This window comes from Shewanella sp. MBTL60-007, assembly GCF_019654915.1.
Lineage (GTDB): Bacteria > Pseudomonadota > Gammaproteobacteria > Enterobacterales > Shewanellaceae > Shewanella.
In genome coordinates this window covers 57,672-115,342 of record NZ_BPET01000006.1, presented here as the reverse complement: position 1 = coordinate 115,342, position 57,671 = coordinate 57,672, and the positions used below count along the sequence as shown (strand labels likewise).

Sequence of the window (57,671 nt, the reverse complement as noted above, 5' to 3'; positions counted from 1 at the left end):
TAGCGTTTGATTGCCTAACAGAGGTAACTGAATAAGTATGACCCACAAACCGAGCATATGGCCAAGGGCATTGATGCGTGCAAAGTGCTTAGCCGTTTTAGCATGATTCAACCAGACGGCGACAAACAGTAACAAGATAAGCACAGGGAGTAACTCAAGCAGTTCTAATTCATACCCAATCCCCACTAGGCAGGCGATAAAGCTAAAACTCATGACACATTGATGACTATAATGTTCAATCGACAGCCAGTGCAGCAGCAAAATACAAGCTAAAGTAAAATACCAAGCTAGCCCTATTTCCCCACCTAAGCTTGGGCTAAACCAATCAGTCATACCATAGGCCAATGACAGCAGGCCACTTAGGCTTAAAGCAAATGCCATCTGTTTGAGAAATAACGAGTTGGTAGCACTCACCCTATAAAGATACACCGCTAAGCCAGCATAAATAATCCCAACTAATGTGGCGAAACCTGTGTCTAAACCATCGAAGAGTAATCCAAAGAAAGTAATGCTAAAGGCAAGGATAAATAGAGAAGCGATCCAAGCTGCGAATGTTTGCAGTAGTTGAACATACCAAGGAGTCGTTTGAAGGGGCTTTGGCATTTCATTCTTACAGGTCAATCCATCGGCGGCTAATCTAAACCACAACTTTGCTGGAGCCTCCTTATTATTTTCGAATACGCTATGCATGGTGCCGCCCCTCCTCTTGAAAAGAGCAATGGCGGGCTCTAAGCCAGATGGTGAGCCAAGTCGTTGAGCCAATAATGGTCAAGCCCACCAATAAAAATGATCCTACCGGCTCACTGGTCTCAAACATTAATCGTATCAATAGGCTATTGATAACCGCGATCAGGCTAAAGCCGCCAATAGCCAGCACAAATATCTCCTTCAATACAAAATTGTAAAGCCAGTATCCTGCAGCGAGCAGCCCAAAGTATACAGCTAACCAAACGCGGCTTTGCTCATCAAAAATGGCTTCGACAGCAAGCAAGCTCATACAGAGCACAGCGATAGCTATGGTGATCTGCTGTAATATAGGGGCGTCAAAGCACTTAGTAAGCGATGTGTACCCTTCTAATAACCCAAGTTTGCCACCGAGTAACATAAAGCCTAGATGCAGTAAAAGATTGAGTATCAATAGTGGTGCCAAAACGAGATCGAATAAGAAAAGTCGACCAAACAAGCCCGGAAACGTTTGATAAAAAAGCACGACGGATAGATTGAGCAGTAAGCCTTGTAACAGCCAAAGCAGTTCGGAGCCTGCCAGCCAAGCAATAGGCAATGTCAGTAGCGCCCAAAGTGCAAATAATTGCCAAGGGTCGGCACCGGTTTGATAAGTCTGCCCCACCAGCGCCAGCAAACTACCTATGATTATCGATACGGTTAATAACGCCGCATTAGCCGAGGTATAACTAAACCCAAGTCTATCGCCATTTTTCACTGCGCGATAACGCAAAATGAGATAAAGAGCCACAACTATAACTAGGCAAGACTCTACTAAGGCAAAGCGTTCAAACTTACCCATACTTTGCCAGTTAGCAGCAATAAAAAACACAAGACCCGAGCCGATAAGGAGCGCCGCTCCCCAAGTTAGTAGGCGCTCGATTAAAGCCCGCCATTGCAATTGGCTTGGCAAATTTTCGCCATCACAAGCAAGCGACAACGCTTGCAAAAGCGACTCTTCGGCTATTGCCTGCTGCTTAAACCAACCCCAAACCACCGACTTTACACTGTTCAACCGAGGTATCCCTCTCTCATTTTCCTAAAATGGCTAGCCTAATATTAATCTTCAAGATCTGGTTTCCCAATCACATAAGCAGCCACGCAGACCATTATCACAAAAAGGTGCACAAAGGCACCTTTTCATTAAAAGAATTGCCGCCTTAGTTTACTTATCTGGACTATCGACAGGCTCATCATTCGATGCTTGGGGTAACTCAGCAGGACTCTCTTCGCTATTGAGCCAAGTCAAAAATAGCTCATACCAAATAGCCAAAATAACCGCCCCTAAAAACAGGCCAATGATCCCCGCCGTTATCATGCCACCAATCGCCCCGATAAGGATCACTGGCATTGGTACATCGACCCCTCGTCCCATTAACATAGGTTTTAACAAGCTATCGGAAAGCCCTGCAATTATCACCCACACCGTAAATATGGTCGCCGGGGTGGAATCATGGGTTGAAAAAACATAAAAAATAAGCGGCAGCACGACAATAAGTGGCGGCAACTGTGCGATGCCAAAAATAAACACTATGACGGTAAACAAACCTGCCGCAGGAATGCTAAAGGCAAACAACGCTGAGCCGATCAATAGCGACTGGATAAATGCCACCCCAACCACACCCAGCAATACGCTGCGAATCGTGGCGGCTGTTAAACTGGTCCACTCTTCACCATGAGGACCAACAACACGCATCGCAACTGTAGTCACTGCGGCCGAACACTTTTCCGCATGAGCCATAAAACCACCAGCAATAGCCAGTGAGATAATGAACATCACTAAGCTACCTAAACTACTGCCCAACATACCCGCGGCGGCTGACACCCCGGTTTTTATTTGCGGCAAAAAATGCAACAAGGCTTTTTCTAAATTAGTGGCGAACAGTGCCCACACTTCAAATAACTTATCGCCAATCAAAGGAATATCGGCAACTTTTTGTGTGGGGCCTGGAATGTCAACACTCCCTGACTGTAACACCTCAACCGTCCGAGACACGCCATCGAAGAGTGAACTTGATACCATCCAGAACGGCGCGATAAGCAATATTATGCCCGCCAAGGCCAGAATAGTGGCAGCAATGCCCCTTCGCCCCTTCAAGGCACCTTCAAGTTTTTTTGTCATTGGCATAAGGGCAACCGCAATTATCGCTCCCCATAGCACAGGAATAACAAACGGCTTGATGATATCGAAGGTCCAAACAACCAGTATAAACAGCAAGCCTATTCGAATCGCCGACTCCACCATGTTCGCGACGAACAATTTACTTTGGTTATGTTGCATAGGGTTTTCCATATTAACGTTCCTGTTGTGGATCTTTTTGAGCCAATCCAGCGCTCACTAGACTTGCAACGACAATCGCCATGTAAAACACACCTGCAATTGCCTCCATATATACTGCAACCTGAGCAAACGGCGTATTAGGGCTAATATCGCCATAACCTAATGTCGTCAGGGTAACAAAACTAAAATAGGCCATCTGAGAGAAATTTTGTCCCCAAGCACTTTGCTCTATCCCCGAAAACGCATTAGGCGATAATGCCAATATTAGGAGGTAAACCAAGGCCCACATCAGGCCTAAGAGTAAAAAAAGTGCGATGGACCCCACGACTTGATTACCGTTAACAGAGCCTGCAAACAACACTTGCCTTGCAATAGAGCTAAAGGTGCCCCAGAAAAAGGCGAACATTAACCCAAGCATAAATAGATCAAGGTGAGGGATAGTGATAAAACGTTTGCTGATAGCCGTCACCAGCCAGATAACTATTAGCACTTGCATAAAACGCTTCCAGCTTTTATCGATCCCTAGACTCACCACACAAACCAAAAAGGTAATGGCAATAACGCCTTCAAGTAAGGACTCAAGCATCCCACCCATTAAGGACTTAACCAAAGACGCACTCAATAGCAGCACCACAAGCGCGGCCGTCATATAATAAAAATTATTTTGTTTGTTGATTTTTCGTTGGGTCAAGCTGACGCTTCCTTTCTGTTACAGTCTATTCTGTATAAAAATAGCCAATCCATTTGTGAATGCTTCTAATACAATAGCTTAGTTTGCAGCCGAATACCGAATATTTTTAACATATGCGCTACCGATTCATTCGGCAATATCAGCCTAACTCACCCAGCCTTCAGCTGAACGATGATGGTATCCAAGCAATAAAAAACCCGCGATAAATATCGCGGGCTCTTTGAACGCTAACATGTTTAATCTCGCTGCAGAGCGATAATTGGGTCAAGCTTAGCTGCCTTATTCGCAGGATAGAGTCCAAAACCAACACCAATTGTCATACAGACCCCAAGTGCTAACAAAATGGAAAAGGGAGACCAAGCCACAGGCCAACCCGCTGCCGAGGAGATAATCAGTGCTAGCAATAGCCCAACACCAATACCAATAATGCCGCCCGTACCCGATATGGCAATGCTCTCGATAAGAAACTGACGCGCAATATCTTTACGCTTAGCCCCTAACGCACGCAGCAGACCTATCTCCCCTGTACGCTCTAGAATGGTTGCCAGCATAATATTCATGATGCCGATCCCGCCAACCAGCAGGGATATGCCTGCAACACAGGCCATCACGATATTAAAGATTTGTTGGGTTTTCTGATGTTGGGCAAGCAAGTCTGCAGGCACCACTACATCGAAATCTTTTTCTCCCCCATGACGCCGATTAAGCAAGTGTTGTAAGCTTTTTGCTGCCAAGGAAGGCTCAATACCATCCGCGAGCGCTAACTTAAATGAGTCGAGTTCATTCTCTAGGGTGTTAAAGTGCATCTTTTTGAGCGCCGTGGTTAACGGAATAAAAACTTGATTGCGCTCACCACCTAACTTCACCCCTTGAATACTCGCCTTGCTGTTCTCTTTCTCCGACAGCACCCCAACTACAGTGAACCATTGATGGTTAACCTTTATTAGGCTGCCAATCGCACTGCCTTGGGGAAACAGGCTTCTCGCCGCCTCGGGGCCAAGTACCGCAACCTGCTGGTAATAAGCTTCATCCTTTTCGTTAAGGGTTCGCCCCTCGCCTAATGGCAAAGCACTGAGCTGAAAATAACTGGGAGTGACACCTAAAACCTGTGCGTCACTGCGACCTTTAAGACTAAATAGACTAAATACTTTAACCTTTTTCTCGGCGCTCCAATTCTGAACGAATGGTAAGGTATCGCGGGCACTATCTATATCTCTAAGACTGAGGCCTATACTGTGTTCTCGTACCGATTTTAGCGCCTCTCCCTCTGCGCTACGAGCATTAACAACCAAGTTTTTAACGCCCATCGATTCGATCATCTTTAGGGCTTCGCGCTCGGCGCCTTCCCCCACGCTGAGCATGGCGATAACTGCCCCAACGCCGAAGATCATCCCGAGCAACGTCAAGGACGTCCGTAGTTTATGATGACGCATCTCATCAAAAGCCTGCTTTATGCCTTCCCAGTACACTGCTATGGGTAAACCTGCTTTCTTCGTCGACTTATTATTAAATCTCTGCTCTATCTTCACTGGAACTCTATTGACGGTCATACTCGATTCCTTTTCGGCGGAGTCGTCAGCGCGATAACATCGCCTTGCTCTAATCCTTCGGTGACAACCGTCCTATTTAAACTGCGATTGCCTAATTTAACCGTTCGCTTTGCAAAGCCTGCCGATGTCTTTATGTAAACCCAATATTCACCAGATTTTTGAAACAGTGCTTGATTCGGTACGGTAACTACATCGTTAAGATCCAGCGCGTGTACCATGGCATTAACTTGTCTTCCTGGTTGCATGATTTCGGTTAACGTCTTATCCAACGTCACTGTGATCTGAAAATAGTTAACCGGGCTATCTTGCTCTTTGGCTTTTGCCAAAGCATCGAGCTGGGTCAAGGTTCCAGTAATCGGCAACTCAGGATAAGCATCTAGGTGCAAGGTGACAGGTTTACCAACCGCTAAACCCAATGCCTCTGACTCCAAGACGTATAACTTAGCCTGCATCTTGGAGGTATCGGGTAACAGACCGATAGTCATCCCTGACCACATCATATCTCCAGCAACAGGCAAAGCCCCATTCCAGCCAGCTTGCGCTACAAATAAACCATCATGGGGCGCCACTATTTCCATCTGCTTTAAGTTACTAGAGTAGCGGCTCATCTTAGCCTTATGCCCTTTCTGCTTAAGCTTAATTAGCTCTTGCTCCGCCTGCGCTTGTGATCCATGTTGACCTAATCCCCAGTCGTAAAACTGCATTTTAGCTTCTAAATAATCCTGATTACGCATCTGGTCAATGATATCGATTTTGGTATAAACACGTTCATCGTCACTGAAGAAACGTTCGGCTAAATCTTGTTCCTGAGCGGTCACCTTAGTGTCGGTGTTCAAACTCTTATCTATGGTCTTGTCTTTTTGTGTCTGGATTTGACTGTCTAGGCCTAAACGGTCGTAATCAAGCTGCTCCATTTCTAACTTGAAGCTCTCTCGAGTCGAGTCCATTTTAGCCACAACATCACCCGCTTTAACTTCACTAAAGTTATCGATAATCCAAGCGAGAGACTGCGGCCCGCGAAGGCCTGTCGGGACGTTGACTGTCGTTGAATTACTCGCCTCTAACTCACCTGATGCAGGAATATCAACTTTAAAGTCGGAGCGGTTCACTTCGACAGTTAACACTCCTCCATTATCTGCTCCACCGCAGCCGCTCAATGCAATCGCAGACACCACAAATACACAGGCTAATATTTGTCTGCAGGCTTTAACAGGTTTTAGCACCACACTTTTGCTCTCTGGTCCTATCATGGCAGTAATACCTCTTCACCCTCTTGTAATCCAGAGGTAATCGTTACTCGCTCCTTACCCATGGCACCTAGCGCAACATATTGTTTTGTATTTTTAAATAATCCGGGCTTCAATACATATGCCTTACCTCGATCATAATGAACCGCATCGAGAGACAATAATAAATCTGGGCTGTTATTGGTTATATCGATGCTGATCTTCGCCGTCATCCCGGGGCGCATTAGCTCGGTATCCGGCTGTGCGATACTGGCTACTGCATCGAAGATCACTAACGGCACATCTTGATTTTTCACTCTGAACACGGCGCCAAGCTCGATGATCTCACCGTTAAAACTTTTTTCAGGGTTGGCATCGAGGCGGATCTTCAGCTTTTGACCCACTTTAACTCGTCCCGCTTCCACCTCAGGAATGGTCATATTCACTTGCATATGTTGCAGATCCGGAATACTAAGTACGGCATCACCAACGAAAATATTTTGCCCTTCGGCGACCTTATTACCCTGCTGATCGTTGCCATAGACGACCATGCCATCACGCGGCGCAATAAGTGTCATCGACTGTATGCCTTTCTCTAGCGTTGACACTTCAGCAGCAAACTTTTGCTGATCGCCAGCCAGCATTTTCATTCGCTGCTCGGCGCCTTTGATCTCAAGCTCTATCTTTTGATTGATCAGGGTGACACGATCTTTGGCAATAACCGCATCTCTTAAGTATTTCTGCTTGTCGATGACTGAGACGGTTTCATCAGAGATATCCACTTTCATCTGACTCTTCTCTTGATTCATCTTAGCTTCGGCAAGTTCAAGTTTTAGCTCTTCAAGCTTCTTGGCATTTCTAAGCTTTGAGGTCTCGATATCTTGAATTGTCGTCTCTAATTCTGCAGCCTTAACCGATAGTCTTTGGCTCAGATTGGAGGTGTCTAATTGAGCGACCCTATCGCCCTTTTTCACCTCACTGCCTTCTGGCGCCAACATTTTCACTTGATATTGCCATACTCGGCGCAGGGCCGGTGGTTTAAGACTCACGGTATTTGCCGAGACCAACTCACCTGTCACCTCTATCTGCTGCTCTAAAACACCAGTTTCAGCCTGGGTGACCGCTGAGTCTTGGCAAGCGGTTAGAAATGTGCCAAGCACGAATACACTGATTAGATTAAACTTCATGATGGTGTCACTCCAGCTTCAACTAACACGCTCATTCCGGGAATAATTTCGACACGCTCATCAGGACTGAACTTGATAGACACTCTAAACCAGTTACTGTTGCCCCACGCCGCCTGCTTTTTGGCCTGACGGCTAACCTCGGCCACATTACCACTGAGCACCACTTGAGACTGAGAATCGAGCCTTAAGCGCACTGGCTCGCCTAGCTTAACCCGATCAACATCGACCTCATTCACCCAAGCAATAATTTCAAGATCGTTTAACGCCGGAATCGTGACCACTTGACGCCCAATTCTGGCGTTATCGCCAACAGCATATTTTTTATCTGTCCATGGATCTCTTGAGTAGAGTACTGGTCCTGCAATTTCGGCGCGGATCTCAAGCTGCTCAAGCCCTAATAGCGCCTGTGAAAGCTCAAGTTCGGCGCGTTTCTTATCGATAGAAAGTTGTGCAAGAGACGCTTTGCGCTTATCTTGGATCTCGCTTAAGGCTTGGCGCTTCTTAACAAGCTCCGACTCCGCCTTGAGTTGATTGAACTGATTATCGGCATAGTCTTTTGCAGCGATAAAGTCTGCAGGGATAGCGGCATCAAGCTCGGTTTTTTCAAGTTCGAGTTTAGCCTGCTTGAGTTCAAACTGAGCTTGTAGTAACTGTGCATTGAGCTCAATAGATTGGCTTTGTTCCTGAGCTTTGACCCTTAATAAACTGCCTTCCAACTGCTCGATACGATTATCGATTTCGCTTTTATCGAAGATAACTACCACTTGGCCCGGCTCCGCCAAGCTGCCTTCAGGCATCATCCACTGAATTTGATAAAGCCAGGTATCACCAGCTTTCGGTACAATAAACGCCTGGGAAATAACCGAGGCAACCTGCCCTGTAAGCAGTAAGGGCATCGACTCACTGCTATTGATTGACACTGCGTCACCTTCCAAAACAGCTGCGATGGGCTGCTCAGTGCTTGCAACAGCCTTAGTACTTAAAACAAAATTCAGCAAAAAAGTGGCTGATAAACCCAACGCTAAACTAATTAGCCTGCAACGGCTCCCAGCTATAGCCTTTGGCTTCTTGTTGACATTAAGCGGCATTTTCACCTCTTTCCTCTATCTCAACGATATCGCCATCTCGCATGCGGATAATGCGCTGAGCATAAGCGGCGACCTCCTCTTCATGAGTCACTAAGATGATGGTCTGCCCGGCTTTATGTAGCTCGGTAAACAGCGCCATAATCTCAACCGAAGTTTTACTATCGAGCGCGCCAGTTGGCTCGTCGGCCAACAAAATAGCTGGCTTATTCACTAAAGAGCGAGCAATGGCTACACGCTGTCTCTGACCACCGGATAACTGGTTAGGTCGATGATCATGGCGGGCTCCGAGCCCAACACGTTTAAGTAGCTCGAGGGCATAGCCCTTATCTTGTTCGGCTTCGGCTGAAAACCTTAAAGGAAGCAACACGTTTTGCAGCGCAGATAAGCGCGGTAACAGATGAAAGCTTTGGAAAACAAACCCTATCTCCTTGTTGCGCACAGCAGACAAGGCATCATCATCTAATTCGGCGACCTGTTGATCATTTAAGCTATAACTGCCCGAAGTAGGCTTATCAAGACAACCTATGATGTTCATTAAGGTCGACTTGCCCGAGCCTGATGGCCCCATGATGGCGACGAACTCGTTTCTCGCAATAGAGAAACTCACCCCATTGAGTGCTTTCACGCAGCTGTCGCCCATTGGGTACTGCTTGGTTAATTCATGAACTTTAATCATAAAATGCTCATATGGCTGGATTAACAATCATCATACATAAGCCCTATCATACAGATAAGCATTAGTTAGCTAATTGGTTAATCTGCAAAAATTTGTAAATTATCGTCATTTTATCTATCGGACAACGATAGTGACTCAATGTTCGAAAGGAAAAGCTAAAAGTTGATAAGAGAAGAGCGTTAAGACGCATTAACATTACGGCTGGGCATGGCATTATCCTTGTTTTAGTGATCCCAATCCTTATGGGATCATCCGCTCAAACTAACTAAGCGCATTTCAAAACACAAGTCATGTCATACTGAAATGGGACTACTTGAAGGATATTCACCTAGACAGTTCATCTAACCGACTTTAGTTGCAAAGAGCTCCGGCTAGGGTAAAACCTGCAAGCAACACAAAAAATATCCATTGAAATAGTCGCTTTAGCGGCGCCTCAAGATCACTCACAAAACCGATATAGATTTGCCAAATAGCAAACAAGGCGAAATTAAGCGCTATAAACAGCAATACCCCAAAACTTTGCATCGGTGAGATAGCCTCAAAAGCGCAGCTTAATAGCAGCAAGCTAGACAAAACTAAAAACACTGACACATAGTGAAAAAGACAATGCACCACTGCCTTAGCCCCTGCATCAAAATCTGCATCTAGCGCAGGCTTTAAATAGTGAGTACGACCATAGGTAAAGTGGCCAACTGCGGTTATGACGGCAATGATGCCCGCGGTCAATAAGTAAAAATTCATCAGCGACTCCAAAACAGATTAACGTACGACAAAGCACTAAGACTTGGAAAGCGACTTGCTCAAGCCATTAGCTATCAGCAGTAGACAGGGAATTCATAAAAATTCTTACAACAAAACTCACGTTAAAAACCAAAAGAGCAACCTAATGAATATGATTGCTCTCTTGTGATCGCTCGATTATTAGAGGTAATTGAGGCTTAAGGCTTACATGGTAACCATGCTCCAGTAATCGAGACGCTTTTCTGGCTCTGCTAATATGCTTTTACACGTCTCTTTATACTTCCCCATCAGAGAGCCTAAGCTTTTTTCGTTTGGCATAGCTGCTCTATGCTTCTGTGCAGCGGCGGTGATAGCCGCAGAAACCTGCTCTTCTGTATGAAATTGTTTCGCAAGCTGTTCGGCTTGCTCACCCGATAGTTTTAACCGCTCTACCACAGCCGCCATTTGCGGCGCATCCATCGCAGAAATGGCATCGGTCGCGATATGGTAATAGGCTGCGCAATCGGCAAGTTCGCTAACAAAGGCGTCCTCCGCCTCCCCTGCCTGACTATTAAAAGAGAGTACGCTGGCACCGAATACAATGATAGTGAGATGAATCTTTGCAAACATCGAAGGTTATCCTTTTCTTTTTAGTTGCGAATAGTTAACACTTAACCTTTATTTCTACTTTAGCTTTTAGTGAATATCAAGCCCATGACAAAATAACTCGTTCTCTTTTTTAAAAGACAACAACTCTTAAAGCACGGATTAGTGTTGTTTTGATAATGAGCCTCACTGCTAGAGTTGCAGTCAGGCTCTTGGAGAGCGGGGGATGAGTCACTTACTTCTAGCGGGAGTGTTAACTCAATAAAGAGTATCCGCTATGACTCCTCATAATTCACGAGCTTATCCTTCAAGCCTTGCTTTACTTCTGGCCACTCCTTATCGATGATAGAGTAGATAACAGTGTCTCTGACTGTGTCATTTTTCAAAATTTGATGATTGCGCAAAATACCATCTTGGTTTGCACCTAGACGACAAATCGCTTGCCGAGCCACCTGATTGTGAACATGAGTTCTAAACTCTACGGCCATAACATCTAGCGTTTCGAAGGCATAACTAAGAAGTAGTAATTTAGCCTCAGTGTTAACCGCCGAGCGTTGAGCACTCTTTGAATACCAAGTGTAACCGATTTCTAATCGACGATGTTGCTGCTGCCAGTTACAGATCCGAGTACACCCTACAATCTCACCTGAATAGCGATCACGCACCGCAAAGGCGAGCGCTTCTCCTCTAGACTCTGCCTCTAATGCCGTTTCGATATAGGCTTTCATTCCGTCTGGGTGAGGAACGGATGTGTACCAAAGCTCCCATAAGTTACCATCTGCAACGGCAATGCTTAACGCCGCTTGATGTTCCAGTGTCAGAGGCTCAAGAACGATATGCTCACCCTCTAGGCTGGTCTCTTTTTGTTCAACGTTCACATAACCTCCTGTCTTTTTATTATTCTAAGCTAACATGCTCGATGACGAATTTTAACGAACTATCGATGACATCGATTCAACTGCCTGTTTATAACTGCCTGTATTTGACAGCCTATGCCAATTAACTAAGTTCTGATAGCAAAGTTCTGAACTTATTTTTTGCGATAACACTAAACTTTACAGCTTAACGCCCTGCTACAGATATCGAGCAAAGCTCTTACCGTCTTTCAACGCTTTGGTCGGCGCTTTAATCGCAGGTGTCCCTAAGTAGAGAAAGCCGACTATTTGATCACTACTTTCTAGATCGAGCAGTCGATGAACATTGGCATCAAAGGCTAACTCACCAGTACGCCATATACCGCCCAAGCCTTGTGCAAAAGCGGCTTGCTGCATCGCAAAAAGCGCACAGCCTGCAGCGAGTAACTGCTCGATTTCAGGAACCTTTGGGTGGGGTCTATGCTTAGCGACCACAGTGATCACCATAGGTGCCCTAAGAGGCATATTCTTTGCCTTGGCAATAAATTCCTCGTCGGCTCCCTTAGCTTGTAAAGCTTTAGCAAAAATATCGCCAAGGCGATCTAACCCATCCTCTTGGGCAATAATAAACTCCCAAGGGGTAAGGCCTGCATGATCCGGCGCACGAGTCGCTGCATCAAGAATATGCTGCAACTGTTGCTCATCAGGCGCAGGGGCAACTAGCCTTGGGGTGGATTGGCGAGTTAGTAATAATTCTAATGCGTCCAACGGATTATCCTTAATAAACGTTTTAGGAGAAAAGAATGACTTGAGTCTAAAGTCGTAATCGAGAATATCAAGTGGGTAAAAATAATCCACTCATATTAATGAAATTTAACCCGCAGACACAAGCACGATACAAGATTCACGCGCACTTTAACAAAAGAGCAAAGCTGAACATCTGCCAATAAAAATCCCACTGGCTAAGTGGGATCTGAATTCATCGTCGTAAACAATGGCAGTGAAGTTTAAGCGATACCATTACGTTTAGCGATATAGTAGTCAAGGCTTGTGTAACGCCCTCCCCCCATAAATAACAGAGCCAACAGCATAAATAGATAAGTAATCGCAAACTCAATACCATTGTTTAAAATCACCAAATTGCCCGAACTCGTTAACCATTCATAATTGCCATGCGCTTGTAAGAGCTCTTTGGCTTTGGCTAACTTCTCAGCGGAAGCGATCACCTGCTCATTAGCTAACCAAGAGCTTGGATCAGCAATTGCTAACCAGCCATTTTGAATATGTACGCTAAAAGCAGCTACAAACATGGTGATCGCCAGTGGAATTGAGACAAACCGAGTGGCCAAGCCTACCACCAGCAAGGCACCGCCAAAAAACTCCGTGCCGGCTGCCAGTGCCACCATCACCTCGGGAAAGGGTAAACCTAACCCCCAATCAGGATTACCAAACCAAGCTGCGGTGTCACTAAAGTTTGATAGCTTATTATACCCCGCTTGCATCAACACCGGCGCTAAATACAAACGTAACGTCAATGGTGCTATTCCTTCGCCATGCTTCAATAGGCTAAGAAACTTTTTGTACAGTTCCACAATTTGCATTTGATTTCCTCTTCAAAATAATCACTTAAGGGTCCAAGCTTAAGCGCTATTGTGACAATTAAAGCGCCTTCACTATACAGACCCTATTAGTTACGACTATCTTTCATAGCGATACCTCTCACTGCAAAAGAACTGAACTCCCCAACAGGGTTCCTCGCGCTCTGTATACGACTCCCACTTAACTCACTCAGATCAGTAATTAGGCTGGCAAGCTTCTTTTGAAAACGCCGTTTTTGTTGACCGCTCGCCAGTAGGTTAAGCGTGATAAGTAACTGACCAAAATTCTGGGTATTTGCATCGAGTGCCGTTTTATAGGCTGCTGATCTGAGCCTATCGGGCTGGCTCATTAAGATGGTAAGGCTATGGGATAACGCCACTTGATTGTGTCGATTCTTCAGTGCCTGCTCAAAAAGCCGGATCCACTCATGGCGATATTCAAGCCACATATCTAATGTCGTAGCCCTACTCAAGTTATATTGATGGATCGCCTGTTTTTGCTCTTGAGTTAATTTGCCTATCCAGCGCTTAACGCGTTTTTCGATACGCTCGTCAGCCATCTGGACTAAGGCTTGGTGATCTTTACCTAGGTACTTTTGATTAAGCTTCTTTTCATCGACTCTTAGCTGAGCAATAACTTGTTGAACTTGTTTATCGGAAAAGGAGCTCATGAGCGCGACAAGTGAAGGGGTAACAAACTCTAAAGTCCTAGCCCAGTGAGACTTAGCTTGTTCAACGTGTTGCGCCCAAAGCTGAGGCGTTAATGTTTGCTTTTCAAATGCGAGGGCAAGTTGTAATAACTGCTTTTCATAACGGGGAAGCTCTTCTGTACGATGCCAGATTAAGAACTGTTCCAAATCGTGCTGAAACTGCTTCTGCTGCTGATTGTTTAATGTGACATACTCTTCAAGCTTCCACTCAATAAGCCAGTCTAAAAAGTAGTACCCCATCTTTGTTGAGCAGCCCAGAAGCGTCACGAGAAGTAGAGCATATAAGCTTATTTTTCTCATCTCTCCCCCTTTGTTCCAAACAATGCTATTTATCTAGCATAGAACATGGTCACCGATTAGGGGATCGCACTGTGTCAATAACCGTTCTCCGAGCGACGATAAAGAGGTGTCAAACGTTCGGAACCGATTTTCGACTTAGAACTAATTTCGACTTAGAACTATGGTTCGCGGCCAATTAAAACCTGCTGACGATGAGATCTCGATATTGCTTGGCATATCCTAAATACTCTTGGCTTTGACATAGGCCATCTTCTTTAAGCTTGCCATCACTCATCATACAGTCAAACGCCATCTGCAATGCCCAGCACAAGGCAAAAACCCAATACAGATCCACCGCGGCTGGTACAGCCTTATCCGCATGTGGATTAAGGTTTGGATGATCTTTCAAATAATTTGCAATCAGCCAACGTCGTTGTTCGGATGACAGAGAGTGACTGGCAATAATAGAAGCCAGATCGCATAGTGGATGAGAGCTACAGGCATATTCAAAGTCGATACACTTGAGCCGACCACCAACCACCAAAATATTGTACGGATTTAGATCTCTATGACTAAATTGCAGGTTAACAAGGCAAGCTGATAACTGAGCTAGCATTTCATCAACGAGAGGAGTTTGGGCCAATAGCTGGTCATATAAGTTTATCCACCTCTCAGCAGTCTGGCACTTTGTTTTCGCTGCGCTTAACTGCTGCTGCATCTTTACTAAACGAAGCTGATACACCTGCCACTGCTGCTCAACGCCCATCACATTTTGCGGCGAAGGCAACTGCTTTAAGCCATTTAATAACTTAAGTAACAACTCCTCAGCTCCAGGCCATTTCGCCTGCAGCCTTGTAACGGGATGTGAACCATTTGCCGATATGAGTTGGCTCCAGCAGTTTGTCTGGTTTTGCTCGAAGAACTCGCTTAAATAGAACTGCTTATCCGGGCTAATATAGACCAATTCAGGCGCTAAATTGACGCGACTCGCCAGCTGCCAATTTTGCACTTCATGGTCTCGATTACAGATCTGTGAGCTGGCCCAGCTGTTAATTCTCAGAACCCATTCTGAGCCGTTCGGCCTTGTCGGGTGCAGCCCACGAACATAGTAGTTTTGATTACTTAGCCCTTGAGTCAAAGCCGCGATCATGCTGACTTGTGAAAGGCCTGCCTGCTCAAGGTAAGGCAATAATGTCGTTGTTAACGGCTGTGCCATTTATGCTGCACCAGACGATAGCGCGACATCACTGGAACCCTGCTGAACCTTCATCTGATTACGCCACATAACATAGCCAAACACCACCATGCCAATGTACAGCACAAAAAGAATCGCCGTTAACATCAAGCCTTTACTGACATAGAGGTAAATTGAAACCGCATCAATTACAAACCAGTAGATCCAGTTTTCTAACACCTTCTTAGCGACTAAATAGGTGGTCATCACAGCAAAACAGGTAGTCGCAGCATCCAAATAGGGAAACGCTGCCTGTGTTTGAGTCGCCATAAAATGGCCGACTGCAATGGCCAGCAGGGTCGTCATACCAATTAATTTAAGGTGGGTCGATAAACGCCAGGAAACAATGTTGACGCCCTCATGCTCCTTTCCCCCTCGCGTCCACATCCAGTATCCGTAAACCGCCATTGCCATATAGTAGACGTTAAGAACAGACTCCATCAGCAGTGACACTTTCCAGAACAATACCGTATAAATAGCTGTACTAATAAAGGCCGCCGCCCAGCACCAAATGTTACCTTTCATCGCCAGTATTAAATAAGCCACAGCCAATAATACCGCTACGGCTTCCCAAGCCGTTAGCGCTTGTGCTTCGCCAAAAGCCGCTGTAAAAGTATCGACTAAGGTTAGCCAAAATTCAGACATAATCAGTGTCCTCGACTCAGCGCAATGAAGGCCTTATCAAAAGTGTTGTCATCTACCGTTCAAATTAAAAAGGCCACAGAACAAATTAAAGCCTGCGGCCAATAAGCAAAGCTTTGTTATTCGCTGTGACTTAAATTTAGCTCACCACCAATAAACTTACACACGAAAACGGCCTTGCCCCACTTCTCATGCGCCGCTTGCATCTCGATGGCTAGCATCGACATCACCTCGCTGTACTCTCCACAAACTTGCGTTGCCATGGCATTGGTGACACGCTGGATATTGTCATAAGAATCAACTCGGGCGATAAACCACTTAATAGGATCTAAGTAGTTATCTTGCAGTGGGTAGCAACTGATCTCTGCTGTTAATTTCATAGTATTGGCCTCAGCCGCACTGAGTGCGGCTCAATAGTGTGGTTTGAAAGAAAGCATTATTATAAAAATTTGACGTTAAGCGTCACACCAATCTGGCGCGGATCACCGTAACGGATATATTGTTTATCTGCCCAGTCTAAATCTGGCTCATTACCGAAGTAGAAGCCGCGAACACCGTATTTTTCATCAAATAGGTTACGGCCCCAAAGATAAGCAGACCAGATCTCAGCCTCATAACCCACTTTGGCATTAAAGATTTGATAGGCGTCAGATTTAGACTCATTGCTGTCTGAGTAATAGAAGTCACTCTTACCGCTGGCATTAACGTTAGCGAACCAACCACTATCACTTCGGTAGGTCGCCCCTAAACTGAAGGTAAAGTTTGGCGAATGAGCAAGCTCTCGACCAGAAAGATCCACCACAGTACCGTACTTATCCTCGTATTGATAATCGCCATAGGCGGTTTCGAGCCAACCAACGCTGCCATAGATGTTCAGGTTATCGGTAGCGTACCAGTTACCGTCTAATTCGGCGCCATAGTTATGGGAGCTTCCCGCGTTTTCTGTAAACAGAATGAAGTTGCCCTCTTCACCCGGTACCGTCGATTGCTGCGAAGCCGCCACTTGCTGATCTTGTCTATCCATATAGAACACAGCTAAGTTAGTGTTAGCCTGACCGTCAAGCCAACTCGACTTCAAGCCTATCTCATAGTTATAGAGGATTTCAGTGTCGTACTCTTTCTTGTCGGCTAACTCGTCGGGCAGTGACATATTAAAGCCACCCGCTTTATAGCCACGCGCCACACGCAGATAAGTCTCATGGTTTTCAGCCAACGCCTTACTCAAAGCGATATGGCCGCCCCACATGGTTTCACTTGGAGCAAAGCTGTCACCTGCAGAGTCACTATAATCACTGTCTCGACGCTCGACGCGTAACCCGACAGAAAGCGCGTAGCTTGCGCCTAAGTCTGAATCCAATTGACCAAATAGAGCGTAGTTCTGTGCCTCATACTCGGCAGATAACTGATTATAAGTATCAACCGTATCGTTATCTTCCTGCAGATCCATGGCATACACACCAATCAGCCAGTCGGTACTGTCAGCCCAAATACGCCCCGACTCCGTTGACGATAATCTGAACTCTTGCGTGACTGTCTTTCTCTCGCCTTTTTTATCCCAGTTATACTCATATTCACAGGGACTACCGTCGCAATCTCGACTCGCCCAATAATCGGGATTAGCCCAGTCACCATCGTAGTTATGGCGAGTATCCGATTGCGCGAGTGAGGTTAACGAGGTTAACTCAAAATTCTGTGCGCCTGTATAGGTGAATTTAAGTGATGAGCCTGTCGTGCGCTGCTTATCAACACCGGGGGCATCGGTTAGTGTATCGAAACCATTATTGTCCAGTGTCCAAGCATCATAACCATTGTCATAATTTGCATGAAGCAAGGTTAAATCTATCTCTAAATCTTGAGTTGCATACCAACGTAATTTCGCGCGGCCAGTAAACTCATCACGATTATTGGTATCACTGCGACCTAGATACAAGTTATCGCGATAGCCATCCTGCTGGTGCTTCTGTAACGAGACGCGATAAAGCAGATTGCCAGAGTCGGTAATAGGGCCTGAGCTGAAACCACTAAAGGTTTGCAGATTATCATCTCCTAGAGAGACCTCAGCTCCATGTTCAAATACATCCGTTGGGTCGTTACTCTTAAGATAGATAAGCCCCGCCAACGCATTAGCTCCATAGCGGGTGCCTTGTGGTCCTCTTAACACTTCAACTTGTTGCAGGTCGTACATGCTTGACACCATGCCCAGGCCCGATAGGTCAATATCATCGACAACAAAACCCACTGAAGAGTTAGGCGCACCTTGGTACTCCTCCTGCTCACCGACACCACGAATTTGGAAATACTTAGGTCTTGAACTACCGCCAGACCAATTAAAGTTAGCAATACTATTGAGAATATCTTCGAAGTGCTGCGCCCCTTCATCTTCAATCTGCTGCTGATCGATAACAGTGACACTAGAAGGCATCTTTTCGAGTGGACTCCCCCGAAAATCACTGGTAACCACCATGACTTCAATATCATCATTTGTCGCAGGCAGATCTGCATTGGCTAAGGTAGCTGTGGAGGAGATAGCGGCAATAACCCCAAGGGCTACTGGTGAGTACGATTTTAAATTTAACATAGGACCTCAAAATTAAAAATTTGAGATCCGGCAACATAAAGAAGCGCTTGGAAAATGAATTGTGGCCCATTCCTACGCCGGTATTAGCCGGATCAGGTTCAAAGGGTTCGTTTTTCAACATCTCAGTCAAAGCCCACCAATCCAACTTTCGTTTAATTGACTTTAACACCCCTTGGCGCCGGCGATTATACATGAAATTTACAACTCCATGACAGGCTTCTTTAAAAATAGCGATTTTATGCATAAAAAAACGCCAGCTTGCTGACGTTTTTGTAACAGGTTTTGCTAAAGTGATAAAATCAATAGCATTAGCCGAGGCTAATTAGAAAAAGCTTTCCGGACATAGAGCTCAAATCGAGTCGCTGTGGCGTTAGGCGCGACAGCACTGACCTGCATCTGCTGCTTGCCATGCAACTTTAGCGACTTCCAGCTCACCCCTTCGTCATCAATAGTCATACCATTTAGATCAAACCAAGTGAATTTATACTGCAGTCGTAAGTCTGTTGATACTTGGCTGGCTATGGTCCCTGTCCCACGCAAAAAACCACCTTCGGGGCGCGCCATGATATTGGTCACTTGCACCTCTTTACCAAAGCTGGTGTTATCGACACGCACTGCCCCATTTGATCCCGCCATCACACCAGCGGTATGCGGAGCGCACGCCGTCACCAACGCCGCGGTAAACAGTCCCAATAAAACCTTTTTCATTTGTGCCCCCTGTTTTAAGCTAAAGCCTATCCCTTTATACAATTAATCGTTTAATCGATCAAAAAGTGTGCCCTAGCTGTCGCAATAAGATGTTTACGATTGGTTTGCCAGCAATTGATACTCACGTTCGCAACTCGGCGCCCCTGACGGGTGATTTTGCACTCAGCAAAACTGTCTTTATGGTATCCGGCTCTTAAGTAATCGATAGAAAAATCGACAACCTTAGGCACCTTGGTGGTTTGCATAAACACCATCAACTGCACAATTGCCGACATCTCCATAAAACCCGCAATTACGCCGCCATGTAGTGCCGGCAAGATAGGGTTGCCTATGTTGTCCTCTTTGGCTGGCAGCTTAAATACCAACTCATCACCAAAACGCTCGACAGCCATGCCAATAAACTTGGCATAGGGAACGTGCTCAAGTAGATGACCAAAGTCATTGAGCTCTTTTGCTTTTTTAATGATGCTTTTAACGTCTAACTTGCCACTCTCATCTTGGCCGTAGCTGTCTTGGGCTGAGTCAACAAGCTCACCGGTTTCATCAAGCATACTCATCGCTTTCTCCCATTAATGCCTGTCTAAACTCGTCCCCCACCATCTCTGGACTAATTCGCATAAATGAACCAACCGCATGAGCGATGGGATCATCGATTGAATCTTGATAAGCAATAGCACGGGTAAAAGCCACGCTCGAGGAGAGCTTATAACACTCGGCAAAACCATATACTGGCTTATGGGGCTCTGCAGGCTTCATGTAATCGACACGTAGATCCAGCGTGGGCGAGATCTCAAGTAAGCGAAACTTATCGAAGATTGAGCATACAACGGCGCAACCACTGGCAGTATCCATTAAAGTGGTAATCACCCCACCATGGATCACGCCAGTATCAGGGTATCCCACAAGCTGCTCGTCATACGGCAGTTCGATTAACACCCGCTTACCACTCGCTTCTAGCACCTTCAATTTAAGCTTACGACATTGCGTCAACTGTTCGACAAAGCGACTCGCCATGCCTGTTAATGAATAATGCTCGCTACTGGCACTCATTCACTCAGGCTCAACATTGGGCCTAATGGCTTTCCACCCAATAAATGCATATGGATATGGAAAACTTCTTGTCCACCGTGTTCATTACAGTTCATGATTAGACGGTAACCATCCTCTGCAATTCCAGCTTCCTGAGCGAGTTTTGCCGCTACAGACATCATACGCCCCAACGCTTTTTCATCGGATGCCTTAATATCGTTTGCCGTGGGGATGTGATGATTAGGAATAATTAAAATGTGTGTTGGCGCTTTAGGTGTGATATCTCTAAATGCGGTTACGAGATCGTCTTGATACAAGATATCTGCAGGAATTTCACGTCGGATAATTTTACTAAATATGGTTTCTTCGGCCATTTTTCTGCCCTCAAAAAGGAAATTACTAGCCATAGTATACTCGAAAATGTTGTCAAGGCGACGTAGATTACCGATGTAAATCATCTAATTGAACCGCAAGCTATAGCATACAAAATAAACAGATGTATATACAATGTGGTTGACTTTGTCCTGCTTACGACTTCTAATGATGAAAATATTTGCAGGAATTTGACAATGCTGACGGAAAAAGAAACCGCGCTACTCGATGCGGCCACCGAATTGGTGCAAGAAAAAGGCATGATTGCACTAAACATGTCTGATGTTCATAAGCGAGCAGGTTATTCCCGCGCCGCTCAGTACCAATCATTTAGTGACAAGAACGCCCTTCTTGCAGCTCTATGTATGCGAGAGTTGGTAAACAACACTAAAGCTATCGAAGAGCAGCGCTTCGATGATTTTACCGGTGACTTTTCAGTCGTACTCAGACCTGTTGTATACCGTTACTTAAAGCTTTCTGATAGGTTAATGATCGATTCAGCCTTCGGACTCATGTTGACCCAAGTACGCTCCTTACCCGATGAGGAACGCTTTCACTTCTTAAAGAGCGGATTCGAGTTCTTAAATAAAGAACGCGAAATGAATAAATAGAATCTAAAATAGTCGGCCTATGCCGACTATTTTTTTAGCTGATTAAACTCAACCCGACCTCTTCATTCTTGAGGCATCACTGAAATTATCAGTTAAGACATGCCCCTTTACTTGCAAAAATATCTTATAGCAGCCTGAACAAACATAACGACCAGATAAGGTATTTTTCGTTTCAAACTGATTGCAAAAAGTACATAAACCAAAAATAGCGACTTTCTTTTGAACATGTCTTATCTGTGATACTGGAGCGGCAGGTTTTATCTGAATATCTTCAGACAAAAGCAACATGCTGTGACTTAGTCCTATCGCCAGTAATTTAAATAGGTAAATAGTGAGCGCAATGATTAAACTTGAAATCATGATCATTATACTAAGTTCTGAAGCATCACTCTTGATGGTAAACACGATAGCCGGCAAACAAATAAATGCAGCTAAGAAGGTTAACCCTCGATCAATTAACGGGAGTTGCCGCTCGAATGTTAACTCGCGAGCCATCCTTAATTAAGCTCTTTTATCAAATAAAGCACGCCATCTTTCTCATAAACATTGGTAACCTCATTTCCCTCCCCTAACACAACCACCTTATTGCCCGTATCTGTAACGGCATTACCTGCAGCATCTAATACAATAGCCACTCCCATCGCGGTTAAAAGAGGAGAGTGGTATGTGTGGTAATGACGATGAGTTTTAGGTACGACAATCACCTTAGCTCTGCCATAATGTTTACCGACTTTCTGACATTTGATCCCACCAACACGCTCACAGCCCACAGTTGCAGCCTGAGTTGAATACACACTCATAGCAAAAAAAACTGCAGCACAAGTCATCAATTTCATCGACCGCTCTCTTATTTAAATAACCAAAATCTGAGCGAATCATAACCCAACAAGTACACACATGTATACACACAATAAAACCAACTTGACAGACAACACAAAAAAGCCCCAATAATGGGGCCTTAAATCATATCAAATATGTTTTCTAGGGATGACCTAGTCTAGTTTAAGCCTATTTGTAACACACTGTAGCGATTCAATCTTAAGCAAGCATTACTTAAAAATAGGATTATCAAGTACCGTTTGATCATCGTCTAACCTCCAATCACACAACCAAACCCCAGCAGTAAGATGCTAGGAGTTTACTGCGTCACTTCATGTAGATTTGTTTGCGCCCAAGCGATAGCCTGGCCACGGCTGGAGACGCCTATCTTTCGAAATGCTCTATAGAGGTGAGTCTTGATGGTACTTTCACTGACAAATAATCTATTGGCAATATCGATATTGGTGCTACCGCTACGGAGCACCTGTAACACTTCTCGCTCTCTAATTGTCAGTGTTTCAACATTGTCTGATACAGGATCTTTACTAGAGCTGGACTCGATAACGCTCTGAGGTATAACGACCTTACCCTTTAGGATCTCCGCCATACCCTCCCCAATACTTTCTAGGGATGCATCTGAGTAAAAAACACCTGCGGTAACTGAAGCATTAACCAGAAACTTTGCATCGATCTGCTTAGGAAAGTGAATAAACACAACTCGTGTAACATTACTCGCTTTATCTATCCGTTTTTGGATCTGATAGGCGGTTTGAACATCGACAGTCGCAAGATCGATCAAGATAATCGTAATACAACTTTCTAATAGTTCGCTGTTAAAATGCTCAGGAGCGACCCTATGCAGTTTAACCAAAAACTCTTGTGGCCATCTTGTATCGAGAAGATCCGCAAATAAATGCGAACGAGTTATCACCACCCAATGTGTCACTTTAAACATAAACTCACTCCATGTTTATTCTTTATCATCATCCGTGTAGGTAGTATTGTAATACACTTACGCCACAAATAAACACCAAATAACCCACAAAAGCACTACAACTAAACATAGTTAGGTTTATGTGCACCATGCTCCAATATTATTAACGCTAACAGCCGCTGACCATATTGAGCAACGCTAGTCACATTGCCTGAGCCTATGTAACTCCAGTTCGAAAAGAGTTGCACCTCCCATGACATACTGCCCTAAACGATTGGCTTTACTGTATTAACGCGGTCATTATGTCGTTAAACTCACTCAGCATCGTCAACCCTGAGTATTAAAACTTATCATACAAAATGACTAGCTTACGCTAAAACACTAGACTTTATTACGTAATTGAAGCCTATCGCCGCCAGAGCTGAGAGATTAACATTAACGACTTATAAGAATTGAAGCCCAAGAATTTAGCGTTATTCTGTTCAAAATAAAGCTAAGCTAAATCGAGTGATTTAAAGGGAAATATAAGAGGATGACGATTTCGGTAGTAAAACAACTACGACTACACAATAGCGATTTTAGTATTCCTTCCACAAAATACACTATGGAAGCTATAGGTAGCCCTTTAAAAGCAGGCGACAGTATACCCACCGGTGGCTAATTTCAGTTCATAAAAAAGCCAGCTCGATGCTGGCTCTTGTTAGCAAATTGAGTTAACTCAAATTACTTAAGTGTAGACTCTGCAGTACGGCCATCATCATGACAACTATCACAAGTTGGCTTGTCACCCACGTTCATTTCGTGTGGCGCGTGACAATCAGCACACATTAGCATGCCATCATGTGGTTGGTGAACAGCGTCCATTTCCGCTAGAGTACCGTGACAAGACTGACACTGTTCAAATTCATATTCGCCATCAGCTGATGGAGAGCCGTCAGCATGACACGCTTCACAACCATCCATTTCAGCATGCATTTCAGCTAGCTCTTGACCTTCCGCGAAAGCAGATGGAGATAAAGCCAGTGCTGCGAATGCCGCACCGAAGACTAGACTTAGTAGTTTATTGCTCACAATTGTATCCTCATTTGATGTCCGCATAGTGAAAACTTAATAGTCAGGTCGTTTTCATCTTGCGAACAATATTTTTTTAGTACGATTTAAATTAATTTAGCTAAGCATTATCTAATTCGCAACTAATTTAGCTGAAAGATCATATCATTGTGATAATCCCCAAAACGTGCGCTCAGTCAAACTACTCCAGTGAATATGACAATTGTACCTGTTTATCGCCTTGATTTTGAGCAATAAAAAAGCGATTCGGAGAATTTACCTCCGAACCGCTTATCTTTAGAAATGGGTAATTTAGCGTGCTCTTAATGCCGCAATACGCTTTTCTAGTGGCGGATGACTCATTAGTAATTCCGCCATTGATTTCTTACCGTTAATGCCGAATGCCGACATTGAAGCTGGCATTGCACCCGTTTCAGGGCCTTGACGTAGTCTATCCAGTGCCGCAATCATCTTCTCTTTACCGGCTAAGCGTGCTGCGCCTTCATCTGCTCTGTATTCACGAATACGTGAGAAGTAAGCAACGATCATCGACGCAAGGATACCAAACAGCATATCTAATACGAACACTACAGCCATATAAGCGAACATGCCAAGACCTTCGCCCTCTTCGTCATTGCTTGAAACAAAATTATCAATGATGCCTGCAACTACACGAGCCGCGAAGATAACAAATGTGTTCACGACACCTTGAATAAGGGTCAAGGTCACCATGTCACCGTTAGCAACGTGGCTAACTTCGTGTGCAAGAACCGCTTCGATCTCATCTTGACTCATGCCATACAGAAGACCGCTACTCACGGCGACTAACGAGTTGTCTTTGCTTGGGCCGGTAGCGAAAGCATTTAGCTCAGGCGACTGGTAGATAGCAACTTCTGGCATTTTAATGCCAGCTTGCTCTGCTTGACGAGCAACGGTCTCAACTAACCAACGCTCTGTGTTATCACGTGGTGTAGTAATAACCTCACAGCCCATGGTCTTTTTAGCCATCCACTTTGAGATTGCCAAGCTGATAAATGCACCACCAAAACCAAATATCGCGGCGAATACTAATAAGCCGCCCATGGTAGAGGTGTTAACACCTAGAATAGACATCACAATCGATGCCACTAATAAGATCGCCATGTTAGTGGCAATCAGTAAAAATATACGCTTCATTTAAGCTCCTGTAGGATACAAAATACCTGATATACACTCTTGAAGACATAATATGTCCAAAAAACAAGAATTCAAGGGGAGATATAGAAAAATTATCTATTATTGCTTCAATAATAGTCGCTTCAGCTCCACTTACTACCAAGTAGGATGAGTCTAGGTTTATTTCATTAAAACAAGATTAATTTAATCTGCCAAAGATTAGAATTATATTGAACTGGGATTAATCTTTTTTAACAAAAAGATAAGCCTAATTTTTTGAAGAGGTAATTCGCAAGACTAGGCTGGTATTTGAAATAAAATCGTCTCGATTACACCGACTTTAGTGGCGTTAGATCAAGGTGGCTTGCTGCAGCTTCAGCGGTGGCATCAGCAAGATGAGGCACATAACCTAAGAACGGCGCCGCAAGCTGCGACTTTAGCGTTTCGAGGTTTTGCTCCGGATACGCCATATCCGAGTCAACTTGGTTTGCTACCCAGCCAACAAGATTCAAGCCGTCAGCCTTAATTGCTTCAGCCGTCAATAATGCATGATTCAAACAACCTAACTTCATGCCCACCACCAAGATGACTGGTAACTGCATTGATTGGACTACTTCTGAAAGATAATGCCCATCTCCTAACGGCAAGCGCCAACCGCCCGCGCCTTCAATTAGACAAAAATCGGCACCAACAAACTCAGACATTTTTAACAATGCTTCAATACGTTTAGGCTCTAATTTTACCCCTTTCTCTGCTGCGGCAAGATGCGGCGCAATGGCAGGCTCAAAGGCAAACGGGTTGATGTCGTCATAAGGAAGCTTAATGCTCGATGCGGCCATAAGTGCCAGCGCATCGCTGTTTCTTAGACCCATCTCAGTTTGCTCGCAGCCTGAAGCTATCGGCTTAAAGCCTACAGTCTCTCCCTCAGCGGCCGTTAGCAATGCAGAAGAGATCAAGGTCTTACCACAGTCAGTATCTGTACCGGTTACAAAAAATGTCATGTCCACTCCAAGTTGACTCAGCTGCGTTTAGCGCTTTTTCCGCGCCTTAATAAAGCTAATATTATAAGTTAAAGGTAGGCCCTCTGGGGCTCTGCTCAACTCTGCCTTAAGCTGTAATGCTTGCCAATCCTTACGTCCTCTCAATGTGACTTGAGGCTGATTAACTCCCTGTTGTTGCTTAACAATTGACGCCCCCACTCCCTTTATCGACTGCAGTAATGCTCTTAAATCCGAGAAGTAAACAGTGACCGCTTTGGTTTCGAACGACTCAAGCTGCCAATCTTCATCTTCAAAACAAGCCACTAACTCCTGCTCATCGATAAACGAATTCACCTTAAAACCAAGCTCAGATAACTGCATAAGGCTATCTTTGGCAACAATACTCATATTAAACTCACCGCCTTCGGTGAGTACTCTATTGACTTCAGACACAGCCTTAGGGAGGTTTTGGCACCATTGCAGGGCGACATTCGAGTAGATGCTGTCTACTGAGCAGTTAGCAATTGGTAGGTTTTGTGCATCGCCACAGATTGGCACGTGCTCGGGAAAGTTGCGACTCTGTGTTTTAAGCATACCCTCGGCAATATCGAGGCATAACACTTGGTTTATATGCTCAAAACGGGAAAAACACGTGCCAGGCCCTGCGCCGATATCGAGCAAACGACCACAGGGACTCATCTGTGCCAACAAACGGCTAGCCGTCTTCTGCTGTAGCACATCATAGCTCTGGTAATGCTCCGCAGCCGCAGAGAAGCGTTCTGCAATCTCTTGGCTAAGCTTATCTGATCCTGTATTCACTGCATTGGATCCTAAAAAATCAATTACTTTGATAATTTCAATTTAAAAAATGAGCTAAGAATCAACCACTACGCTCATTAATCATCATTCAATATACTTGCGAGCACATCCACTAACGCTAAGATATCTTTCTGACAGTGATTAGCATTCAGTGTCAGCCTAAGCCTCGCGGCATCCTTAGGTACGGTTGGCGGCCTAATGGCGCCCAACCAAAAGCCATGCTCCTTCAATCGTTTGGCAACGGCCATCGTCTTAGCTGAATCGCCAAGTATAATAGGCTGTATCGCAGTCTGAGAGTCGGTCAACTTAATATTATTTTCTGCACAGGCTTCCCTAAAACAGCTGATATTACTGCTCAGTTTTTCCCGCAACTCTGGCTGTTCTTTTATCACTTCTATCGCCGTATAGGCAGCTGCCGCACTTGCAGGAGATAAGGCTGTAGAGTAGATATATTGGCGAGCGTTAGCGACTAAGAAATCGATCAGTTCTTGGCTGCCTAAAACTGCCGCTCCCTGCCCCCCCATAGCTTTACCAAAAGTGATTAACTGCGCATCAATTGTGATCTCGCCAGGTAGGCGTGATGCACCGAGTCCATTTTCACCTAATACACCAAAACCATGAGCATCATCGACGATAAGCCAGCACTGATGTTGTTTGCAAAGTGCTGACAACTCGGCTAATGGCGCTAAATCACCGTCCATACTAAACACACTTTCGGTAATTAAAGCGCATGGTTTGAAGCGTTCTAAATGGCTCTTAGCACTTTCTAAGTCATTATGAGTAAAGCGCTTAAGCTTGGCACCACTGTCTTGAATACCATCTATGACAGATGCGTGGATCAACTTATCAGCCAATACTAAATCAGTTTCATTAAACAGAGTTTTCATCAGTGCGGTGTTAGCACTAAAACCTGAGCAAAACAGCAGTGCGGACTCATGCCCTGTAGCATCACACAGAGCCTGCTCTAGTTGCAGGTGTGCTTGACTGTAACCTACCACCAAAGGTGACGCTGTACTTCCTATGCCATAGTCTTTCGCCCCTTGATAGAGCGCCTCCATAAGACTAGGAGAGGTCGACAGGCCTAAGTAGTCATTGCTGCTGAAATTAACATATGGCAGAGCATCAACTTCGAAGTAGTTAGATTGGTTCGAGTCTAAAACAAGGTTGACTCGTCTCCTAAGCAGCCCCTGCTCATCTAATAATTGATTTTTTGTGATCACCCGAGTGCTCAATGACTCTTTTTCAGGCGAACTAATGGAACTTTCTGACATTAAGCTAGCTCAATTTAAAAACGTAAATAACCAACAAACCCACTTAAATATAAGTAAGTGGGTTTGTATTAACTCCATGTATTTAGTACTAAGCAGCCACTATCGACATAAAGCATGGAAGACACTCAAAAATAAGACCGCCCTTGTGATAGGCAAGATCACACGTAATTACAGTGCCCCGGCATCATAAAATGCTGCCGACTTTTTATCTTGCTGCGCCGCGGCCTTGGCAAGCATAGCTTCATCTTGCTCTTTAGTCGCTGCCACGCCTTGCTCTGGGTGTAGACCGAGTTTTTTGAACAGACTCATGTCATCATTCTCTTCAGGATTTGGTGTAGTAAGCAGCTTACAACCGTAGAAAATAGAGTTCGCTCCAGCAAAGAAACACATCGCCTGCAGCTCCTCACTCATATTTTCACGACCTGCCGACAGACGAACCCGTGATTTAGGCATAGTAATTCGCGCGACCGCTATCGTACGCACAAACTCTAATGGATCGAGATCGTCTAGCTTTTCAAATGGCGTCCCTTCGACCTTAACCAACATATTGATCGGTACAGAGTCAGGATGTTTATCCAAGTTAGCCAGTTGCTGAATAAGCCCTGCGCGATCTGTAGCCTTTTCCCCCATACCCACAATACCGCCCGAACACACTTTCATACCTGAAGCACGTACATTTGACAGGGTATCGAGGCGGTTTTGATAGGTACGTGTAGTGATCACATCACCATAATATTCAGGCGAGGTGTCTAAATTATGGTTGTAATAATCAAGTCCCGCCTCAGCTAACTCGTTAGCTTGTTCGGCTGACAGCATCCCCAGCGTCATGCAGGTCTCCATACCCAGCGCCTTAACCTCTTCAACCATCGCCTTCAGGTACGGCATATCACGCTCTTTAGGATTACGCCACGCTGCGCCCATGCAAAAACGTGATGCGCCTGCCGCTTTAGCGCTTCGCGCTTCGGTCAAGACAGTTTCCATTGCGAGTAGGCGCTCTTTTTCAAGTCCTGTGTCATAGCGAGCACTTTGAGGGCAATATTTACAATCTTCTGGGCAAGCACCTGTTTTTATCGACAGCAAACGACTGATCTGAACTTCATTGGGATCAAATTCTTGGCGATGAATACTCTGCGCCTGAAAAAGAAGATCGTTCATAGGTAAGGCGAATAAGGCTTCAATCTCTTCACGCTTCCAGTTATTTCTTAGTTGTACTTCAGACATGCTGTTCCCTTTTTACTCTCACATTCAGCGATAAATGCAGCGTTATTATGACGCGATGACAATTCACATCAGCAATATGGCACTTTTACACGCTAGCCGCCCTATTCTCTTCACTGACAAATTGACATTAAAAACATAGGATTAACGGGGGTTAATTCATTTTTTTGGTAAATTTTTATCTTGCCTAGGATACCCGCAAGCCGTAACCTGTCAATGTCGCACCAATCAAAAGGTTTACTAACGGTTAAATTATGAGCAATGATATCCAATCTACTACAACGAGTATCGATCTTCAATTTGACAAGGAACACTTGTGGCACCCTTATACCTCTATGGCTAATGCTTTACCCGCCTTTGGTGTTGTTGCTGCAGAGGGTGTTGAGTTGCAGTTAGAGGACGGTAGAAAACTGATTGATGGTACGAGTTCGTGGTGGGCCTGTGTCCATGGTTATAGCCACCCAAAAATAGTTGCTGCCATGCAGCAACAAGCTGCAACGCTTAGTCATGTGATGTTTGGCGGTATTACTCATCGTCCAGCTGTTGAGCTAGCTCGTTTACTGGTTAATATGACCAGCCCTAACTTAACAAAAGTGTTTCTCGCCGATTCTGGTTCTATTGCAGTTGAAGTCGCTATGAAGATGGCCCTCCAGTACTGGCAAGGCAGGTCTAAACCCAATAAACAGAAGATCCTAACCATTAAGAACGGCTACCATGGCGATACCTTTGCCGCGATGAGTGTATGCGATCCTGAAGGTGGCATGCACACCATGTTTGGAGAGTTAGTCACTAAACAATTATTTGCCCCTGCCCCGCAATCTCGCTTCGATGGCGAGTTTAACCCGGAAGAGCTTAACGACATCGCCAACCTGTTTGAAGATAATCATCAGCAGATAGCGGCATTACTGGTGGAACCTATAATGCAAGGCGCGGGTGGCATGCGTTTTTATCATCCTGATTACCTCAGAGCAGTAAGAAAGCTATGCGATAAATATGACGTACTACTTATCCTTGATGAAATTGCCACAGGTTTTGGCAGAACCGGGAAATTGTTTGCCTATGAACACAGTAACATTGAGGCAGATATATTATGTTTAGGTAAGGCATTAACTGGCGGCTACATTTCACTAGCGGCGACAATGTGTAGCAATGAGGTTGCTCAAGGTGTGAGTGACTCTCCTGCGGGGGTGTTTATGCACGGGCCTACCTTTATGGGTAATCCGCTTGCCTGCTCTGCGGCAATTGCAAGTTTGCAATTACTTCAAGAAAGTAACTGGCAGGAACAGATTTTAGCAATTGAGGCTCAGCTCAAACTTGAGTTAGCCGAAGCTTCAAAATACGCACATGTAAATGATGTACGTGTATTAGGTGGTGTTGGGGTGATAGAGATGAATACCACTCTCAACACCGCAGAACTACAGCAACAGTTTGTCGATTTAGGTGTTTGGATAAGGCCCTTCTCTAATCTCATCTATATTATGCCACCCTACTGCATAACCTCATCACAGCTGAGCCAGTTGACCCACGCAATGAAAACAGTTGCGAAGCAGGTATCCTTACCTCGCGATGAAAGTGCCTTCATCAGTCACGGTTAGTGGCGTTCAGGACTGGTTAAATGAGTATAATATCGGCCGATACGAACTTGATTCGCATCGGTCGAACAATGACTCTCTCGCTTTATCAGATTGAGTCCTTCCCCCCTTAAGCCTGCAAAGCGATACTTTAACTCGGGCGCTCGCCCGCTTTTTGTCACAGCAGAACTATAAAAATAAATCTATAGTGACAATCATCTGGGTAAATTTAGACCAAAATAGCGACACCCCAGTAAACACCTTGCCCTAGCGCTTAATTAGCGACCTTAAATTTGGCTATAAAATGTGATTTTTTTATGATATTTCGTTTAATTTAGCCCTGAATGATAAAAATCGATAAAATAAATTGAAAAGTATTGCTATACTTGCGCGGAATTTTAGAACGTAACTCCAATAGAGTAGAAAAATGACTGATTTATCAAAGTACAGAAACATTGGTATCTTTGCTCACGTTGACGCGGGTAAGACTACTACAACTGAGCGTATCCTAAAGCTTACCGGTAAGATCCATAAGCTAGGTGAAGTGCATGACGGCGAATCAACAACTGACTTCATGGAACAGGAAGCTGAGCGTGGTATTACCATTCAGTCTGCTGCTGTTAGTTGTTTCTGGAAAGATCACCGTTTCAACGTTATCGACACCCCTGGTCACGTTGACTTTACAGTAGAAGTTTACCGTTCTCTTAAAGTTCTTGATGGCGGTATCGGTGTATTCTGTGGTTCTGGTGGTGTTGAGCCACAATCAGAAACTAACTGGCGTTATGCTAACGAATCTGAAGTTGCTCGTATCATCTTCGTAAACAAGTTAGACCGTATGGGTGCTGACTTCTTACGCGTTGTTAAGCAAACTAAAGACGTACTAGCTGCTAACCCACTAGTAATGGTACTTCCAATCGGTATCGAAGATGAGTTCAGTGGTGTTGTTGACCTACTAACTCGTAAAGCATACGTATGGGATGATACTGGCGAAGCTGAAAACTACACAGTAACTGACGTTCCAGCTGACATGGTTGACCAAGTTGAAGAATACCGTGAAATGCTAATCGAGTCTGCTGTTGAAATGGACGACGACCTAATGGAAGCTTACATGGAAGGCGAAGAGCCATCTATGGAAGACATTAAGCGTTGTATCCGTGCCGGTACTCGTGACATGACTTTCTTCCCAACATACTGTGGTTCTGCATTCAAGAACAAAGGTATGCAGCTTCTTCTTGACGCAGTTGTTGATTACCTACCAAACCCAGTTGAAGTTGATCCACAGCCTCTAACTGACGAAGAAGGTAACGAAACTGGTGAGCACGCTCTAGTATCTGTAGACGAGCCACTAAAAGCACTAGCATTCAAGATCATGGATGACCGTTTCGGTGCACTAACATTCGTACGTATCTACTCAGGTCAGCTACGTAAAGGCGACACGATTCTTAACAGTGCAACTGGTAAGACTGAACGTATCGGCCGTATGTGTGAAATGCAAGCTGATGAGCGTAACGAACTTGATTACGCACAAGCTGGTGACATCATCGCGATCGTTGGTATGAAGAACGTACAAACTGGTCACACTCTATGTGATGTTAAGCACCCTTGTACTCTTGAAGCAATGGTATTCCCAGAGCCAGTAATCTCTATCGCTGTAGCACCAAAAGATAAAGGTGGTTCAGAGAAGATGGGTATCGCTATCGGTAAGATGATCGCAGAAGATCCATCATTCCGCGTAGAAACTGACGAAGACTCAGGCGAAACTATCCTTAAAGGTATGGGTGAACTTCACCTAGACATTAAGGTAGACATCCTTAAGCGTACTTACGGCGTTGAGCTAATTGTTGGTGAGCCACAAGTTGCTTACCGTGAAACTATCACCCGCGAAATCGCTGATAGCTACACACACAAGAAGCAATCTGGTGGTTCTGGTCAGTTCGGTAAGATCGACTATGTTATCCGTCCAGGCGAAGCTAACACTGGCTTCACGTTCAAGTCTTCTGTTGTTGGTGGTAACGTTCCTAAGGAATTCTGGCCAGCAGTTGAGAAAGGCTTCGAAAGCATGATGAAGACTGGTACTGTTGCAGGCTTCCCAGTGCTAGACGTTGAGCTAGAACTAACTGACGGTGCTTTCCACGCAGTTGACTCATCAGCTATCGCGTTCGAAATCGCTGCTAAAGGCGCATTCCGTCAATCTATGCCAAAAGCTGGCGCACAACTTCTTGAGCCTATCATGAAAGTTGACGTATTCAGCCCAGAAGACAACGTTGGTGACGTAATTGGTGACCTTAACCGTCGTCGTGGCATGATCAAAGACCAAAACGCTGGTGTTACTGGTGTTCGTATTAAGGCTGACGTACCGCTTTCAGAAATGTTCGGTTACATCGGTTCACTACGTACTATGACTTCTGGTCGTGGCCAATTCTCTATGGAATTCGCACATTACAGCCAGTGTCCAAACAGTGTTTCTGAGAAAGTTATCGCTGAAGTTAAAGAAAGAAACGCTAAGAAGTAATTATTACTCTTAACTGTTAACTCTTTAATGAAAAGCCTATAGATGCAAATCTATAGGCTTTTTTATTGCCTCATTCTAGACAAGGCATAATCTAAAAAATACTAAGCCTTTCTAAAACGTAGCGTTATCCATGGGGTTCAAAAACATTCGCCATTCTGACGATGCTCTTGAGTGGCACGCGATGCTTATTTCTATCGGCGCAAAGAAGCTGATGCTCCTTATCTTTTGGCTCGCCAATCTGCTGGATCTGCACCCGATATCCTTGCGACTTAGCAGCAGCACAATAATCCTCAAACTCCCACTGAGCCATATTGGTATTGTCACAAATAACTAAGGGGATTTTATTTGCTATTGCATGAATAAATCGCGTTAGGTTTAACTGGTGATATTTGGATAACTCTTTCGCATCAAAACAATACTCACCATCTTTATAGAAGAACTCATCGGTTGAGCAGACTTTATACTGAAGCGTATTTTTCTTAGGTAAGCTATTTATAAATTCCTCAACCCAGTAGCTTTTTCCACTACCGGGTAAACCGCGCATTATGATCGCAAGCCCCTTAAAGCCAGTATCATTCACTAAATTATTCACTTAAAGAGTTCTCCTAAAGTAGATCACTTATCACCTTACCACTAAGAATATTATCGACTAATCTAGGCACGAGTTCGCTCGCCTTTCCCTCTAGGTGATATTGAAACTGACTGTGGCGCTCCACTGGCGTAATATTGACTTCTACAGTCTGTGCACCATGGTGATTAGCAGTATCAACAAAACCTGCAGCAGGATAAACCGTGCCCGATGTACCTATGGCAATAAATAAATCGCAAGTATCAAGAGCGTGTTGAATACGGTCGAGGCCAATTGGCATCTCGCCAAACCAGACAACATGGGGCCTTAACCTCTGTGCTGGAATACAACAAGTACATGTATGATCGGGCCCAAACGGTTCTCTCAGTACAAAGGTCTGCTTAGAGCGAGGGCAGCGCCCTTTCGATAATTCACCATGCATATGCAAAAGCCGTTTAGAGCCGCCCCTCTCATGCAGATCATCGATATTCTGGGTCACCACGAGCAGCTCACCTTCAAACTCCTGTTCGAGTTTCGCTAAAGCTATGTGACTGGCATTGGGCTCTATCGATCCATTATGAAACTGTTGCCAACGCTCATTATAAAAACGTTCTACCAATAACGGGTTCTTAGCATAACCTTCGGGGGTCGCGACCTCTTCAATATTATGTTGCTCCCATAGTCCATCTTGATCTCTAAAGGTACGTAAACCTGATTCCGCTGAGATCCCTGCTCCGGTCAATATTACAATCTGCTGGTACATCTAGGGTCCTTTTTGTTTGGCTTTATAATTATTCTGCCTATTTTTAGGCATAGATGACATTAGGCATTAGTATAAATGGACAATAACAATACAAAAGCCATGGTTAAATTGCTTGTTTTATATCTAGTTAATGGCTTTTATTTGTTAAAGGTGCTTTATTGCAAGATCAAAGGTTTAAGTTTTCAACTTGTACACATATAATGGCTTTAATACCCACAAATGAACGGATTGCCTTATAGCTAATCGTTCTGCAATCAAGAGATCAATAATGACAGATGGAAATCAAGCGCTAAAAAAAGCGGGTTTGAAAGTGACCTTACCACGAGTCAAAATTTTAGAATTGATGCAAGAGCCCGAGAATCAACACATCAGTGCTGAGGACCTCTATAAGAAATTGCTCGACATTGGGGAAGAGATTGGCCTTGCAACTGTCTACCGAGTACTAAACCAATTCGACGATGCAGGCATTGTGACTCGTCACCACTTCGAAAGCGGTAAAGCGGTGTTTGAGCTTTCAACCCAGCACCACCATGATCACTTAGTGTGCCTATCATGCGGTAAAGTTATCGAGTTCTCAGATGAAGTGATTGAGCGCCGTCAAGATGAGATTGCGATGAAGCACAACATCAAGCTGACCAACCATAGTTTATACCTCTATGGTATTTGCACGAACGACAAGTGCGATCATGCTGATAGCTAAAACAATATAAACCAAAAAAACCAGCGTTAGCTGGTTTTTTTATGGTGATTAAAAGCTTTAGGACTTTATGAAACACATTCACCTTGTGACCCATAAACTTGTCTCTATTACGCTCAACCATCCCAAGCTTACGCGCTACACCCTCTGAGCCTTTATTGCCTAATAAAATCAGTGCGATTGCTTCATGAATATCATAATCTTTAAACCGCGCCAAAGCCGCAGTCCCGGCCTCAAAACCGATCCCTTTTCCCCAATACTGAGGCAAGTAGCGGTAACCAAGCTCAACTTCATTAAATTCCGTGATAAGTTTTGGTCCACAAAAGCCGATCACTTTTCCATCGGCCTTATGCTCTACCGCCCATCGACCATAACCGAGCTCACGATAGTTAGCTAAGATAACATTTTCCAATATATCACTGGCCTGCGATAAAGAGGTCATAGGAGCGCCAGGAATATAAGTCAGAACCTCAGGTAAGCTGTTTAGCAAAAAGAGTGCCTGAGTATCTCTCTCGTCAAAATGACGTAAGATAAGCCTGTCAGTCTCAGCAATAATCACAATAAACTCCTTCTAAGTCCGCTTCCTTACTAAACAACTAATATACCTACATTCTGTTTAGTTTAGAAACTATTAAAACATGTTTGCTAAACTCCCCTCAATAGCGTTCAATAAAGTGATACCGCACTGAAGTCTGCAACAAAGGAATGCTCTATGACTATTATGCAGAAGGTCTATTGGATTATAGCGACCTTAGGTAACCTACTCGCCATCAGTTTTGTGTTTAACCATACCGGGATGCTCCCAAGCTTAGTACTGATACTTACCCTTGGCTACACCGCTATTGGGTATTTCGATATCTTCTATAGCCCTCACACACTTAATCGCCTCTACCCCGTAGTGGCCTATCTTAGATACTTTTTAGAATCTTATCGTGTTGAAATCCAGCAATACTTTATCGCTAATGACACAGAGGAGACTCCCTTCAACCGAGAACAAAGGTCATTAGTCTATCAGCGAGCTAAAAATGTAAGAGACACCATCGCCTTTGGTACCCAAAGAGACTTGTTAGAAGATAACTATTTAAGCCTTTGGCAATCACTGCACCCTAAAGAGATCGATGAAACGGCCAAGCGAGTGCAAATTGGTGGCCCGAACTGCTTAAAGCCCTACCAAGCTTCCTACTTTAATATCTCAGCGATGAGCTTTGGAGCACTCAGTGCTAATGCGATTGAATCGCTCAATCTAGGTGCACTAAAAGCGGGTTGCTACCATAACACTGGAGAAGGCGGCGTGAGCCCCTATCATTTAAAGCATCGTGGAGATCTTGTGTGGCAAATCGGCTCAGGTCTATTTGGCTGTCGCGATGTAGAGGGTAACTTTAACCCAGATGCCTTTAAAGCGATGGCGACTAAACCTCAGGTAAAAATGATAGAAATAAAATTATCTCAAGGGGCAAAACCCGGTCATGGAGGCGTACTACCGAAAGCAAAAATAACCGATGAGATAGCTGCTATTCGTCATATTCCTAGGGATAGAGATTGTGTCTCCCCAGCAGTGAACCCAGAGTGCACAACACCGAAAAAACTACTCAACTTCGTTACGAGATTAAGAGAATTGAGTGAAGGAAAACCCATTGGCTTTAAACTTTGCGTCGGCAACCCCGTAGAATTTTTAGGCTTATGTAAAGCCATGATAGAAACAGGGATCACCCCCGACTTTATCACAGTGGACGGCGCCGAAGGTGGAACTGGCGCAGCCCCAGTGGAGTTTAGCAACCGCTTAGGCATGATGTGCCTCGAAGCGGTTTATTTCGTTCATAACGCCTTAATCGGTGCAGGCCTAAGGGATAAGATTAAAATCATCGCATCGGGCAAAACAGCCTCTAGTTTCGATCTATTGGCAAAAATAGCCATGGGCGCCGATACGGTCAATGCGGCAAGAACTATGATGATGTCTCTAGGCTGTATTCAATCTAGGCACTGTAATACCAATATGTGCCCCACAGGCATAGCAACTCAAGATCCCGCCAGAAGTAAAGCAATAGACGTCAATGCCAAGAGTGAACGAGTGAAGAATTATCATAAAAATACTCTCCACAGCTTCTTTGAATTAGTAGGAAGTATGGGGCTGGATAGCCCTGAAAAACTACAACCGCATATGTTAAAGCGCCGAACGCCTTATGGTTTATTAATGTCGGTCGGCAGTTTAATCGAACCTCTACAGGCTAACGACCTGATTAATGAGAATCAAATTGCAGGGCCTTGGAACGAATGGTGGCGTATGGCACAGACTGAAGACTTCTACTCTGAAGATCTTTATATTCTTAGCCCTGCTGAGTTAACTCGTACACCTAGCAAACAAGCATTACCATCAAAGTAATAGCGTCAGCCACAAACTCATAGTAAACACCGACAGTACCGTAGAGATGACTACGGTACTGGCAATAACCGATTGCTGCGCTTTTACCTGCATTGCCACCAAATATGCATTTACACCTAAAGGTGAAGCACTCAGTAACACTAATAAGGCTATCGATTCTTGTTGCAGCTTAAAGCCAAACTTAGCGACGCAATAGACAAATAGCGGCAGCAATAACAGCTTTATGATTGAAGCTAGAAATGCTCGATGCCAGTCCCTCGCCACTTTATAAAAAGCGAGATTTGCGCCTAGTACAAATAGCGCACAGGCCAAAGCGGGCTCACTGAGCAATCGCAAACCATTGATTAAGTTTCCCTCCAAGGATATGTGCAACAAGTTTAAAATTAGTCCCCCAGAAATACTGAGCACAATGGGGTTTAGTACTATCCCTTTACTAAATTGCCATGCGCCTGTGACCCCTTTGCCATGTTTAGCACTAAGCAAGAAAGTTAGCGAAAACAATAGCGCACTATGAAAAGTAATAATGGCAAACACCTTTCCCATCATCTGCTCCCCGAGAGCCCCCGCGATGATAGGCAAGCCAACTAAAATGGTGTTGGAGTAACTGCAACCTAGAGCAAACACAGCGCTTTCACATCGCCGCTCCCCCCCTTTAGGGCTTAAAGCGAAGTACAGAGCAGCGCTCAGCCCATATACTGCAGCTACCGGCAGATAAAATGCACCTAAAGTTGCTAGCTCAAAGCTTCGACTTAGATCAGCTTGGTACATATTGATAAATAAAAATGCGGGGATACAAATATAGAAAGTGAACAAGCTAATTCCGGCAATATGCGCCTTAGTAAAAGGCCCTTTTGCAGTCAACAAGTAGCCTAAGCTAGCCATAAACAGTAAAGGGAAGATAATCGAAAACGTCGACATGAACACAAGATCCTTGAACTCTGATATTTAACCTAACCCTATTACGGCCTAGTCATGCTTTTTTAATTTATTTCAGAGTGATATATAAGTGTCGGCATCATAACAGAATATGAAAATGAATTGTTAATATTGGCAGTTGCAAAACACTGCCATAACCCCTTTTATCTTAAGAGCCGAAGCGGATAAATCAGCCGTAAAGATATTAAGATGTGGGTAGATAAACTAACAGTTAAATAGGCCTGAGTTCGTCTAAGCAAACCGCAAGCATACGAGCAAGTAGCCCTTACTTACTGGAAATATTGAGTGGGATAATATTGCAGAAAATTTCTTTTTCAAATTGCTGCTCTAGCTGTTCACGCCATGACTGCTTGTTGATGGGCACTAAGTAGAACTCCTCCCTAGAGGTATCAGTGACAAACGCTAAACCGTGACGCATTAGCTCAAAGTGAATATCATTAACAAAGTCAGCTGAAAAATTTTGTCGGCCAGTTAACTGATTGATATCACTACGCGTAAGTGAAACCCCCTCTTTAAGGCCACCGAATCTCAGCCTTAACCAATCGGAAAACTCTTTTGCGCTCACCATAGACATAAAAGTTACCTACAAGTTCCCTATAGATAAATTAGGTATAACAGATTGGCTTAAGTCCGCCATTTTTTTGACCAAATATCCCGTTTTTATCGCCAAACGTTCTAGAAAATGCCGAGTAAGTAAAATTAAACTCTAAAAATAAACAGAAAAAATCAAAAAGTAGACTCTTGTTTCCGGTAGCTTGAGTCAATTTACACAAAAAAAAGGCGCCTTAGGCGCCTTTTTATAACTAATTGGTGTTTACCAACCAGTCTTAGTGCGTAGTGCACTACCGATGTCCGCAAGCGAACGTACAGTCGTAACGCCTGCCGCTTCAAGAGCTGCAAACTTATCTTCTGCAGTACCTTTACCGCCAGCGATAATCGCGCCAGCATGGCCCATACGCTTGCCTTCAGGTGCAGTAACACCAGCAATGTATGAAACAACAGGCTTAGTTACGTTCGCCTTGATGTATTCAGCAGCTTCTTCTTCAGCAGTACCACCAATTTCGCCAATCATAACGATAGCTTCTGTTAGCGGATCGTTTTGGAACATTTCCAATACGTCGATGAAGTTAGTACCAGGAATTGGGTCACCACCAATACCAACACAAGTTGATTGGCCGAAACCTTCATCAGTAGTTTGCTTAACCGCTTCGTAGGTTAATGTACCAGAGCGAGAAACAATACCGACTTTACCAGGCTTATGGATATGACCAGGCATGATACCAATCTTACATTCACCTGGAGTAATCACACCTGGGCAGTTTGGACCAATCATACGAACGCCAGTTTCTTCAAGCTTAACTTTAACTTGAAGCATATCTAGCGTTGGGATCCCTTCAGTAATACAAACGATTAGCTCGATGCCACCGTCGATTGCTTCAAGGATTGCATCTTTACAGAAAGGTGCTGGAACGTAGATAACAGAAGCGGTTGCTCCCGTTACTTCTACCGCGTCTTTAACAGTATTAAATACTGGTAGACCAAGATGAGTTTGACCACCTTTTCCTGGTGAAACACCACCAACCATCTGAGTACCGTAAGCGATTGCTTGCTCAGAGTGGAATGTACCTTGACCGCCAGTGAAACCTTGACAGATAACTTTAGTATCTTTGTTAATTAATACAGACATTATTTGCCCTCCGCAGCAGCTACAACTTTAACAGCAGCGTCTGTTAGTGACTCAGCTGCAATAATGTCAAGACCTGAGCTTGCTAATACATCGCGACCAAGGTCTGCGTTAGTACCTTCAAGACGAACAACAACAGGCACTTCAACACCAACCTCTTTAACTGCGCCGATGATGCCTTCAGCAATCATGTCACAACGTACAATACCACCAAAGATGTTCACTAGAACCGCTTTAACGTTATCGTCAGATAGGATGATCTTAAATGCTTCAGCTACGCGCTCTTTAGTTGCTCCACCGCCTACGTCTAGGAAGTTAGCTGGCTTGCCGCCGTGTAGGTTAACGATATCCATCGTACCCATTGCTAGACCAGCACCGTTAACCATGCAGCCAACATTGCCATCTAGTGCAACATAGTTCAGCTCGAACTTAGCCGCGTGAGCTTCACGAGCATCATCTTGTGATGGATCGTGCATGTCACGGATCTTAGGTTGACGGAACAATGCGTTGCCATCGATACCAATCTTGCCATCAAGACAGTGAATGTTACCTTCGTCTGTGATCACAAGAGGGTTGATTTCAAGTAGCGCGAAATCATGATCTTCGAACATTTTCGCCAAGCCCATAAAGACTTTAGTGAACTGCTTCATCTGAGTTGGGTTAAGACCTAACTTGAAGCCAAGATCACGGGCCTGATATGGCTGAGGACCCGTTAGCGGGTCGATGATAGCCTTGTGGATCAACTCTGGCGTTTCTTCAGCCACAGTTTCAATCTCAACACCACCTTCAGTCGATGCCATAAACACAACGCGACGAGTTGCACGGTCAACAACCGCACCTAAATAAAGCTCGTTTGCGATATCGGTACAGCTTTCAACTAGGATTTTAGCAACAGGCTGGCCTTTCTCGTCAGTTTGATAAGTCACTAAGTTCTTACCTAACCAATGCTCGGCAAATGCTCTGATCTCTTCTTTATCGCCAGTGACTTTAACGCCACCAGCTTTCCCGCGGCCGCCAGCGTGCACTTGACACTTAACAACCCACATATCACCGCCAATATGTCCTGCTGCTTCTACTGCTTCTTGGGCAGTATCACATGCAAAACCTTCTGACACTGGTAAACCATATTCGGCAAATAAGGCTTTTGCCTGATATTCATGCAAATTCATGATGATCTATCCATTATACTTCTTATGTATTTCAGCAGGCCCAAACGGGCCCGCAGCGAGGGTATTGTCTGTCTTGACTTAAAGGTCAAGAAGCAGACGAGTTGGATCTTCAAGGAAGTCTTTAATAGCAACCAAGTAACCAACTGATTCACGTCCATCTACAATACGGTGATCGTAAGAAAGTGCGAGGTACATCATAGGCAGGATTTCAACCTGACCATTTACTGCCATAGGGCGATCTTTAATGGCATGCATGCCTAAGATTGCGCTTTGTGGCAAATTCAAGATTGGCGTTGACATCAATGAGCCAAACACACCACCGTTAGTCACGGTGAAGTTACCGCCAGTCATATCATCAACAGTTAACTTACCATCACGACCTTTAATCGCGAGTTCACGAACATTACGCTCGATATCGGCAAGGCTCATCTTGTCTGTGTCACGCAAAACTGGTGTCACAAGGCCACGAGGAGTCGATACTGCGATGCTTACATCAAAGTAGTTGTGATAAACAATATCATCACCATCGATTGATGCGTTTACTTCTGGGAAGCGCTTAAGTGCTTCGGTTACAGCCTTCACGTAGAAAGACATGAAACCAAGGCGAATACCGTGGCGCTTCTCGAAAATCTCTTGATATTGCTTACGAATATCCATGATTGGCTTCATGTTAACTTCGTTAAACGTGGTTAACATAGCTGTCGAGTTTTTCGCTTCAAGTAAGCGATTAGCGATTGTCTTACGAAGGCGTGTCATAGGTACACGCTTCTCGCTACGCTCAGCAAGTGGTGCAACTGCAGCTGGCGCAGGAGCACTCACAGCAGCGGCCGCAGGCTTATTCTTAACGAATGCTTCGACGTCTTCTTTAGTGATACGACCGCCTACTCCAGTACCTTTAACAGCACTTGGGTCAACATTATGCTCAGCGACAAGACGGCGAACAGATGGGCTTAGTGCGTCATTTGACTCATCAGATGACTCGCTTGCAGGTGTAACCGCTTCAGCTTCAGCTTTAGTCACTTCTTGACCCGCAACCGCGCCAGCAACAAAGTTTGCGATTACAGCTTCACCAAGAACAGTGTCACCTTCCTCGGCTAAAAACTCTGAAATTTGTCCATCTTCAGGCGCTACAACTTCAAGTACAACTTTATCAGTTTCAATATCAACAAGGATTTGATCACGAGAAACTTGCTCGCCAGCTTGAACATGCCAAGTAGCAATGGTTGCATCTGCAACTGATTCTGGCAGTACGGGTACCTTAATTTCGATACTCATGGATTACGATCCTTTTTATAAATGTTCTATTACTACAGCTTTAACGCACTGTTGATTAATGATTCTTGTTGCTGAGCATGCAATGCAGGGTAACCACATGCTGGCGCAGCTGACGCTTCACGGCCCGCATAGCTCAACTGAGCTCCTGCTGGAATGACGCTCCAAAAATGGTGTTGACTACAATACCAAGCACCTTGGTTTTGCGGCTCTTCTTGACACCAAACAAAATCTTTAACATGGGCATAATCGGCAAGGGCAGCTTGCGCTTCTTCATGTGGGAACGGATACAACTGTTCAACACGGATTAGTGCAACATTCTCTAAGCCTTCTTTACGACGACGCTCTAGCAGCTCAAAGTAAACCTTTCCGCTACAAAATACGACTCTATCCACTTTACTTGCATTTAATTCATCAATTTCACCGATGATATTCTGGAATGAGCCTTCAGCCAGCTCCTCCATGCTTGATACGGCTAATGGATGACGCAGTAATGACTTTGGTGACATAACCACTAAAGGACGACGCATTGGGCGTACAACCTGACGGCGCAGCATGTGATAAACCTGCGCAGGAGTCGATGGCACACATACTTGCATGTTGTGGTTAGCACAAAGCTGAAGGAAACGTTCTAAACGGGCACTCGAGTGCTCAGGTCCCTGACCTTCATAACCATGAGGCAGTAACATAGTCAGACCACATAAACGGCCCCACTTTTGCTCACCCGATGATAGGAATTGGTCAATAACCACTTGGGCACAGTTAGCAAAATCACCAAATTGTGCTTCCCAAAGCGTTAATCCGCCAGGTTCTGCTGTCGCATAGCCATATTCGAAAGCTAATACAGAGGCTTCAGAAAGCACCGAGTCAGTAATATCGATTGGCCCCTGCTCATCTGCAATGTTGCGAAGTGGCATATAAGCGGTTGCATCATTTTGGTTATGCAGCACCGCATGACGATGGAAGAAAGTACCCCGACCAGAATCTTGACCCGTTATGCGAATGCGCTTCTTGTCTTCAAGGATCGAGGCATAAGCTAAGGTTTCTGCAAACCCCCAATCGAGCAACTTCTCACCAGCGGCCATCGCAAGACGGTCTTTGTAGATCTTAGCGACACGAGACTGTAGCTTATGGCTTTCAGGCACATAGCTGATTTTCTCTGCTAGCTGCTTGATTCGATCAATCGGCAGCTCTGCTTGATATGCATCGTTCCAATCGGCACCGATATATGGGCTCCAATCGACTGAATGCAATGTCATTGGGCGCCACTCTTTAACCACACAGTCTCCGCCATCTAGCGCATCACGGTAGTCGTTCACCATAGCCGTGACTTCATCGCTCGCTAAAGTCGTTTCAGCAATCAGTCTATCGGCATAGATCTTTCTTGGGGTTGGGTGCTTCTTGATTTTGGCATACATCAGAGGCTGAGTAGCACTTGGCTCATCGGCTTCGTTATGACCATGACGGCGATAACAAACTAAATCAATCACCACATCACGCTTAAACTCGTTGCGATAATCGACCGCAAGTTGAGAGACAAAAGCAACAGCTTCTGGGTCATCAGCATTGACGTGGAAAATAGGCGCCTGCACCATCTTAGCGATATCGGTGCAGTACTCAGTCGAACGCACGTCTTCGGTTAAATTAGTAGTGAAGCCTACTTGGTTGTTAACGACGATACGTATACTGCCACCAACTCTAAAAGCACGAGTTTGTGACATGTTAAAGGTTTCTTGCACAATGCCCTGACCGGTAATCGCCGAGTCACCATGAATGGTAATAGGCATCACTTGGCGGCCAGTATCGCATCCTCGACGGTCTAGACGAGCACGAACCGACCCCATAACCACAGGGTTAACAATCTCAAGATGAGATGGGTTAAACGCTAGTGCTAAGTGGACATTTCCGCCTGGCGTTTCAAAGTCTGATGAAAAACCTTGGTGATATTTTACGTCACCAGAACCATTAAGTGCATCGCTGTGTTTACCAGCAAATTCGTCGAACAGTTCAGAAGGTTTTTTACCTAGGATGTTCACCAGTACGTTTAAACGACCACGGTGCGCCATACCGATAACCACTTCTTTGGTACCCGCATCGCCTGCGCGATAGATGATTTCACGCATCATAGGAACAAGTGCATCACCGCCTTCTAATGAGAAGCGCTTAGCACCAGGGAACTTAGCACCTAGGTACTTTTCCATACCTTCAGCAGCATTAAGTCCTTCAAGAATTCGAGTCTTATCTTCTTTTGAGTAGTTTGCAGCACCGAGAGAAGGTTCAAGACGTTGCTGGATCCAGCGTTTCTCATCGGTGTCGGTAATGTGCATGTACTCAGCACCGATAGAACCACAATAGGTTGCTTTCAATGCTTTTACGAGATCTTCAAGCTTCATGGTTTCACCACCATGAGCAAATGACCCCGTATTAAATTGACGCTGCATGTCATCGCTATCTAAGCCATGAAAAGCGGGATCCAATTCAGAAACTTTTTCACGCTTCCAAATTTCAAGCGGATCTAAGTTAGCATTCTGATGACCGCGGAAACGGTGAGCGTTAATTAGCTGTAGGACTTTTACTTGTTTTGCATCGACCTCAGGGTCGGTCACCTTAGGCGAACCTTTCTGACGTCCTTCTAATGCAAGACTACGAAAATAGTCACGTACTTTAGAGTGGGCAGCTTCTGGTACATCAGCCGATGTGCCATTAACTAGAGGGAGGTTATCAAACACGACACGCCAGTCTTCAGTTACCGACTGCGGATCTTCTTGATAGGCTTCATACATCTCTTCTACATAGGTCGAATTCGCACCATTAAGATGAGATGATTCGAGCCAGGCTTTCATGATGCCTTGGTGCATTTCTATTCCTTTCAAACTGTATACACTTGCTTAGCCAAAGTCATAAATACAGATCGTTTGAGCTAACCCAAATTATCTGTAATCTCTGTAGCCCCTAGAGTTCCAGATTATCGTTATATTCGTCTTCCATGACACAAAAAAGAGCCACTCTCCACAGGGAAAGTGACTCCTATAGAGCTATATCAATATCGGCTCTTGGTACTGCATTTAAACGGCTCTCTTCAGAAGCATAGACTTAATATGTCCAATTGCTTTTGTTGGGTTAAGCCCTTTAGGACAAACGTCCACACAGTTCATGATGCCGTGGCAGCGGAAGACACTATATGCATCATCTAATCCAGATAAACGCTCCTCGGTTGCTGTATCACGGCTATCGATTAGGAAACGATAGGCATGTAGCAAACCACTAGGGCCAATGAATTTATCTGGGTTCCACCAGAACGAAGGACAAGCCGTAGAACAACATGCACACATGATGCACTCATAAAGTCCATCTAAGTGCTCACGATCTTCAGGTGATTGTAAATGTTCACGCGCAGGCGTTTTTTCATCATTAATCAGGTAAGGCTTAATCTTTTCATACTGGGTATAAAACTGAGTGAGGTCGACAATCAAATCACGTACTACTGGCATGCCGGGTAGTGGACGGATTTCAATTTTTTTACCTTGGAAGGTCGAAACGGGGGTAATACAAGCAAGTCCGTTTTTACCGTTCATGTTAATACCATCACTACCACACACGCCTTCACGGCACGAGCGTCTAAAAGCCAGTGTTGGATCTAACTCTTTAAGCTTTAAAAGTGCATCCAGTACCATCATGTCAGTACCTTCTTGAACTTCTAAGCTGTAATCCTTCATATACGGCTTCGTATCTACGTCAGGATTGTAGCGATAAACTGCAAATTCCAATTTCATCGTGGCTTCTCCTTAGTAAGTACGCTTGATAGGCGGGAATGCGTCACGAAGCTTAGGCTCCATGTTAACATCTCGCTTCGTCATCTGCTCGGTCACTGGGTCATAGATGCTATGACATAACCAGTTCTCATCATCTCGGTCCAAGAAATCTTCACGAGAATGAGCACCGCGACTTTCGGTACGGAAGTTAGCCGCTGTCGCTGTTGCAATCGCAGTCGCCATCAAGTTATCTAACTCTAAGCACTCAATACGTTGAGTATTGAATTCAGTTGAGTTATCTGAAAGCTTGGCATTGGCTAGACGTTCGCGAATTGCTTTAAGCTCTTTAAGGCCCTCAGCCATCGCATCACCACTTCTAAATACAGAGAAGTTAAGCTGCATACAAAGCTGTAGATCCTTACGGATAACTGCTGGGTCTTCGCCATCCTTGTTGCTTTCCCAACGGTTTAAACGCGTCAGAGAAGCATCAATCTCGGCTTGGCTCGCCTCTTTTGGTGTTGGCGTTTCATCTAACGCCTTACCTAAGTGTTGCCCAGCTGCTCGACCAAATACTACAAGATCTAACAATGAGTTACCACCCAATCGGTTAGCTCCGTGTACCGAAACGCACGCAATTTCACCAACGGCAAATAAGCCGATCACATCTTCTTCGCTGCCATCACTATTCTGGCGAACAACTTGACCGCTCACTTTTGCAGGTAGGCCGCCCATCATGTAGTGACAAGTAGGAAGAACAGGAATAGGACCATCGGCAGGATCGATATGAGCGAACGTGCGCGACAGTTCACAAACACCTGGCAGACGAGCTTCTAGGGTCTCTTTACCTAAATGGTCAAGCTTAAGCAGACAGTGCGGTCCAAGAGGGCCATCGAGACCACGACCTTCACGAATTTCAGTCATCATTGAGCGTGCTACCACGTCACGTGATGCCAAGTCCTTCGCATTTGGCGCGTAACGCTCCATGAAGCGCTCGCCGTCTTTGTTCAGCAGATATCCACCTTCACCACGACAACCTTCGGTGACCAAAACACCCGCGCCAGCAATACCCGTTGGGTGGAACTGCCACATTTCCATGTCTTGCATCTGAACCCCAGCACGCATCGCCATACCAACGCCGTCACCAGTGTTAATATGCGCGTTAGTGGTTGACGCATAAATACGCCCTGCACCACCTGTTGCTAAGATGGTTGCTTTTGCCTTGAAATAAACGATTTCGCCAGTTTCAATTTCAATTGCAGTACAACCAACAATCACACCGTCTTCATTTTTAACTAAGTCGAGTGCATACCACTCAGAGAAGACTTCAGTTTTATGCTTAACGTTTTGCTGATAAAGGCAGTGAAGTAATGCATGACCTGTACGGTCTGCTGCGGCTGCAGTTCGCGCAGCTTGTTCACCACCAAAGTTTTTAGACTGGCCACCAAATGGACGTTGGTAAATTTTACCATTGTCGAAACGTGAGAAAGGTAAACCCATATGCTCAAGCTCAATCACTGCTTCTGGGCCAGTTTTACACATAAACTCAATCGCTTCTTGGTCACCGATAAAATCGGAACCTTTCACGGTATCGTACATATGCTGTTCCCAGTGATCTTCATGGGCGTTACCTAGCGCAACGGTAATACCACCCTGTGCAGATACTGTATGAGAACGGGTTGGGAATACTTTAGATAAAAGCGCACAGCTCTTACCTTCTTTAGAGATCTGTAAAGCGGCACGCATACCGGCACCACCAGCACCGATTACAACCGCGTCAAATTCGCGAACTGGAATACCCACTTAAACACCCCACACAATCAAAATGCCAGCGGCCAAATAACAGAAGGCGGCGATGACAAAAACAAACTGAAGTACACCACGTAGAGAAACACACTTAACGTAATCTGTTAGCACCTGCCAGATACCGATCCAGGCATGAACTAATACCGCTACGAGTGCGAGTAGTGTAAAAACTTTCATTGGCAATGTGCTAAACAAACCATGCCATACGTCATAAGTTAGTGGAGAGCTACATGCGATAAACCCAACCAAAAAAATGGTGTAACAGGCTAGGACTACTGCACTTGCACGTATAAGAATAAAGTCATGGACACCGCTGCGACCAAGACTTGCTGCGTTAGTTACCATACCCAAATCCCCGCAATGATTGAAAACACTACTGCTAATGCAATAGCGACTTTAGCCGAAGTTACACCAGAAGAAAGTTCTTCCCAGTAGCCAGCATCCATCACTAAGTGGCGAATCCCCACTATCAAGTGATAACCCAGCGCGGTCAGAATTCCCCAGACGATGAACTTAACGATAAAGTTATCAAAGAGAGATTGGACGCCAGCAAAACTTTCTGGTGAAGCTAATGATTCATTAAGCAACCAGATAAGGATACCGACGGCAAACAGCATGATGACACCCGATACACGATGAAGAATGGACGCGATCGCTGTTGCAGGGAAGCGTATGGTCTGCAGATCTAAATGGACAGGTCTTTGCTTTTTCACGTTCTGCTCACTCTGCTCAATTGAGCTAATTTTTGTTATATGAACCGCTTTCGCTCAAATTCCAATCAGTGATTTAGGTCACGGTTTGAAACTTTCACAAAAGAAAACTTGAAACAAACATTTAACAATTTAGCCAGCACTAATTAAGCATGTAAAAAAGCGATAACTAATTGGCAATGTATGCAGCTCTTCTGAGCTGCGGCAAGTATACGTGGGTGAAATGTCAAATACAAACATCACATTATGCAAATTTAGTTTTTTTGGTAAAAAAATCTGCCAAGCCTCTGATGCGACAAGTGCTTAAGGGCATTTAAGACCATGGTCTAACAAATTTAAACGCTTATTTAAATTGAAATGTGATCTAGATTCACTGTAAAGTAATCATGTTTGATAAGCCGCACTCAATAAGAATGAAGTAAGGAGAATGGGGTATGGCTGATAATATAGCCACATTAGAACTACCAGGGAATGATTCAATCGAACTGCCTATTAAAGAAGGTACGGCAGGGTTTGATGTAATCGACATCAGTAAACTAGGTAGCAAAGGTTACTTTACTTTCGATCCAGGATTTCTAGCGACCGGATCATGTGAATCTGCAATTACTTATATCGATGGAGAGAAAGGCGTGCTGTTGCACCGCGGTTACCCAATCGATCAGCTAGCAGAAGAGTCTAACTATTTAGATTTATGTTATTTATTACTTTACGGTGAGCTTCCAAATAAAGCTGAATACGAAAAATTCGTATACACAGTTAAGACACACACCATGGTAAATGAGCAACTTGCTAGCTTCTTTAGAGGCTTTAGACGTGATGCTCACCCAATGGCGATGCTATGTGGTGTAACCGGTGCCCTTTCTGCTTTCTACCAAGACTCTTTGGATGTGAATGATGAGCGTCATCGTGAAATTGCTGCATACCGCTTAGTATCAAAAATGCCAACAATCGCAGCTATGTGTTACAAGTATTCAATCGGTCAACCGTTTGTTTATCCGCGTAACGACTTAAGCTATGCCGGTAACTTCCTAAGCATGATGTTTGGTGTGCCATGTGAAGAGTACAAGGTTAACCCAATCGTAGAACGCGCGATGGATCGTATCTTTATCCTACACGCTGATCACGAGCAAAATGCCTCTACTTCAACGGTACGCCTTGCAGGCTCTTCAGGTGCGAATCCATTTGCATGTATCGCTGCTGGTATTGCATCGCTATGGGGCCCCGCTCACGGCGGTGCTAACGAAGCATGCTTGAATATGCTTGAAGAGATTGGCACTGTCGATCGCATTCCAGAGTTTATCGAGCGCGCTAAAGATAAAGAAGATCCATTCCGTCTAATGGGCTTCGGTCATCGTGTTTACAAAAACTTCGACCCTCGCGCAAAAGTGATGCGTGAAACCTGTCATGAAGTACTAGCTGAACTTAAAGTGAATGATCCACTACTCGATGTGGCGATGGAGCTTGAGCGTATTGCACTAGAAGATGAGTATTTCGTCTCTAAGAAGCTTTATCCAAATGTTGATTTCTACTCTGGGATCATCATGAAGGCTATCGGTATTCCAACAAGCATGTTCACTGTATTGTTCGCCCTTGCGCGTACTGTCGGCTGGATTGCCCACTGGAAAGAGATGTTGGATCAGCCTGGTCACAAGATCAGCCGTCCTCGCCAGCTTTATACTGGTGTTCCTAAGCGTGATTTTATCGATAAAGATAAACGCGATTAATGGGATAACTAAAACGGAGTTAATCTAAACTCGTCACTTAGATCTAAGCTCACGTTCATTATTAAAAAGCACTCATTGAGTGCTTTTTTTATGCCCCAAAAAGCCAATAAACCTCAAATTAAATTCATCATGAAATTTGCTAAATATAGAGTTCAATAATAGATTTCCGTGTAAAACGAACACTCGCTAATCCAATTATGTACGTAATAGTTACGCAAAACTACCGATAGTGGGAGTCACGGCGGCATCAGTATTGCTTTTCGTTTAATAGCAGTTTAGCAAAACAAGCCTAAACAGCCCCCAATTCAGATGACGATGAAAGTCATAATAGTGCTCCCTACCACACTTGTTAAAAAAACTAACATCTGTAACTTTTCGCTACATTGTTCGTGGTAAATACCACCTCACTATCAAGCGATATTCTAACCAACTGAATTTAAAGGATATAAATATTGGCACACATAATGCTTTATCAGCCTATCGGAAAATCGAATAAAGGTCGGCCTACATGGAAGCGTTAACTAAAAAAACAATCATTCTACCTCTGCTGCTAGCAACTCTATTAACAGCCTGTGGCGAACAAGAACAAACTAAAGAGGAGGAGAAGTACGCAGTGCCTGTAGAAACAGCCACTGTGATCCAAGGCGATGTTTCCTCTTTCTATAGCACCACAGCAACACTGGAAGCACCTCAAGAAGCAAAAGTTGTCACCCGAGTTGCAGGGCTTATTCAAGCACTTGAAGTCGAAGAAGGTGACAGAGTCAAGAAGGGGCAGTTGTTGGCGGTTATCGACTCTAAAAGACAGAAATTTGAGTTAGACCGCTCTCAAGCCGAAGTTGAGATTATCGAGCAGGAATTAAATCGTCTAAAAAAAATAAGCAATAAAGAATTCTTCAGCGCCGATTCGATGGCGAAATTGGAATATAACCTACAGGCCGCCATGGCTAAACGCGATCTAGCCGCACTTTATGTCCAAGAGAGCATGATCCGCTCGCCTATCGATGGTGTTATCGCAACCCGCTTCGTCAAATCTGGCAATATGGCGAAAGAGTTTGACGAGCTATTTTACGTAATCAATCAAGACGAACTCTACGGCATAGTGCATTTACCGGAGCAACAACTTCAGCACCTTCGCCTTGGTCAAGACGCCGAAATTTTTGCTAACAAGCATACGCAGCAAACGACCCACGCGACTGTATTGCGGATAAGTCCGATTGTTGATGCGCAAAGCGGTACCTTTAAAGTGACGCTTTCTGTGCCAAACCAAGATGCGACTCTAAAAGCGGGCATGTTTACCCGTGTCGAGCTCAGGTACGACACCCATAACAATGTAATTACCGTACCTTACAACGCAATAATAAACCAAGATAACGAATTTGCGCTCTATGTTATCGATGGTGAGAACGCCAACCGCCGCGCTGTCTCCCTCGGTTATCGAGAAGCCGATACTGTAGAAGTCATTGCAGGGATCGAACCTGGCGAACAAATTGTGATCCGCGGTCAACAAAACCTCAAAGATAAATCCTTAGTTGAAGTGATCAACTCCGTAGACCTAGCGTCAGCTAAATAAGCAAAGGAATACGTTATGTCTATTATAAAAACGGCGGTTAATCGACCGGTAACTGTATGGATGTTTATGTTTGCGGTGATCCTTTTCGGCATGGTGGGTTTCTCACGCCTTGCAGTCAAGCTATTACCCGACTTGAGTTACCCTACCATCACCATTCGTACTCAATATGTGGGTGCAGCGCCAGTAGAAGTCGAACAATTGGTCTCGAAGCCAATCGAAGAAGCGGCAGGTATTGTAAAGGGGCTTAGGAAAATCAGCTCAATTTCTCGCTCTGGCATGTCTGATGTGGTGCTGGAATTTGAATGGGGCACCGACATGGATATGGCGAGCTTAGATGTGCGCGAAAAGCTCGACACCATAGAGTTGCCGCTCGATGTAAAAAAGCCATTATTATTGCGATTTAATCCTAATCTCGATCCTATCGTTCGTTTAGCGCTATCGGTACCTGAAACCACCGCAGGTGCAACCGATGGTATGAGCGAGACTGAGCTAAAACAGATGCGAACCTATGCCGAGGAGGAGCTTAAGCGCCAACTTGAGTCTCTTACAGGCGTTGCCGCAGTAAGACTTTCCGGAGGTCTACAACAAGAGGTGCATATTCAGCTTAACCAACAAAAGCTGACACAACTTAATTTAAGCGCCGATCTTATTCGTAACCGTATTGCCGAAGAAAATATCAACCTATCTGCAGGTAAAGTGATCCAAGGCGACAAAGAGTACTTAGTCCGCACCCTAAATCAGTTCAATTCTTTGGACGAGCTTGGCCAGATCGTGATCTACCGTGATGAGCAGACCTTAGTACGCCTATTTGAAGTGGCGCAAATTGTCGATGCCTATAAGGAACGCAATGACATCACTCGTATTGGTGATAAAGAGTCCATTGAGCTGGCGATCTACAAAGAAGGTGATGCCAATACGGTTTCCGTGGCTCAAAAAGTCACAGCAGAGCTTAATAAGCTCAATAAGCATAACGCCAAGGCTGAGCTGAAAGTCATCTATGATCAGTCAGAGTTTATCGAAAGTGCCGTCAATGAGGTGACCACTGCAGCCCTGATAGGTAGTCTGCTATCTATGCTCGTCATCTATCTGTTTCTTAGGGATATTGTACCAACCCTGATTATCTCAATCTCAATTCCGTTCTCGGTCATTGCCACCTTTAACATGATGTATTTTGCTGATATCAGCCTTAACATCATGTCGCTAGGAGGCATAGCGCTCGCTGTCGGGCTCTTAGTGGATAACGCCATCGTGGTGCTTGAAAATATCGACCGCTGTAAATCCCTTGGTATGAGCCGATTAGATGCCGCCGTGACCGGCACAAAAGAGGTCGCAGGCGCTATCTTCGCCTCAACCCTCACCACGCTTGCCGTATTTGTACCTCTCGTGTTTGTTGATGGCGTTGCCGGTGCATTGTTTTCAGATCAAGCATTAACGGTGACCTTCGCCCTGCTCGCCTCATTGCTAGTGGCGTTAACAACCATCCCTATGCTTGCCTCTCGTGAAGGCTTTAAGGCACTGCCCCCCTTATTGGAAAAGACAGCAAAACCGAAACCTGAGACCAAGATGGCTAAACTCAAGCATTACAGTGCCACCGTGTTCTCGTTCCCCTTTGTGCTGCTATTTAACTACCTACCAAGCGCACTATTGACCTTAGTGCTGATTATTAGTCGCAGCCTGTCTTGGTTAATGGGGCTTGTGATGCGCCCAATTAGCGGCGCCTTTAATTGGGCTTATCACAAGTTAGAGCGCTTCTATCACAAGCTGCTTTCTGCGGCGCTTAAGTTTAGAGTACTGACATTATCGATTGCGATTATGGTGACCGCTGGAGCGGCCCTTTTAATACCACGCCTTGGCATGGAGCTGATTCCGCCAATGAACCAAGGTGAGTTCTATGTTGAGGTACTATTGCCGCCAGGAACCGAAGTCACACAAACCGATAGAGTCCTGCGAACCCTCGCACTGTCGATTAAAGAAAGGGATGATGTCAAACACGCCTATAGTCAGGCGGGTAGCGGCGGTTTAATGACCTCTGATACTTCACGAGGGGGTGAGAACTGGGGACGCTTACAAGTGGTGCTTAGCGATCACAGCGCTTTCGATGCCGTAGCCGATAAGCTACGTACCACAGCAATGCGCATTCCAGAACTTGAAGCCAAGGTTCAGCATCCTGAGCTATTTAGCTTTAAAACGCCGCTGGAGATTGAGCTAGTCGGTTATGATTTAGGTCAGCTTAAACTAACTGCCGACAACTTAGTCGAAGCCCTGTCTGATTCAGACCGCTTTGCCGATATCAATACCAGTCTACGTGACGGTCAGCCAGAACTGAGTATCCGCTTTGATCATGAGCGATTAGCAGCACTGGGTATGGACGCACCAACGGTGGCGAATCGCATTGCTCAGCGTATTGGCGGCACAATTGCCAGTCAGTACACGGTGCGAGATCGTAAAATTGATATCTTGGTACGCAGTGAGCTCGATGAACGTAACCAAATTAGTGATATCGACTCGATGATCATCAATCCCAATAGTAGTCATCCGATATCACTAAGCGCCGTTGCTGATGTGAGTTTAAAGCTTGGTCCATCTGCCATTAACCGCATTAGCCAGCAACGTGTGGCCATAGTGTCTGCAAACTTAGCCTATGGTGATTTAAATGACGCCGTACTCACCGCTCGTGAGATCTTGGCGAATCAAACACTGCCAACCTCAATTCAAGCTCGCTTTGGTGGTCAAAATGAAGAGATGGAGCACTCATTCAAGTCATTGCAAATAGCACTGGTACTTGCGGTATTTCTCGTGTACTTAGTCATGGCGAGTCAGTTTGAGTCCTTACTGCATCCGCTACTGATCTTAATCGCTGTCCCTATGGCGGTCGGCGGCAGTATTTTAGGCCTGTATATTACCCAGACCCACCTAAGTGTCGTGGTGTTTATTGGCCTTATTATGCTGGCGGGAATCGTGGTCAACAACGCCATCGTACTGGTCGACAGAATTAACCAACTGCGTCAAAGTGGCGAAGATAAGCTTACTGCAATCTCTAACGCGGCTAAATCGCGTCTGCGCCCGATCATCATGACCACCATGACTACCGCACTTGGCCTATCTCCTATGGCACTAGGCCTTGGTGATGGTAGCGAAGTGAGAGCGCCGATGGCGATTACGGTGATTTTCGGTTTATCGTTATCAACGCTGCTGACTTTAGTTGTGATCCCAGTGCTTTATGCCCTCTTTGATAGAAAGGAGTTTGATAGAGAAGAGTCAGACATAAGTCTTGAAGGAGGCGAAGCATGAATATCACCCGCTTAGCCATTACAAGGCCGGTAACAACAACGATGTTTTTTGTGGCAATACTGCTGTTTGGGCTCGCCTCTAGTCGATTATTACCGCTAGAGATGTTCCCTGGCATCGATATTCCTCAGGTGATTGTTGAGGTCCCCTATAAAGGCTCCACCCCTTCAGAGGTGGAGCGTGATATCACCAATGTACTAGAGGAGTCGTTAGCCACCATGGGCGGCATTGAGGAGCTACGCTCAAGCTCCTCACAAAATGGCGCTGAAATTGAACTAAGAATGAAGTGGGGAGAGAATGTTGCCACTAAGAGCTTAGAGGCCAGAGAGAAAGTCGATGCGGTGCGTCACTTATTGCCTAAAGATGTGGAGCGAGTGTTTATCAGGCAGTTCAGTACTGCCGATATGCCAGTGCTTAATTTACGTATCTCTAGCGATCGCGAGCTATCCAGTGCTTTCGATCTACTCGATAAGCAGCTTAAAAAACCACTAGAACGTGTAGAAGGAGTATCGCAAGTCACCCTTTATGGTGTCGAGCAGAAGCAGATTGAAATTCGTATCAATGCCGACAAACTGGCATCGAGCAACATTTCGGTTCAAGCACTTAACCGCCGTTTACAGCAAGAGAACTTTGTCATTAACGCTGGTGTGTTAAAAACCGACTCTCGTGTCTATCAAGTATCGCCCAAGGGGGAGTTTAGAAATTTAGATGACATTGCTGCGTTAGTATTAGCGCCAGGGATCACCTTAGGCGATATCGCCAATATCACCTTCTCACTACCTGAGCGCTTAGATGGTCGTCACTTAGATCAAAATTATGCCGTTGGTTTAGATGTGTTTAAGGAGTCGGGCGCCAATTTGGTCGATGTATCCGAACGGGTGATGAAGGTTATCGAAGAAGCTAAGCAGGACTCTCAGTTTGAAGGTATTAAACTGTTTGTAATGGAAGATCAGGCCTATGGGGTGACCTCTTCCTTGCGCGACTTGCTCGCCGCGGGTCTGATTGGTGCTTTGCTTTCTTTCATTGTTCTATATCTGTTCCTTCGCGACCTTAAGATGACCTTAGTTATCGTGTCATCGGTGCCGATTGCTATCTGTATGACATTAGCTGCAATGTACTTTTTAGGTTATAGCCTCAATATTTTGTCAATGATGGGATTATTACTTGCTGTGGGCATGCTGATCGACAACGCAGTGGTGGTCACCGAAAGCGTACTTCAAGAGAAGCAAGCGAAAGTCGATGGCCTAAACCATCTCGAGACTGTAAGCCAAAGTGACAACACGGCCATACTGCGAGGCGTCGATAAAGTCTCACTTGCCGTGCTTGCAGGTACCATGACGACGGCGATTGTATTTTTACCTAACATATTCGGCGTAAAAGTTGAGCTAACAATTTTCTTGGAGCATGTGGCGATTGCTATCTGTATCTCGCTCGCCGCTTCATTGTTAGTCGCAAAAACATTACTACCGTTAATGCTTAGTAAGATGACATTCTCGTTAAGTAAGCGAACGAAAGAAAGTTCACTACAAACTCGCTACCAAACAAGCCTAAATTGGATCTTGGCTCATCCACGAGTTTCAGGTGTATTAGCTATTGCACTCTTAGCTTCCACCGCCCTACCATTAAGCATGGTCAAACAAGACCAATCTGATGGTGAAGGCAA

The 57,671-nt window shown here is 44.9% G+C and carries 53 protein-coding genes, 1 pseudogene and 1 riboswitch (2 of these 55 cut by a window edge); of the genes and pseudogenes, 9 read left to right on the top strand and 45 right to left on the bottom strand.

The window, feature by feature from the left end; genetic code table 11:
• The 23 genes from K5Q92_RS03525 to hinT all read right to left on the bottom strand — a co-directional run.
• Nucleotides 1-690 carry the 5' portion of a DUF4401 domain-containing protein gene (locus K5Q92_RS03525; protein ID WP_220767662.1) on the bottom strand. It extends 438 nt beyond the left edge of the window, so the window shows 690 of its 1,128 coding nt (coding positions 1-690); the start codon lies at nucleotides 688-690; the stop codon falls past the left edge of the window.
• Nucleotides 683-1,738 carry a DUF2157 domain-containing protein gene (locus K5Q92_RS03520; protein ID WP_220767661.1) on the bottom strand — a complete coding sequence of 352 codons (1,056 nt, stop codon included), beginning with the start codon at nucleotides 1,736-1,738 and terminating at the stop codon, nucleotides 683-685. Before K5Q92_RS03520 ends, K5Q92_RS03525 begins: the two co-directional genes overlap by 8 nt.
• Before the next feature lie 150 nt (nucleotides 1,739-1,888).
• Nucleotides 1,889-3,016, bottom strand: a complete 1,128-nt coding sequence (locus K5Q92_RS03515; RefSeq protein ID WP_220767660.1) for an AI-2E family transporter — start codon at nucleotides 3,014-3,016, stop codon at nucleotides 1,889-1,891.
• Nucleotide 3,017: 1 nt separating this feature from the next.
• A complete protein-coding gene (locus K5Q92_RS03510) occupies nucleotides 3,018-3,695 on the bottom strand; it encodes a potassium channel family protein (protein ID WP_259649475.1) in 678 nt (225 codons plus the stop codon).
• Nucleotides 3,696-3,931: 236 nt separating this feature from the next.
• A complete protein-coding gene (locus K5Q92_RS03505) occupies nucleotides 3,932-5,245 on the bottom strand; it encodes an ABC transporter permease (protein ID WP_374758436.1) in 1,314 nt (437 codons plus the stop codon).
• The gene (locus K5Q92_RS03500; RefSeq protein WP_259649474.1) at nucleotides 5,242-6,495 is read right to left on the bottom strand and encodes an efflux RND transporter periplasmic adaptor subunit; all 1,254 of its coding nucleotides are present in this window, start codon (nucleotides 6,493-6,495) and stop codon (nucleotides 5,242-5,244) included. The genes K5Q92_RS03505 and K5Q92_RS03500 overlap by 4 nt, the downstream gene beginning before the upstream one ends.
• Nucleotides 6,492-7,658 (bottom strand): efflux RND transporter periplasmic adaptor subunit, encoded by a 1,167-nt coding sequence (locus K5Q92_RS03495; protein WP_220767659.1) that lies wholly within the window; start codon nucleotides 7,656-7,658, stop codon nucleotides 6,492-6,494. The genes K5Q92_RS03500 and K5Q92_RS03495 overlap by 4 nt, the downstream gene beginning before the upstream one ends.
• Nucleotides 7,655-8,578 carry an HlyD family efflux transporter periplasmic adaptor subunit gene (locus K5Q92_RS03490; protein ID WP_308443568.1) on the bottom strand — a complete coding sequence of 308 codons (924 nt, stop codon included), beginning with the start codon at nucleotides 8,576-8,578 and terminating at the stop codon, nucleotides 7,655-7,657. Before K5Q92_RS03490 ends, K5Q92_RS03495 begins: the two co-directional genes overlap by 4 nt.
• A gap of 157 nt (nucleotides 8,579-8,735) precedes the next feature.
• The gene (locus tag K5Q92_RS03485; protein ID WP_220767658.1) at nucleotides 8,736-9,422 is read right to left on the bottom strand and encodes an ABC transporter ATP-binding protein; all 687 of its coding nucleotides are present in this window, start codon (nucleotides 9,420-9,422) and stop codon (nucleotides 8,736-8,738) included.
• 351 nt (nucleotides 9,423-9,773) lie between these two features.
• On the bottom strand, nucleotides 9,774-10,163 hold the full coding sequence (locus tag K5Q92_RS03480) for a hypothetical protein (RefSeq protein WP_220767657.1): 390 nt from the start codon (nucleotides 10,161-10,163) through the stop codon (nucleotides 9,774-9,776).
• A gap of 204 nt (nucleotides 10,164-10,367) precedes the next feature.
• Entirely contained in the window at nucleotides 10,368-10,772 is a 405-nt protein-coding gene (locus K5Q92_RS03475) for a hypothetical protein (protein ID WP_220767656.1), read from the bottom strand.
• Between the two features lie 251 nt (nucleotides 10,773-11,023).
• Complete coding sequence (locus tag K5Q92_RS03470; protein ID WP_220767655.1) at nucleotides 11,024-11,626, bottom strand: GNAT family N-acetyltransferase; 603 nt, start codon at nucleotides 11,624-11,626, stop codon at nucleotides 11,024-11,026.
• Between the two features lie 195 nt (nucleotides 11,627-11,821).
• Nucleotides 11,822-12,370, bottom strand: a complete 549-nt coding sequence (locus K5Q92_RS03465) for an NAD(P)H nitroreductase (RefSeq protein WP_220767654.1) — start codon at nucleotides 12,368-12,370, stop codon at nucleotides 11,822-11,824.
• A 239-nt stretch (nucleotides 12,371-12,609) separates the two neighbouring features.
• Entirely contained in the window at nucleotides 12,610-13,203 is a 594-nt protein-coding gene (locus K5Q92_RS03460) for a DoxX family protein (RefSeq protein ID WP_220767653.1), read from the bottom strand.
• A gap of 86 nt (nucleotides 13,204-13,289) precedes the next feature.
• The gene (locus K5Q92_RS03455; protein WP_220767652.1) at nucleotides 13,290-14,210 is read right to left on the bottom strand and encodes a DUF6279 family lipoprotein; all 921 of its coding nucleotides are present in this window, start codon (nucleotides 14,208-14,210) and stop codon (nucleotides 13,290-13,292) included.
• Between the two features lie 175 nt (nucleotides 14,211-14,385).
• Nucleotides 14,386-15,405 carry a phosphotransferase gene (locus K5Q92_RS03450; RefSeq protein WP_220767651.1) on the bottom strand — a complete coding sequence of 340 codons (1,020 nt, stop codon included), beginning with the start codon at nucleotides 15,403-15,405 and terminating at the stop codon, nucleotides 14,386-14,388.
• Nucleotides 15,406-16,068: a nicotinamide riboside transporter PnuC gene (pnuC, locus tag K5Q92_RS03445; RefSeq protein WP_220767650.1), complete on the bottom strand. Its 663-nt coding sequence runs from the start codon at nucleotides 16,066-16,068 to the stop codon at nucleotides 15,406-15,408.
• A 116-nt stretch (nucleotides 16,069-16,184) separates the two neighbouring features.
• Entirely contained in the window at nucleotides 16,185-16,445 is a 261-nt protein-coding gene (locus tag K5Q92_RS03440; RefSeq protein ID WP_220767649.1) for a YkoF family thiamine/hydroxymethylpyrimidine-binding protein, read from the bottom strand.
• 59 nt (nucleotides 16,446-16,504) lie between these two features.
• On the bottom strand, nucleotides 16,505-18,643 hold the full coding sequence (locus K5Q92_RS03435) for a TonB-dependent receptor (protein WP_220767648.1): 2,139 nt from the start codon (nucleotides 18,641-18,643) through the stop codon (nucleotides 16,505-16,507).
• 52 nt (nucleotides 18,644-18,695) lie between these two features.
• A riboswitch (TPP riboswitch) is annotated at nucleotides 18,696-18,826 on the bottom strand.
• Nucleotides 18,827-18,961: 135 nt separating this feature from the next.
• Nucleotides 18,962-19,351 carry a YcfL family protein gene (locus tag K5Q92_RS03430; RefSeq protein ID WP_220767647.1) on the bottom strand — a complete coding sequence of 130 codons (390 nt, stop codon included), beginning with the start codon at nucleotides 19,349-19,351 and terminating at the stop codon, nucleotides 18,962-18,964.
• A 50-nt stretch (nucleotides 19,352-19,401) separates the two neighbouring features.
• Nucleotides 19,402-19,902, bottom strand: coding sequence for a PaaI family thioesterase (locus K5Q92_RS03425; protein WP_374758437.1), 501 nt, complete (start codon nucleotides 19,900-19,902; stop codon nucleotides 19,402-19,404).
• Nucleotides 19,895-20,401, bottom strand: coding sequence for a PaaI family thioesterase (locus K5Q92_RS03420; RefSeq protein WP_220767646.1), 507 nt, complete (start codon nucleotides 20,399-20,401; stop codon nucleotides 19,895-19,897). The genes K5Q92_RS03425 and K5Q92_RS03420 overlap by 8 nt, the downstream gene beginning before the upstream one ends.
• Nucleotides 20,398-20,754: a purine nucleoside phosphoramidase gene (gene hinT / locus K5Q92_RS03415; protein ID WP_220767678.1), complete on the bottom strand. Its 357-nt coding sequence runs from the start codon at nucleotides 20,752-20,754 to the stop codon at nucleotides 20,398-20,400. Before hinT ends, K5Q92_RS03420 begins: the two co-directional genes overlap by 4 nt.
• A gap of 195 nt (nucleotides 20,755-20,949) precedes the next feature.
• Between hinT and K5Q92_RS03410 the strand changes: the two genes are divergently transcribed.
• Nucleotides 20,950-21,363 carry a helix-turn-helix domain-containing protein gene (locus K5Q92_RS03410; protein ID WP_220767645.1) on the top strand — a complete coding sequence of 138 codons (414 nt, stop codon included), beginning with the start codon at nucleotides 20,950-20,952 and terminating at the stop codon, nucleotides 21,361-21,363.
• Nucleotides 21,364-21,411: 48 nt separating this feature from the next.
• Here K5Q92_RS03410 and K5Q92_RS03405 read toward each other — a convergent pair whose 3' ends face one another.
• The 9 genes from K5Q92_RS03405 to bioB all read right to left on the bottom strand — a co-directional run bounded on the left by K5Q92_RS03405 (nucleotide 21,412) and on the right by bioB (nucleotide 29,612).
• Nucleotides 21,412-21,858 (bottom strand): hypothetical protein, encoded by a 447-nt coding sequence (locus K5Q92_RS03405; protein WP_220767644.1) that lies wholly within the window; start codon nucleotides 21,856-21,858, stop codon nucleotides 21,412-21,414.
• Nucleotides 21,859-21,860: 2 nt separating this feature from the next.
• A complete protein-coding gene (locus K5Q92_RS03400; RefSeq protein ID WP_220767643.1) occupies nucleotides 21,861-22,199 on the bottom strand; it encodes a hypothetical protein in 339 nt (112 codons plus the stop codon).
• Nucleotides 22,200-22,501: 302 nt separating this feature from the next.
• Nucleotides 22,502-23,137, bottom strand: a complete 636-nt coding sequence (locus tag K5Q92_RS03395; RefSeq protein WP_220767642.1) for a LuxR C-terminal-related transcriptional regulator — start codon at nucleotides 23,135-23,137, stop codon at nucleotides 22,502-22,504.
• 702 nt (nucleotides 23,138-23,839) lie between these two features.
• On the bottom strand, nucleotides 23,840-24,187 hold the full coding sequence (locus K5Q92_RS03390; protein WP_220767641.1) for a cytochrome c3 family protein: 348 nt from the start codon (nucleotides 24,185-24,187) through the stop codon (nucleotides 23,840-23,842).
• Between the two features lie 291 nt (nucleotides 24,188-24,478).
• Nucleotides 24,479-25,342 (bottom strand): protease HtpX, encoded by an 864-nt coding sequence (htpX, locus tag K5Q92_RS03385; RefSeq protein WP_220767640.1) that lies wholly within the window; start codon nucleotides 25,340-25,342, stop codon nucleotides 24,479-24,481.
• 308 nt (nucleotides 25,343-25,650) lie between these two features.
• Entirely contained in the window at nucleotides 25,651-26,322 is a 672-nt protein-coding gene (gene bioD / locus K5Q92_RS03380; protein WP_220767639.1) for a dethiobiotin synthase, read from the bottom strand.
• Between the two features lie 27 nt (nucleotides 26,323-26,349).
• Entirely contained in the window at nucleotides 26,350-27,120 is a 771-nt protein-coding gene (locus K5Q92_RS03375) for a methyltransferase domain-containing protein (RefSeq protein WP_220767638.1), read from the bottom strand.
• 77 nt (nucleotides 27,121-27,197) lie between these two features.
• Nucleotides 27,198-28,391 carry an 8-amino-7-oxononanoate synthase gene (gene bioF / locus K5Q92_RS03370; RefSeq protein WP_220767637.1) on the bottom strand — a complete coding sequence of 398 codons (1,194 nt, stop codon included), beginning with the start codon at nucleotides 28,389-28,391 and terminating at the stop codon, nucleotides 27,198-27,200.
• Nucleotides 28,392-28,559: 168 nt separating this feature from the next.
• Nucleotides 28,560-29,612, bottom strand: coding sequence for a biotin synthase BioB (bioB, locus tag K5Q92_RS03365; protein ID WP_220767636.1), 1,053 nt, complete (start codon nucleotides 29,610-29,612; stop codon nucleotides 28,560-28,562).
• Between the two features lie 251 nt (nucleotides 29,613-29,863).
• Here bioB and bioA point away from each other — a divergent pair, with 251 nt between their 5' ends.
• Together bioA and fusA are read left to right on the top strand one after the other, a co-directional pair.
• On the top strand, nucleotides 29,864-31,204 hold the full coding sequence (bioA, locus tag K5Q92_RS03360; RefSeq protein WP_220767635.1) for an adenosylmethionine--8-amino-7-oxononanoate transaminase: 1,341 nt from the start codon (nucleotides 29,864-29,866) through the stop codon (nucleotides 31,202-31,204).
• 403 nt (nucleotides 31,205-31,607) lie between these two features.
• The gene (fusA, locus tag K5Q92_RS03355; RefSeq protein WP_220767634.1) at nucleotides 31,608-33,692 is read left to right on the top strand and encodes an elongation factor G; all 2,085 of its coding nucleotides are present in this window, start codon (nucleotides 31,608-31,610) and stop codon (nucleotides 33,690-33,692) included.
• Nucleotides 33,693-33,816: 124 nt separating this feature from the next.
• On the opposite strand, the gene K5Q92_RS03350 is transcribed toward fusA, so the two are convergent.
• Complete coding sequence (locus tag K5Q92_RS03350) at nucleotides 33,817-34,236, bottom strand: AAA family ATPase (protein ID WP_220767677.1); 420 nt, start codon at nucleotides 34,234-34,236, stop codon at nucleotides 33,817-33,819.
• A gap of 61 nt (nucleotides 34,237-34,297) precedes the next feature.
• On the bottom strand, nucleotides 34,298-35,023 hold the full coding sequence (cobB, locus tag K5Q92_RS03345) for a Sir2 family NAD+-dependent deacetylase (protein WP_220767633.1): 726 nt from the start codon (nucleotides 35,021-35,023) through the stop codon (nucleotides 34,298-34,300).
• 268 nt (nucleotides 35,024-35,291) lie between these two features.
• Here cobB and fur point away from each other — a divergent pair, with 268 nt between their 5' ends.
• Nucleotides 35,292-35,723: a ferric iron uptake transcriptional regulator gene (gene fur / locus K5Q92_RS03340; protein ID WP_220767632.1), complete on the top strand. Its 432-nt coding sequence runs from the start codon at nucleotides 35,292-35,294 to the stop codon at nucleotides 35,721-35,723.
• A gap of 58 nt (nucleotides 35,724-35,781) precedes the next feature.
• Here the strand turns inward: fur and K5Q92_RS03335 are convergent.
• Nucleotides 35,782-36,279 (bottom strand): annotated as a pseudogene (locus tag K5Q92_RS03335) (GNAT family N-acetyltransferase); the annotation flags it as partial.
• 153 nt (nucleotides 36,280-36,432) lie between these two features.
• On the opposite strand from K5Q92_RS03335, the gene K5Q92_RS03330 reads away from it, so the two are divergent.
• Complete coding sequence (locus K5Q92_RS03330; protein ID WP_220767630.1) at nucleotides 36,433-38,100, top strand: FMN-binding glutamate synthase family protein; 1,668 nt, start codon at nucleotides 36,433-36,435, stop codon at nucleotides 38,098-38,100.
• Here K5Q92_RS03330 and K5Q92_RS03325 read toward each other — a convergent pair.
• The 10 genes from K5Q92_RS03325 to sdhC all read right to left on the bottom strand — a co-directional run bounded on the left by K5Q92_RS03325 (nucleotide 38,092) and on the right by sdhC (nucleotide 49,450).
• The gene (locus tag K5Q92_RS03325; RefSeq protein ID WP_220767629.1) at nucleotides 38,092-39,018 is read right to left on the bottom strand and encodes an AEC family transporter; all 927 of its coding nucleotides are present in this window, start codon (nucleotides 39,016-39,018) and stop codon (nucleotides 38,092-38,094) included. The two genes, K5Q92_RS03330 and K5Q92_RS03325, sit on opposite strands and share 9 nt — an antisense overlap.
• Before the next feature lie 283 nt (nucleotides 39,019-39,301).
• Nucleotides 39,302-39,610 (bottom strand): hypothetical protein, encoded by a 309-nt coding sequence (locus K5Q92_RS03320; RefSeq protein ID WP_220767628.1) that lies wholly within the window; start codon nucleotides 39,608-39,610, stop codon nucleotides 39,302-39,304.
• A 240-nt stretch (nucleotides 39,611-39,850) separates the two neighbouring features.
• Nucleotides 39,851-40,723 (bottom strand): succinate--CoA ligase subunit alpha, encoded by an 873-nt coding sequence (gene sucD / locus K5Q92_RS03315; RefSeq protein ID WP_028766997.1) that lies wholly within the window; start codon nucleotides 40,721-40,723, stop codon nucleotides 39,851-39,853.
• Entirely contained in the window at nucleotides 40,723-41,889 is a 1,167-nt protein-coding gene (sucC, locus tag K5Q92_RS03310) for an ADP-forming succinate--CoA ligase subunit beta (RefSeq protein ID WP_202723403.1), read from the bottom strand. Before sucC ends, sucD begins: the two co-directional genes overlap by 1 nt.
• Before the next feature lie 78 nt (nucleotides 41,890-41,967).
• Nucleotides 41,968-43,164 (bottom strand): 2-oxoglutarate dehydrogenase complex dihydrolipoyllysine-residue succinyltransferase, encoded by a 1,197-nt coding sequence (odhB, locus tag K5Q92_RS03305; protein WP_220767627.1) that lies wholly within the window; start codon nucleotides 43,162-43,164, stop codon nucleotides 41,968-41,970.
• 32 nt (nucleotides 43,165-43,196) lie between these two features.
• A complete protein-coding gene (gene sucA / locus K5Q92_RS03300) occupies nucleotides 43,197-46,019 on the bottom strand; it encodes a 2-oxoglutarate dehydrogenase E1 component (protein WP_220767626.1) in 2,823 nt (940 codons plus the stop codon).
• 207 nt (nucleotides 46,020-46,226) lie between these two features.
• Nucleotides 46,227-46,934: a succinate dehydrogenase iron-sulfur subunit gene (locus K5Q92_RS03295; RefSeq protein WP_220767625.1), complete on the bottom strand. Its 708-nt coding sequence runs from the start codon at nucleotides 46,932-46,934 to the stop codon at nucleotides 46,227-46,229.
• A 12-nt stretch (nucleotides 46,935-46,946) separates the two neighbouring features.
• Nucleotides 46,947-48,713: a succinate dehydrogenase flavoprotein subunit gene (gene sdhA, locus K5Q92_RS03290; RefSeq protein WP_220767624.1), complete on the bottom strand. Its 1,767-nt coding sequence runs from the start codon at nucleotides 48,711-48,713 to the stop codon at nucleotides 46,947-46,949.
• Nucleotides 48,714-49,061 (bottom strand): succinate dehydrogenase, hydrophobic membrane anchor protein, encoded by a 348-nt coding sequence (gene sdhD, locus K5Q92_RS03285; RefSeq protein ID WP_220767623.1) that lies wholly within the window; start codon nucleotides 49,059-49,061, stop codon nucleotides 48,714-48,716.
• Nucleotides 49,055-49,450 carry a succinate dehydrogenase cytochrome b556 subunit gene (gene sdhC / locus K5Q92_RS03280; protein ID WP_220767676.1) on the bottom strand — a complete coding sequence of 132 codons (396 nt, stop codon included), beginning with the start codon at nucleotides 49,448-49,450 and terminating at the stop codon, nucleotides 49,055-49,057. The genes sdhD and sdhC overlap by 7 nt, the downstream gene beginning before the upstream one ends.
• 410 nt (nucleotides 49,451-49,860) lie before the next feature.
• On the opposite strand from sdhC, the gene K5Q92_RS03275 reads away from it, so the two are divergent.
• The 4 genes from K5Q92_RS03275 to K5Q92_RS03260 all read left to right on the top strand — a co-directional run.
• A complete protein-coding gene (locus tag K5Q92_RS03275) occupies nucleotides 49,861-51,150 on the top strand; it encodes a citrate synthase (protein ID WP_220767622.1) in 1,290 nt (429 codons plus the stop codon).
• Between the two features lie 508 nt (nucleotides 51,151-51,658).
• The gene (locus K5Q92_RS03270) at nucleotides 51,659-52,720 is read left to right on the top strand and encodes an efflux RND transporter periplasmic adaptor subunit (protein ID WP_220767621.1); all 1,062 of its coding nucleotides are present in this window, start codon (nucleotides 51,659-51,661) and stop codon (nucleotides 52,718-52,720) included.
• 15 nt (nucleotides 52,721-52,735) lie between these two features.
• On the top strand, nucleotides 52,736-56,011 hold the full coding sequence (locus K5Q92_RS03265; RefSeq protein WP_220767620.1) for an efflux RND transporter permease subunit: 3,276 nt from the start codon (nucleotides 52,736-52,738) through the stop codon (nucleotides 56,009-56,011).
• Nucleotides 56,008-57,671 carry the 5' portion of an efflux RND transporter permease subunit gene (locus K5Q92_RS03260; protein ID WP_220767619.1) on the top strand. The gene runs 1,411 nt beyond the window's last position, so only the first 1,664 of its 3,075 coding nucleotides appear in the window; its start codon is at nucleotides 56,008-56,010; the stop codon falls past the right edge of the window. Before K5Q92_RS03265 ends, K5Q92_RS03260 begins: the two co-directional genes overlap by 4 nt.

Bases quoted from the DNA above. Each gene is read 5' to 3' on its own strand.
- K5Q92_RS03435 (WP_220767648.1), bottom strand. From the start codon at position 18,643: ATGTTAAATTTAAAATCGTACTCACCAGTAGCCCTTGGGGTTATTGCC.
- K5Q92_RS03275 (WP_220767622.1), top strand. From the start codon at position 49,861: ATGGCTGATAATATAGCCACATTAGAACTACCAGGGAATGATTCAATC.
- cobB (WP_220767633.1), bottom strand. From the start codon at position 35,023: ATGTACCAGCAGATTGTAATATTGACCGGAGCAGGGATCTCAGCGGAA.
- K5Q92_RS03325 (WP_220767629.1), bottom strand. From the start codon at position 39,018: ATGTCGACGTTTTCGATTATCTTCCCTTTACTGTTTATGGCTAGCTTA.
- K5Q92_RS03425 (WP_374758437.1), bottom strand. From the start codon at position 19,902: ATGCTTGATGAAACCGGTGAGCTTGTTGACTCAGCCCAAGACAGCTAC.
- K5Q92_RS03440 (WP_220767649.1), bottom strand. From the start codon at position 16,445: ATGAAATTAACAGCAGAGATCAGTTGCTACCCACTGCAAGATAACTAC.
- K5Q92_RS03500 (WP_259649474.1), bottom strand. From the start codon at position 6,495: ATGATAGGACCAGAGAGCAAAAGTGTGGTGCTAAAACCTGTTAAAGCC.
- pnuC (WP_220767650.1), bottom strand. From the start codon at position 16,068: ATGTCTGAATTTTGGCTAACCTTAGTCGATACTTTTACAGCGGCTTTT.
- fusA (WP_220767634.1), top strand. From the start codon at position 31,608: ATGACTGATTTATCAAAGTACAGAAACATTGGTATCTTTGCTCACGTT.
- K5Q92_RS03475 (WP_220767656.1), bottom strand. From the start codon at position 10,772: ATGTTTGCAAAGATTCATCTCACTATCATTGTATTCGGTGCCAGCGTA.
- fur (WP_220767632.1), top strand. From the start codon at position 35,292: ATGACAGATGGAAATCAAGCGCTAAAAAAAGCGGGTTTGAAAGTGACC.
- K5Q92_RS03430 (WP_220767647.1), bottom strand. From the start codon at position 19,351: ATGAAAAAGGTTTTATTGGGACTGTTTACCGCGGCGTTGGTGACGGCG.
- hinT (WP_220767678.1), bottom strand. From the start codon at position 20,754: ATGGCCGAAGAAACCATATTTAGTAAAATTATCCGACGTGAAATTCCT.
- odhB (WP_220767627.1), bottom strand. From the start codon at position 43,164: ATGAGTATCGAAATTAAGGTACCCGTACTGCCAGAATCAGTTGCAGAT.
- K5Q92_RS03405 (WP_220767644.1), bottom strand. From the start codon at position 21,858: ATGGCTCGCGAGTTAACATTCGAGCGGCAACTCCCGTTAATTGATCGA.
- sucA (WP_220767626.1), bottom strand. From the start codon at position 46,019: ATGCACCAAGGCATCATGAAAGCCTGGCTCGAATCATCTCATCTTAAT.
- K5Q92_RS03265 (WP_220767620.1), top strand. From the start codon at position 52,736: ATGTCTATTATAAAAACGGCGGTTAATCGACCGGTAACTGTATGGATG.
- bioA (WP_220767635.1), top strand. From the start codon at position 29,864: ATGAGCAATGATATCCAATCTACTACAACGAGTATCGATCTTCAATTT.
- K5Q92_RS03330 (WP_220767630.1), top strand. From the start codon at position 36,433: ATGACTATTATGCAGAAGGTCTATTGGATTATAGCGACCTTAGGTAAC.
- K5Q92_RS03485 (WP_220767658.1), bottom strand. From the start codon at position 9,422: ATGATTAAAGTTCATGAATTAACCAAGCAGTACCCAATGGGCGACAGC.
- K5Q92_RS03480 (WP_220767657.1), bottom strand. From the start codon at position 10,163: ATGAATTTTTACTTATTGACCGCGGGCATCATTGCCGTCATAACCGCA.
- K5Q92_RS03410 (WP_220767645.1), top strand. From the start codon at position 20,950: ATGCTGACGGAAAAAGAAACCGCGCTACTCGATGCGGCCACCGAATTG.
- sucC (WP_202723403.1), bottom strand. From the start codon at position 41,889: ATGAATTTGCATGAATATCAGGCAAAAGCCTTATTTGCCGAATATGGT.
- K5Q92_RS03350 (WP_220767677.1), bottom strand. From the start codon at position 34,236: ATGCGCGGTTTACCCGGTAGTGGAAAAAGCTACTGGGTTGAGGAATTT.
- K5Q92_RS03515 (WP_220767660.1), bottom strand. From the start codon at position 3,016: ATGGAAAACCCTATGCAACATAACCAAAGTAAATTGTTCGTCGCGAAC.
- K5Q92_RS03505 (WP_374758436.1), bottom strand. From the start codon at position 5,245: ATGACCGTCAATAGAGTTCCAGTGAAGATAGAGCAGAGATTTAATAAT.
- bioF (WP_220767637.1), bottom strand. From the start codon at position 28,391: ATGTCAGAAAGTTCCATTAGTTCGCCTGAAAAAGAGTCATTGAGCACT.
- K5Q92_RS03420 (WP_220767646.1), bottom strand. From the start codon at position 20,401: ATGAGTGCCAGTAGCGAGCATTATTCATTAACAGGCATGGCGAGTCGC.
- K5Q92_RS03395 (WP_220767642.1), bottom strand. From the start codon at position 23,137: ATGTTTAAAGTGACACATTGGGTGGTGATAACTCGTTCGCATTTATTT.
- sdhD (WP_220767623.1), bottom strand. From the start codon at position 49,061: ATGGTAACTAACGCAGCAAGTCTTGGTCGCAGCGGTGTCCATGACTTT.
- K5Q92_RS03320 (WP_220767628.1), bottom strand. From the start codon at position 39,610: ATGTCTATGGTGAGCGCAAAAGAGTTTTCCGATTGGTTAAGGCTGAGA.
- K5Q92_RS03450 (WP_220767651.1), bottom strand. From the start codon at position 15,405: ATGGCACAGCCGTTAACAACGACATTATTGCCTTACCTTGAGCAGGCA.
- K5Q92_RS03455 (WP_220767652.1), bottom strand. From the start codon at position 14,210: ATGAGAAAAATAAGCTTATATGCTCTACTTCTCGTGACGCTTCTGGGC.
- K5Q92_RS03295 (WP_220767625.1), bottom strand. From the start codon at position 46,934: ATGAAATTGGAATTTGCAGTTTATCGCTACAATCCTGACGTAGATACG.
- K5Q92_RS03495 (WP_220767659.1), bottom strand. From the start codon at position 7,658: ATGAAGTTTAATCTAATCAGTGTATTCGTGCTTGGCACATTTCTAACC.
- K5Q92_RS03460 (WP_220767653.1), bottom strand. From the start codon at position 13,203: ATGCAAATTGTGGAACTGTACAAAAAGTTTCTTAGCCTATTGAAGCAT.
- K5Q92_RS03400 (WP_220767643.1), bottom strand. From the start codon at position 22,199: ATGAAATTGATGACTTGTGCTGCAGTTTTTTTTGCTATGAGTGTGTAT.
- K5Q92_RS03270 (WP_220767621.1), top strand. From the start codon at position 51,659: ATGGAAGCGTTAACTAAAAAAACAATCATTCTACCTCTGCTGCTAGCA.
- bioB (WP_220767636.1), bottom strand. From the start codon at position 29,612: ATGTCTGAAGTACAACTAAGAAATAACTGGAAGCGTGAAGAGATTGAA.
- sucD (WP_028766997.1), bottom strand. From the start codon at position 40,723: ATGTCTGTATTAATTAACAAAGATACTAAAGTTATCTGTCAAGGTTTC.
- htpX (WP_220767640.1), bottom strand. From the start codon at position 25,342: ATGAAGCGTATATTTTTACTGATTGCCACTAACATGGCGATCTTATTA.
- bioD (WP_220767639.1), bottom strand. From the start codon at position 26,322: ATGACATTTTTTGTAACCGGTACAGATACTGACTGTGGTAAGACCTTG.